The organism is Streptomyces sp. WAC 01529, from assembly GCF_003945545.1.
Classification (GTDB): Bacteria; Actinomycetota; Actinomycetes; order Streptomycetales; family Streptomycetaceae; genus Streptomyces; species Streptomyces anatolicus.
Window position 1 is genome coordinate 5,033,258 of record NZ_CP029617.1, and the last position, 57,039, is coordinate 5,090,296.

At 72.9% G+C, this 57,039-nt stretch carries 50 protein-coding genes (1 of these 50 running past the window's edge); 29 read left to right on the top strand and 21 right to left on the bottom strand.

The window, feature by feature from the left end:
• Positions 1-203 precede the first annotated feature (203 nt).
• From DMA15_RS22805 to DMA15_RS22820, 4 genes are all read left to right on the top strand, one after another.
• Positions 204-1,247: a ketoacyl-ACP synthase III family protein gene (locus DMA15_RS22805; RefSeq protein WP_125514604.1), complete on the top strand. Its 1,044-nt coding sequence runs from the start codon at positions 204-206 to the stop codon at positions 1,245-1,247.
• Between the two features lie 22 nt (positions 1,248-1,269).
• Complete coding sequence (locus DMA15_RS22810) at positions 1,270-2,907, top strand: AMP-binding protein (RefSeq protein WP_125514605.1); 1,638 nt, start codon at positions 1,270-1,272, stop codon at positions 2,905-2,907.
• A gap of 92 nt (positions 2,908-2,999) precedes the next feature.
• A complete protein-coding gene (locus DMA15_RS22815) occupies positions 3,000-3,302 on the top strand; it encodes a phosphopantetheine-binding protein (RefSeq protein ID WP_125514606.1) in 303 nt (100 codons plus the stop codon).
• On the top strand, positions 3,289-4,836 hold the full coding sequence (locus DMA15_RS22820; protein ID WP_125514607.1) for an MFS transporter: 1,548 nt from the start codon (positions 3,289-3,291) through the stop codon (positions 4,834-4,836). Before DMA15_RS22815 ends, DMA15_RS22820 begins: the two co-directional genes overlap by 14 nt.
• A gap of 73 nt (positions 4,837-4,909) precedes the next feature.
• Here the strand turns inward: DMA15_RS22820 and DMA15_RS22825 are convergent, their stop codons facing one another.
• From DMA15_RS22825 to fabG, 6 genes are all read right to left on the bottom strand, one after another.
• Complete coding sequence (locus DMA15_RS22825) at positions 4,910-5,464, bottom strand: antibiotic biosynthesis monooxygenase family protein (protein WP_164551804.1); 555 nt, start codon at positions 5,462-5,464, stop codon at positions 4,910-4,912.
• Positions 5,465-5,674: 210 nt separating this feature from the next.
• On the bottom strand, positions 5,675-6,958 hold the full coding sequence (locus DMA15_RS22830; protein WP_125514609.1) for an FAD-dependent monooxygenase: 1,284 nt from the start codon (positions 6,956-6,958) through the stop codon (positions 5,675-5,677).
• A gap of 14 nt (positions 6,959-6,972) precedes the next feature.
• Complete coding sequence (locus DMA15_RS22835) at positions 6,973-7,743, bottom strand: SDR family oxidoreductase (RefSeq protein WP_125514610.1); 771 nt, start codon at positions 7,741-7,743, stop codon at positions 6,973-6,975.
• Positions 7,736-10,357 (bottom strand): AMP-binding protein, encoded by a 2,622-nt coding sequence (locus DMA15_RS22840; protein WP_164551805.1) that lies wholly within the window; start codon positions 10,355-10,357, stop codon positions 7,736-7,738. Before DMA15_RS22840 ends, DMA15_RS22835 begins: the two co-directional genes overlap by 8 nt.
• Positions 10,350-11,297 (bottom strand): aromatase/cyclase, encoded by a 948-nt coding sequence (locus DMA15_RS22845; RefSeq protein ID WP_125514612.1) that lies wholly within the window; start codon positions 11,295-11,297, stop codon positions 10,350-10,352. Before DMA15_RS22845 ends, DMA15_RS22840 begins: the two co-directional genes overlap by 8 nt.
• 90 nt (positions 11,298-11,387) lie before the next feature.
• The gene (gene fabG, locus DMA15_RS22850) at positions 11,388-12,212 is read right to left on the bottom strand and encodes a 3-oxoacyl-ACP reductase FabG (protein ID WP_125514613.1); all 825 of its coding nucleotides are present in this window, start codon (positions 12,210-12,212) and stop codon (positions 11,388-11,390) included.
• Between the two features lie 166 nt (positions 12,213-12,378).
• Here fabG and DMA15_RS22855 point away from each other — a divergent pair, with 166 nt between their 5' ends.
• The gene (locus DMA15_RS22855; protein ID WP_125514614.1) at positions 12,379-12,822 is read left to right on the top strand and encodes a nuclear transport factor 2 family protein; all 444 of its coding nucleotides are present in this window, start codon (positions 12,379-12,381) and stop codon (positions 12,820-12,822) included.
• A gap of 182 nt (positions 12,823-13,004) precedes the next feature.
• Here the strand turns inward: DMA15_RS22855 and DMA15_RS22860 are convergent, their stop codons facing one another.
• The 6 genes from DMA15_RS22860 to DMA15_RS22885 form a co-directional block, all read right to left on the bottom strand.
• A complete protein-coding gene (locus DMA15_RS22860; protein WP_125517948.1) occupies positions 13,005-13,262 on the bottom strand; it encodes an acyl carrier protein in 258 nt (85 codons plus the stop codon).
• A 44-nt stretch (positions 13,263-13,306) separates the two neighbouring features.
• Positions 13,307-14,572 (bottom strand): ketosynthase chain-length factor, encoded by a 1,266-nt coding sequence (locus DMA15_RS22865; RefSeq protein WP_125514615.1) that lies wholly within the window; start codon positions 14,570-14,572, stop codon positions 13,307-13,309.
• Positions 14,569-15,837: a beta-ketoacyl-[acyl-carrier-protein] synthase family protein gene (locus tag DMA15_RS22870; protein ID WP_125514616.1), complete on the bottom strand. Its 1,269-nt coding sequence runs from the start codon at positions 15,835-15,837 to the stop codon at positions 14,569-14,571. Before DMA15_RS22870 ends, DMA15_RS22865 begins: the two co-directional genes overlap by 4 nt.
• A gap of 69 nt (positions 15,838-15,906) precedes the next feature.
• Positions 15,907-16,695, bottom strand: coding sequence for an alpha/beta fold hydrolase (locus DMA15_RS22875; protein WP_125514617.1), 789 nt, complete (start codon positions 16,693-16,695; stop codon positions 15,907-15,909).
• On the bottom strand, positions 16,692-17,465 hold the full coding sequence (locus tag DMA15_RS22880) for a cyclase family protein (RefSeq protein ID WP_125514618.1): 774 nt from the start codon (positions 17,463-17,465) through the stop codon (positions 16,692-16,694). The genes DMA15_RS22875 and DMA15_RS22880 overlap by 4 nt, the downstream gene beginning before the upstream one ends.
• A gap of 99 nt (positions 17,466-17,564) precedes the next feature.
• A complete protein-coding gene (locus DMA15_RS22885) occupies positions 17,565-18,380 on the bottom strand; it encodes an AfsR/SARP family transcriptional regulator (RefSeq protein WP_125514619.1) in 816 nt (271 codons plus the stop codon).
• 272 nt (positions 18,381-18,652) lie between these two features.
• Here DMA15_RS22885 and DMA15_RS22890 point away from each other — a divergent pair, with 272 nt between their 5' ends.
• From DMA15_RS22890 to DMA15_RS22905, 4 genes are all read left to right on the top strand, one after another.
• Entirely contained in the window at positions 18,653-18,844 is a 192-nt protein-coding gene (locus tag DMA15_RS22890; RefSeq protein ID WP_125514620.1) for a hypothetical protein, read from the top strand.
• Positions 18,844-21,228, top strand: coding sequence for a TOMM precursor leader peptide-binding protein (locus DMA15_RS22895; RefSeq protein ID WP_125514621.1), 2,385 nt, complete (start codon positions 18,844-18,846; stop codon positions 21,226-21,228). The genes DMA15_RS22890 and DMA15_RS22895 overlap by 1 nt, the downstream gene beginning before the upstream one ends.
• 41 nt (positions 21,229-21,269) lie before the next feature.
• The gene (locus DMA15_RS22900) at positions 21,270-21,953 is read left to right on the top strand and encodes a hypothetical protein (RefSeq protein ID WP_125514622.1); all 684 of its coding nucleotides are present in this window, start codon (positions 21,270-21,272) and stop codon (positions 21,951-21,953) included.
• Positions 21,954-22,053: 100 nt separating this feature from the next.
• A complete protein-coding gene (locus DMA15_RS22905) occupies positions 22,054-24,402 on the top strand; it encodes a histidine kinase (protein ID WP_125514623.1) in 2,349 nt (782 codons plus the stop codon).
• Between the two features lie 64 nt (positions 24,403-24,466).
• On the opposite strand, the gene DMA15_RS22910 is transcribed toward DMA15_RS22905, so the two are convergent.
• On the bottom strand, positions 24,467-25,072 hold the full coding sequence (locus tag DMA15_RS22910) for a response regulator transcription factor (RefSeq protein WP_125514624.1): 606 nt from the start codon (positions 25,070-25,072) through the stop codon (positions 24,467-24,469).
• 240 nt (positions 25,073-25,312) lie between these two features.
• Here DMA15_RS22910 and DMA15_RS22915 point away from each other — a divergent pair, with 240 nt between their 5' ends.
• Together DMA15_RS22915 and DMA15_RS22920 are read left to right on the top strand one after the other, a co-directional pair.
• Positions 25,313-27,070, top strand: a complete 1,758-nt coding sequence (locus tag DMA15_RS22915; protein ID WP_125514625.1) for an acyl-CoA dehydrogenase — start codon at positions 25,313-25,315, stop codon at positions 27,068-27,070.
• Entirely contained in the window at positions 27,067-27,927 is an 861-nt protein-coding gene (locus DMA15_RS22920) for a 4'-phosphopantetheinyl transferase superfamily protein (protein ID WP_125514626.1), read from the top strand. Before DMA15_RS22915 ends, DMA15_RS22920 begins: the two co-directional genes overlap by 4 nt.
• Positions 27,928-27,931: 4 nt before the next feature.
• Here DMA15_RS22920 and DMA15_RS22925 read toward each other — a convergent pair whose 3' ends face one another.
• A complete protein-coding gene (locus DMA15_RS22925) occupies positions 27,932-28,513 on the bottom strand; it encodes a Uma2 family endonuclease (protein ID WP_125514627.1) in 582 nt (193 codons plus the stop codon).
• 352 nt (positions 28,514-28,865) lie between these two features.
• On the opposite strand from DMA15_RS22925, the gene DMA15_RS22930 reads away from it, so the two are divergent.
• Both DMA15_RS22930 and DMA15_RS22935 read left to right on the top strand, forming a co-directional pair.
• Positions 28,866-29,531 carry an RNA polymerase sigma factor gene (locus tag DMA15_RS22930; protein WP_125514628.1) on the top strand — a complete coding sequence of 222 codons (666 nt, stop codon included), beginning with the start codon at positions 28,866-28,868 and terminating at the stop codon, positions 29,529-29,531.
• Positions 29,531-30,649 carry a hypothetical protein gene (locus DMA15_RS22935; RefSeq protein WP_125514629.1) on the top strand — a complete coding sequence of 373 codons (1,119 nt, stop codon included), beginning with the start codon at positions 29,531-29,533 and terminating at the stop codon, positions 30,647-30,649. Before DMA15_RS22930 ends, DMA15_RS22935 begins: the two co-directional genes overlap by 1 nt.
• Positions 30,650-31,064: 415 nt before the next feature.
• On the opposite strand, the gene DMA15_RS22940 is transcribed toward DMA15_RS22935, so the two are convergent.
• Positions 31,065-31,871 (bottom strand): L,D-transpeptidase family protein, encoded by an 807-nt coding sequence (locus tag DMA15_RS22940; protein ID WP_125517949.1) that lies wholly within the window; start codon positions 31,869-31,871, stop codon positions 31,065-31,067.
• A gap of 113 nt (positions 31,872-31,984) precedes the next feature.
• Between DMA15_RS22940 and DMA15_RS22945 the strand changes: the two genes are divergently transcribed.
• Positions 31,985-33,565, top strand: a complete 1,581-nt coding sequence (locus tag DMA15_RS22945) for a methylmalonyl-CoA mutase family protein (protein ID WP_125514630.1) — start codon at positions 31,985-31,987, stop codon at positions 33,563-33,565.
• A 13-nt stretch (positions 33,566-33,578) separates the two neighbouring features.
• Here DMA15_RS22945 and DMA15_RS22950 read toward each other — a convergent pair whose 3' ends face one another.
• The 4 genes from DMA15_RS22950 to DMA15_RS22965 are packed head-to-tail and all read right to left on the bottom strand — an operon-like array spanning position 33,579 to position 37,661.
• Complete coding sequence (locus DMA15_RS22950) at positions 33,579-34,046, bottom strand: MarR family winged helix-turn-helix transcriptional regulator (protein ID WP_125514631.1); 468 nt, start codon at positions 34,044-34,046, stop codon at positions 33,579-33,581.
• Between the two features lie 44 nt (positions 34,047-34,090).
• Entirely contained in the window at positions 34,091-35,293 is a 1,203-nt protein-coding gene (locus tag DMA15_RS22955) for an acyltransferase (RefSeq protein WP_125514632.1), read from the bottom strand.
• Positions 35,290-36,684: a polysialyltransferase family glycosyltransferase gene (locus DMA15_RS22960; RefSeq protein WP_125514633.1), complete on the bottom strand. Its 1,395-nt coding sequence runs from the start codon at positions 36,682-36,684 to the stop codon at positions 35,290-35,292. Before DMA15_RS22960 ends, DMA15_RS22955 begins: the two co-directional genes overlap by 4 nt.
• On the bottom strand, positions 36,684-37,661 hold the full coding sequence (locus DMA15_RS22965; protein WP_125514634.1) for a glycosyltransferase family 2 protein: 978 nt from the start codon (positions 37,659-37,661) through the stop codon (positions 36,684-36,686). Before DMA15_RS22965 ends, DMA15_RS22960 begins: the two co-directional genes overlap by 1 nt.
• Before the next feature lie 198 nt (positions 37,662-37,859).
• Here DMA15_RS22965 and DMA15_RS22970 point away from each other — a divergent pair, with 198 nt between their 5' ends.
• The 4 genes from DMA15_RS22970 to DMA15_RS22985 are packed head-to-tail and all read left to right on the top strand — an operon-like array spanning position 37,860 to position 42,680.
• Complete coding sequence (locus DMA15_RS22970) at positions 37,860-39,212, top strand: DUF6716 putative glycosyltransferase (RefSeq protein WP_125514635.1); 1,353 nt, start codon at positions 37,860-37,862, stop codon at positions 39,210-39,212.
• Positions 39,213-39,244: 32 nt separating this feature from the next.
• Positions 39,245-40,576 (top strand): N-acylneuraminate cytidylyltransferase, encoded by a 1,332-nt coding sequence (locus DMA15_RS22975; RefSeq protein WP_125514636.1) that lies wholly within the window; start codon positions 39,245-39,247, stop codon positions 40,574-40,576.
• Positions 40,577-40,590: 14 nt separating this feature from the next.
• Positions 40,591-41,550, top strand: coding sequence for an N-acetylneuraminate synthase family protein (locus tag DMA15_RS22980; RefSeq protein ID WP_206302804.1), 960 nt, complete (start codon positions 40,591-40,593; stop codon positions 41,548-41,550).
• 35 nt (positions 41,551-41,585) lie between these two features.
• Positions 41,586-42,680 carry a hypothetical protein gene (locus tag DMA15_RS22985; protein WP_125514637.1) on the top strand — a complete coding sequence of 365 codons (1,095 nt, stop codon included), beginning with the start codon at positions 41,586-41,588 and terminating at the stop codon, positions 42,678-42,680.
• Between the two features lie 59 nt (positions 42,681-42,739).
• Here DMA15_RS22985 and DMA15_RS22990 read toward each other — a convergent pair whose 3' ends face one another.
• Both DMA15_RS22990 and DMA15_RS22995 read right to left on the bottom strand, forming a co-directional pair.
• On the bottom strand, positions 42,740-43,186 hold the full coding sequence (locus tag DMA15_RS22990) for a protein phosphatase (protein ID WP_125514638.1): 447 nt from the start codon (positions 43,184-43,186) through the stop codon (positions 42,740-42,742).
• Positions 43,183-44,637, bottom strand: a complete 1,455-nt coding sequence (locus tag DMA15_RS22995) for an MFS transporter (RefSeq protein WP_125514639.1) — start codon at positions 44,635-44,637, stop codon at positions 43,183-43,185. Before DMA15_RS22995 ends, DMA15_RS22990 begins: the two co-directional genes overlap by 4 nt.
• A gap of 136 nt (positions 44,638-44,773) precedes the next feature.
• Between DMA15_RS22995 and DMA15_RS23000 the strand changes: the two genes are divergently transcribed.
• The 11 genes from DMA15_RS23000 to DMA15_RS23050 all read left to right on the top strand — a co-directional run.
• Positions 44,774-45,667, top strand: coding sequence for a LysR family transcriptional regulator (locus DMA15_RS23000; protein WP_240659898.1), 894 nt, complete (start codon positions 44,774-44,776; stop codon positions 45,665-45,667).
• 213 nt (positions 45,668-45,880) lie between these two features.
• Positions 45,881-46,402, top strand: a complete 522-nt coding sequence (locus tag DMA15_RS23005; protein ID WP_125514640.1) for a hypothetical protein — start codon at positions 45,881-45,883, stop codon at positions 46,400-46,402.
• Positions 46,403-46,533: 131 nt separating this feature from the next.
• On the top strand, positions 46,534-47,784 hold the full coding sequence (locus DMA15_RS23010; protein WP_125517952.1) for a M20 family metallopeptidase: 1,251 nt from the start codon (positions 46,534-46,536) through the stop codon (positions 47,782-47,784).
• 141 nt (positions 47,785-47,925) lie between these two features.
• On the top strand, positions 47,926-49,011 hold the full coding sequence (locus tag DMA15_RS23015) for a BMP family ABC transporter substrate-binding protein (protein WP_125514641.1): 1,086 nt from the start codon (positions 47,926-47,928) through the stop codon (positions 49,009-49,011).
• Between the two features lie 296 nt (positions 49,012-49,307).
• A complete protein-coding gene (locus DMA15_RS23020; RefSeq protein ID WP_125514642.1) occupies positions 49,308-50,360 on the top strand; it encodes a BMP family ABC transporter substrate-binding protein in 1,053 nt (350 codons plus the stop codon).
• A 246-nt stretch (positions 50,361-50,606) separates the two neighbouring features.
• Positions 50,607-52,169 (top strand): ABC transporter ATP-binding protein, encoded by a 1,563-nt coding sequence (locus tag DMA15_RS23025; RefSeq protein WP_125514643.1) that lies wholly within the window; start codon positions 50,607-50,609, stop codon positions 52,167-52,169.
• The gene (locus DMA15_RS23030) at positions 52,166-53,323 is read left to right on the top strand and encodes an ABC transporter permease (protein ID WP_125514644.1); all 1,158 of its coding nucleotides are present in this window, start codon (positions 52,166-52,168) and stop codon (positions 53,321-53,323) included. Before DMA15_RS23025 ends, DMA15_RS23030 begins: the two co-directional genes overlap by 4 nt.
• A complete protein-coding gene (locus DMA15_RS23035) occupies positions 53,320-54,582 on the top strand; it encodes an ABC transporter permease (RefSeq protein ID WP_125514645.1) in 1,263 nt (420 codons plus the stop codon). The genes DMA15_RS23030 and DMA15_RS23035 overlap by 4 nt, the downstream gene beginning before the upstream one ends.
• The gene (locus DMA15_RS23040) at positions 54,579-54,980 is read left to right on the top strand and encodes a cytidine deaminase (protein WP_125514646.1); all 402 of its coding nucleotides are present in this window, start codon (positions 54,579-54,581) and stop codon (positions 54,978-54,980) included. The genes DMA15_RS23035 and DMA15_RS23040 overlap by 4 nt, the downstream gene beginning before the upstream one ends.
• Positions 54,981-55,092: 112 nt before the next feature.
• Positions 55,093-56,370: a thymidine phosphorylase gene (locus tag DMA15_RS23045; RefSeq protein WP_125514647.1), complete on the top strand. Its 1,278-nt coding sequence runs from the start codon at positions 55,093-55,095 to the stop codon at positions 56,368-56,370.
• 183 nt (positions 56,371-56,553) lie between these two features.
• Positions 56,554-57,039, top strand: the 5' portion of a protein-coding gene (locus tag DMA15_RS23050) for a Uma2 family endonuclease (protein ID WP_125514648.1). 99 nt of this gene lie beyond the right edge of the window; only the first 486 of its 585 coding nucleotides appear in the window; the start codon lies at positions 56,554-56,556; its stop codon lies off the right edge, out of view.

The window sequence follows — 57,039 nt, forward strand, 5'->3', positions numbered from 1 at the left end:
CACCGTGTTCCGGGAGCCAGCGCCTGGGGGACAGGCGGACAGCGAGACCTTCGGCGGGGGCGCTGGAGGATTCCTCGATTGCCGCCGGTGTCCGGCTTCTTCTCCCCCCGTAGGCCCTGCGATCCCCTCGCGGACCGGCGGCTCGACCCGGACTCCAGCCCCGGCCCCGACGATGACCTCGTCGGACCTACGGGAGGAGAGTCATGCGGTGGGACGGCATCCACATCGCCGCGGTGGGCAGTTGGCTGCCCGAGCCGGTGCCCGCCGAGCGTGCGGTGCGCGAGGGGGGCTACGACGCCGAACGGTGCGCCACGCTCGGCTATGTCTCCGCGCTGGTCGCGGACGACGTGGCGCCGCCGGACATGGCGGTGCGCGCGGCCCGCAGCGCGCTGGAGCGGTCCGGCGTCGCGCCCGCCGAGTTCAGTCTGCTGCTCCACGGCAGCCTGTGGTTCCAGGGCCTGGACATCTGGCCCGCCGCCTCGTACGTCGCCGCCCGCACGGTGGGGCGCACGGTGCCCGCCATGGACGTGCAGCAGCGCTGCAACATCGGGCTCGGCGCGATCGAGATGGCTGCCGCCCACCTGACGGCGGGCGTGCGCCCCGGGAGCGCCGCGATGGTCACCACCGCCGACCGGTGGGCGGGCCCCGCAGTCGACCGCTGGAACCTGCACGACTCGAACGTCTACGGCGACGGCGGCACCGCCCTCGTGCTCTCCCGCGCCGGCGGGTTCGCCCGCCTGCTCTCCACCGTCACGGCCGCGGACAACTCCCTGGAGGGCGCCACCCGGGGCGACGAGCCGTTCCGCACCGCGTCACCGGCGGCCACCGAGCCCATCGACCTCATCGGACGCGCCCGCGCGTACGGGGCCGAGCAGAGCGCCGCGGGGGCCGACCCGACCGCGCTCGTCTTCCGCTTCGCCCGCACGATGATCGCCGCGAAGACGGCGGCGCTCGCCGACGCCGGTCTGAGCACCGGCGACCTCGCACGCGTCGTCGTCCCGGCCACCGGGCGCAACCCCGGCGACCACCAGCTGCACGACGTCCTCGATGTCCCGGAGCAGCTGACGACGTGGGACTTCGGCCGCGTCACGGGGCACGTCGGCGGCGGCGACTGGGCGGCGGGCCTGGAGCACCTGGTGACGACGGGGGCCGTCGCGGCGGGCGACCGCGTACTGCTGTTCGGCGGCGGCGCCGGTTACACCTGCACGGCCGCAGTCCTGGAGATCACCGATGTGCCGAGCTGGTGACGAACGAAGAGGTGGGCAGACCATGACACAGACCAAGGCCCCGGCGCAGACCAAGGCCCCGGCCCAGGCGCAGACCCAGCCCCTTGGGCAGACCCAGACCCAGACCCAGAGCCAGAGCCAGACCCAGACCCAGACCCAGCCCCAGACCATCCCCGGCCTCCTCGCCGCCGCCGTCGCCGCCCGTCCGGGCGCCCCGGCGGTGCGCGACCGGCACGGACGCTGGACGTACGCCCAACTGGACGCCCGGGCACAGGCGTTCGCCGCCTGGCTGGCCGAGCGGGGCGTGCGGCGCGGCGACCGGGTGCTGGCCCGCGTCGGCAACGTACGCGAGTTCACCGCCGTCCTCTTCGGCACCCTCCTGCACGGCGCCGTGCTGGTGCCCGTCAACCCCGCCATGAAGCGCTTCCACCTGGCCCCCGTCGCCACCGACTGCGACCCGGTGCTCGCCATCGGCCAGGGCGCGGACGCCGACCTCCTCGCCGAGCTGACGGGACGGCCCGCGTACGAACTGGGCACGCTGTGGCGCACGGTCGAGGAGCGCGCCGAGCGGGCCGAACGCGGTGAGGACCCCGCGTACGCGTACGAGGACCCCTACGAGTACGGCGCTCCCGCCCCCGACGACCTCGCCCTGCTCATCTACACCTCCGGCAGCACCTCCGCGCCGAAGGCCGTCGTCTCCCCGCACGCCCCGGCCGTCTTCGCGACCCGCGCGATCGACGCCCGCCTGGGCTACCGCGCCGCCGACAAGGTCCTTGTCGCCCTGCCCCTCTCCTTCGACTACGGGCTCTACCAGATCCTGCTCTCCGTCCTCGCGGGCGCCGAGGCCGTGCTCACCGAGGCCGACCAGCACGTATGGCTGTACGGCGCGCTGCGCGAGTACGGCGTCACCGTCGTGCCCCTGGTGCCCTCGCTCGCCGAGATGCTGCTGCGGCTCGCGGGCCGCGACGACGGCGAGGCCCCGCCGGTGCGGCTGTTCACCAACACGGGCGCCGCGCTGACCGGACCGGTCATCGCGGGTCTGCGGGCCGCCTTCCCGGGCGCGGCCGTCGCCCCCATGTACGGCACGACCGAATGCAAGCGGATCACCGTCCTGGAGCCCGACGGTGACCTGGAGCGGCCCGGCTCGGTGGGGCGCGCCCTGCCCGGCACCGAGGTCCTGGTCCTCGCCGACGACGGCACCGCGCTGCCCCCTGGCAGCACCGGCCAGATCGCGGTGCGCGGCCCGCATGTGATGTCCGGCTACTGGCGCGCCCCCGAACAGACCGCCCAGCGCTTCCGCACCGACCCCGCCACCGGCGAAGTCACCCTGCACACCGGCGACTACGGCCACCTCGACGGCGACGGCCACCTCTACTTCGAGGGCCGCCGCGACGACCTGTTCAAGCGGCGCGGGGTGCGGATGAGCGCCGTGGAGATCGAGGCGGCCGCGCTGGACGTGCCCGGTGTCGAGGCCGCCGCGGTCCTCGCCCCCGACGACGGCATCGACCTCACGCTGTTCGCCGTCACGCGGCTCGCCCCGGACGGGGTGCTGCGCGGGCTCGGTGAGCGCCTGGAGAGCGCCAAGGTCCCCGCGGTGTGCAGGGTCGTCGACGCCCTGCCGCTCACCCCCAACGGCAAGACCGACCGCCGGCACCTGCGCCGCCTCGTCGAAGCCACCTGATCCCACACGCCCCCTCAGCCCCGCACGCCCTTCGCCCTTGCAGTCCCCCTTCACCCCTGAAGGCCCCCACCCCGGAAAGAGAGAACGAGAGCATGACGCACGTCCCCTGCCCCTGGGACGAGCAGTTCGCGCGCCTGGTCATCGCCGCGCTGCCCGCCGCGGCCCGCCACGACGCCGCCCCGCTCACCGTCGACCACGACCTGTCGCAGGCCGGGCTCGAGTCCATGGCCACGGTCGAACTGCTCATACGCCTGGAGACGGCGTACGGCGTGCGGTTCCCCGAGCACCTCCTGACGGGCGGCACCTTCGCCACCCCGGGCGACCTGTGGGAGGCCCTGCAGTCACTGCGCGAGGACGCCAAGGACACGGAGGGCCCCACGGATGCCCGCCGCTAGCACCGCGACGGCCCCGAAGGCCTCCGACGAGCCCCTGATGTCGACGGGACGGCTCGCCCTGTTCTCCGTCGGCGCCATGGCCGCCATGCTGCTCTCCCTGCTCGACGAGAACATCGTGGCCACCGCCGCCCTGCCGATCACCAGCGACCTCGACCCCGAACACGGCATGAGCCTGCTCCCGTGGCTGCTCAGCGTGTACCTGCTGGCGGCCACCGCCACGCAGCCGCTCTACGGCAAGCTCAGCGACCTGTACGGGCCGAAGAAGGTCTACCTCTTCGCGATCGTCACCTTCATGGCCGGGTCCGCGCTGTGCGGCATCGCCCAGAACATGGGCCAGCTGATCGCCTTCCGCGCGGTCCAGGGCCTGGGCGGCGGCGGCCTGATGAGCCTCACGCTGATCATCATGGCCACGCTCTACCCGCCCAAGGAACGCGCGGGCGGCTCCGGCGTCGGCGGCGGCCTCGTCGCCCTCGGCATCATCGTCGGCCCGCTGCTCGGCGGCTATCTGAGCCAGCACCTGTCCTGGCGCTGGATCTTCTACGTCAACCTGCCGCTCGGCCTGCTCACCGTCGTCGCGACCCTCTTCGCGCTGCGCCTGCCGCCCCGGGCGCACCAGCGGGAGCGGCGCGTGGACCTGCCGGGCGCCGCCCTGGTCACGGCCGCGGCCGCCGGGCTGCTCCTGATCGCGCAGTGGGGCGGCACCGAGTACGCCTGGTCGTCGCCGCAGATCCTCGGTCTGAGCGCGGGCAGCCTGCTGCTCGTCGCCGCGTTCGCCTGGTGGGAGACGCGGGCCGCCGAGCCGATCCTGCCGCCCTCGCTCTTCCGCGACCCGGTCTTCCGGATCGCCGCCCCGCTCCAGTTCCTCGCGGGCTTCACCGTGCTCGCCGTGACCGCGTACGTGGTGACGTACCTCCAGGTCGCCCGCGGGCTGAGCGCGCAGTCGGCGGGGCAGCGGCTCGCGCCGATGGCGATCGGGGTCATCGTCGTCATGTTCAGCTCCGGCAAGCTCATCTCCAGGACCCTGCGCTACAAGCCGGTCCTGCTGCTCAACTCGGCGATCACCGTGATCACCCTGGCGCTCTTCGGCACCGTCGACGAGACCACGTCGGCACTCCACCTCGGCGTGCTCCTGGTGCTGCTCGGCTTCGGGCTCGGCGGCGTCGTCCAGGTGGTGCTCCAGACCGTGCAGGCCTCGGCGCCGCCCGAGCAGCTGGGCGTGGCGACGACCGGCACCCGCTTCTTCATGACCCTCGGCAGCGGCTTCGGCGTCGCCGTCCTCGGCGAACTGCTCAACAACCGCTTCCTCGCCCTCCTGCCCGACGGCGTGCCGGAGAGCGCGCGGGGCAGCGCGGGCAAGGCGGTGGCGGCCCTGCGCACCGCGCCGCCGGACCTGCGCGACAAGCTGACGCACGCCTACGCGTCGGCCGTGGACACCGTGTTCCTGACCGCCGCGGGACTCATGCTGCTCGCGCTCGTCCTCGCCTTCCTCATGCCGGACGTACGGCTCGGCGCGGCGGACGAACAGGAGGCCTGACCCCCGTACCGCACGCACGAAACAGCCCCGGCGGACTCGCCCGCCGGGGCTGCTTCGCGTGGGCGCGCCGGGGTCAGACCGCCACCCGGTACAGCGCGGAGCCCTCGGCCGCGCCCGCGCGCGCCTGCTCGCCGTCCGCCCAGCGGGTCAGCTCCAGGGCGCCGCCCTCGTGCAGCTTCGAGGCCGCGACCACGCGGGCCGACGCGCCGGCCGCACCCCCGGCGCCGGGGCGCCCCGCCTGCGACACCGTCACGCGCAGCACGCCACCGCCGCCCGCGCCCAGGAGCGCCGGGAGGGCGTCGGCCCCTTCCAGGACGGCGCCGCTGTCGCTCTCGACGTCCACGATCTCCTTCAGGAAGACCCGGAAGACCGTGAAGGCGGGCTGGGTGTTGGCGTTGCGGAAGGAGGCGCCGTCCTGCCAGACGGTGACGCTGACATACGCGCCGGGCCGGTCGAGGGCGGGCAGCAGCGCGATGGCGCGGATGCCGGGCATGGTCAGCGCCTGCGCGCGGTAGTCGGCGAAGGCGCTCTCCAGCTCGGCGCCGTCGCCCTCGCGGCCCTCCTTGAGCGTGAGGCGGGCGACGACGGCGACCTGCGCGTCGTCGGGGGAGGTGTGCGTGTCGGGCACGGTGTGGTCCCTTCGTGTCTTCGGGGGGTGGGTACGCGTACGTACGGCCAGGCCCCGGCCTTCGTATGTACGGCTAGCCCAGCCCTCGTATGTACGGTCGGGCCCCAGCCTTCGTACGAAGGGTCGGGGCGCCGTCGAGCCCGGCTCGAACGCGGAAGTGCCCGCAGGCCGGGGGAAGCCTGCGGGCACCGTCAGGGGGCGGCCGGGAGGTCAGCTGGTGAAGCGGTCCTCCGCGATCCGGACCGCCGGATTGCCGTACGCGATGGCGCGCAGCACCTTGCGGTAGACCGGGGTGTGCCGGAAGACCCGGGCCAGCCGGGGCCGCACCTTGGTGGCGAAGGCGCCGATGGAGAGCATGGCCTTGCTCTGCACCCGCTGGATCCGCATCATCGCCGCGATGTCCGGCGCCCGGCGCTGCTCGAACTCGCCGAGGGCCGCCGCGCCGGTGTCGCCCGAGCGCACCGCGTCCACCAGGACCGGATGCAGCACCACCGCGTCCTGGATCGCCAGGTTGATGCCCTGCGCGCCGATCGGGCTGTGGGTGTGCGCCGCGTCCCCGATCAGCACCAGGCCGTCGGCGGCCCAGCGCTCGGCCCGCCCGGAGAAGACGTCCAGGAGGGTCAGGTCGCGCGGCGAGCGGATCTGCTCCTCGATCAAGCGTGCGTACGGCGGTGCGGCGGCGGCCAGCTCCCGCTTGACGTGGTCGAGGCCCTGGGCCACGACCTCCTGGTAGCCCTTGTGCGGCAGGGTCCAGCCGACCTGGATCCGGTCCGGCCAGGAGTCGTACACGAGCACCGGGCTGCCGCCCGACCTGAACACCCTCACGTCACGCTCCGGTTCGCCCGCGCCGGCCGGGCGCGGCGCCGCGTCCAGCTTGAACCAGAGCACGTCCAGATCGAAGCTCTCCTCGCGGCCCGCGCCGATCCCCGCGAGGCGGCGCACCTTGGAGAACCTGCCGTCCGCGCCGACCACGCACCGGGCGCGCACCGACACCGGGCCGCCCGGCCCGTCGGCGGTCACGCCGCTGATCCGCTCCCCGTCCCGCAGCAGCGCGCCGACGCGGCGGCCGTCCAGGTACCGGAAGCCCTCGAACTTCTCGCAGTGCAGCAGCAGTTCGTCGAGCAGGTGGGCCTGGGGGATCGAGAGGAGGTGGTCGTAGGGGGCGGGCAGGGCGCCGTAGTCGATGTCGAGCAGCACCCGGTCCCGCTCGACGAGCCGGAAGCGGGAGTGCCGGTGGCAGCCCCGCGCCCGCGCCCCGGCGAGCACCCCGAGCCGGTCGAGCAGCGCCATGGCGCCGGGCTGCACGATCTCGCCCCGGAACTCCCGCTGGTGGGCGCGGGCCCGCTCCACCACGGCGACCCGCACGCCCGACTTCAGCAGCAGCAGGGCGAGTACGAGACCGGCGGGTCCCGCCCCTACGACGCACACGTCCGTGTCGACGGCGAGGGCGTCCCGGCCACCCGCTCCGGCGTTCGCTCCGGTGTCCGCGCTCATCCCGCTCATCCCGTTCAGCCCCTCAGTCCCAGACCGCCGTCGGCGGTGATCACCTGGCCATGGATCCAGCCGGCCTCGTCCGTGCACAGCAGCGCGACGACGTCGGCCACGTCCTCGGGGCGGGTGAGGCGCCCGGCCGGGGTGCGGGCCGCGAGCGCGGCGGCCACCTCCGGCCGGGGGGTCACGGACCCCTCGGCCCCTTTGTCGATCTTCGCCGTGGAGACCGCGTTGACGGCGATGCCCCGCCCGGCCAGCTCGACCGCCAGATAGCGCACCAGGCTCTCCAGGGCGGCCTTCGCCAGACCCTGGCCCACGTACATCGGTACGGCACTGCGCGCGCCGCTGCTGGAGACCGCGACGACGCGGCCCGCGCCGCCCGCCATCAGCTCCGCGAGGGCGGGCGCCCCGTGCAGCAGCGGATCCAGGGCGAGCGCGAGGTCGGCGGCGATGCCCGCCCGGTCGGCCCCCACGGCGGGCGAGGGGTGGAACGTGGCCGCGTTGTGCACGAACACGTCCAGGCGCCCGAAGCGCTCCTTCACCTCCGCGAGGAGCCGGTCGAGGGCGGCCGGTTCGCGTACGTCCGCCCGTATCGCCAGCGCGTCACCGCCCGCCGCCGTCAGCTCCGCCACGGCCCGCTCGGCCTCGGGCCCCGGCCGGGAGTGGTTGACGACGACCCGGCAGCCCTCGGCGCACAGCTTGCGGGCGATGGCCAGCCCCACGCCCCGGGTGCCGCCGGTGACCAGGGCCGTCCGCCCGGCCAGACCGAGGCGGCCCGGGTCAGTCACGGCCGCCGCCCAGGGCCGCGCGGGTGCCCGCGAGGGGCGCGGCCACGACGGTACGCACGTCGGCGAGTGCACGGACGGCCGCGTACGAGGCGCCGGAACGGGCGGCCTCCACCGCCTCCTCGCCGCTCCAGCGGGTGAGGGCGCTGTAGCCGCCGGGGCGGGCGGCCACCGAGCGGGCGAGGTCGGTGTGGCGGAACCCGGGCGCGGTGCGGGCCTCCTCGGCGTACGCGCGGTAGGCGCGCTCCAGCTCCGCCGGGTCGCCGGTGGCGGTCAGGTACTCGATCACGAGTACGGAGCCTTCGTCCGCGTCCGGGCCGTCGCCGTCGAGTCGCAGCACGGCGAGGGAGGGGTCGGCGTCCACGGTGACCAGCTCGTGGAAGGCCTTCGCGTGTGCCTGGAAGGTGTCGCTGGAGAGCACCTGCTTGAACTGCTCGCCGGTCTGCCACCAGCCGAAGTTGACGTACACCTCGGGCTGGTCGGCGCGGCGCACGGCCTGGTGGGCGACGAAGCCGGGCTGCTGCCGCATCCACTGGACGTGGTCGAGGAAGCGGCGCTCGAACTCCTCGGCCCGCGCCGGGTCCTTGAGGGTGAAGGTGTTGACGACGGTGAACTGGGGCGCGCTCATGGCGGGTTCCTTCGGAGGTGTGGTCGGGGAGGGATCGGCGGGGTGCTCGGCGAGGTCGCTCACGTCGCCTTGTCCACGCAACGCGAGCAGCCGGTCCCGCAGCTCGCGGCGCTGGATCTTGCCGTTGCCGGAGCGTGGGATGGCGGCGACCGGCTCGGCGTGCTGGAGGTGCTGGTAGTAGGGGAGTTGCTCGTTGACCTCGGAGACGATCTCGGCCAGTGCGGTACGGGGGTCGCTGTCGTCGCCCTCGCCCTCGCCCGTGCCCGTCAGGACGACGAGGGCGCCGGCCACCGCGCCGCTGAACTCGTGCGGCAGGTCGACGACGACGGAGTCGGCGACCCGGGGGTGCCGGTTGAGGGCCTGCTCGACCTCCGAGGGGGCGACGAGGAAGTTGTCGCACTTGAAGACGTCCTTGAGCCGGTCGACGAGGAAGAGCCGCCCGTCGTCCGCGATCCGCCCGACATCGCCGGTGGAGAGCCAGCCGTCGGGCTCAAGACCGGTGCCGTCGGGGCCGCCGAGGTAGCCCTTCATCAACTGGGGCCCGCGCAGCTGTACTTCGCCCACCTCGCCGACGGCGAGGACCGCACGGCTCGCCACGTCCACCACCCGGCACTCGGTGCCGGGCAGCGGCCGGCCGACCGAGCCGTGGACCGGGTGGTCGGGGTCGTCGCTGTGGGTGAGCGGGGAGGTCTCCGCGAGCCCGTAGCCCTGGAGCACGGGGATGCCGAAGTGCTCGGTGAGGGCGCGGGCGGCGGGGGCGGGCAGCGCGGAGCCGCCGGAGGCGATGCGCCGGACCGTCTCCAGGGTGAGCCCGCCGAGGCCCGGGTGCGCGGCGAGGCGGATCAGCCGCACGGGGAGGCTGTAGAGGTGCGTGGCCCGGTGCGCGTTGGCGGCGGCGACGGCCTCGGCGGGGTCACCGGCCGGGCAGAGCACCTGGGTGGCGCCCGCCGCGACGGCCGAGTTGAGGTGCATCGGATGGTAGGTCGGCAGATGGTTGAGGCAGACCGAGGAGGCGTCCACACGGTGGGCGGCGGCGATCTGGGTGGCGTTGAGCGTGAGATTGCGATGGGTGAGCCGAACGGCCTTGGGCCGCCCGGTGGTACCACTGGTGAACTGCACACAGACAACGGCGTCCGGATCGCCGACGGACGGCAACCCGAGGCCAGTGCGCGGGCCCTCGAAGCCTGCCGCCCCCTCGAAGCCCGGCTCCGCCAGCCCGTCCAGCCCGTCCGGGCCGCTTGGCCCGTCCGGCCCGGTGGCCGCGCGCTCGCCCTCGGCGGTCAGGTCCGCCAGAGCGATAAGCCCCGAAGACTCGCCCGGTCCGTCAGACCCGCTCGGCCCGGCGGTCGCGCGCTCGCCCTCGGCGGTCAGGTCCGCCAGAGCGATAGGCCCCGAAGACCCGCTCGGCCTGCCCGACTCGCCCGGCATGCCCAACCCGGCAGACGCGCTCGGCCTGCCTGGCCCGTCCGGCCCGTCCGGCCCGGCGGCCGCGCGCTCGCCCTCGGAGGTCAGCTCCGCCAGACCGATAGGCCCCGAAGACCCGCCAGCCCCGTCAGACCCACCGGATCCCCCCGCCGCGGTACCGCCCCCGCCCATCAGCACCACCCGGCGCAGCCCGGGCAGCCGGTGCTGGATCGGCTTCAGGCGTGCGTACAGGGGCCCGTCCACGAAGGCCACCTCGGCGCCGCCGAGTGTGAGCACGTGCAGCAGGTCCTCCTCCCGCAGGAGCGGGTTGACCACGGCGGTGACCAGGCCCGCGCGCGCCGCCGCGTAGTAGGCGACGGCGAAGTCCGGGTGCAGGACCGACGCCACGGCGACCGTCGCGCCCGGCGCGAGCCGCAGCGCGCGCAGGCCGCGGGCCGCCGCCGTGACGCGGGCGTCGAGCGTGCCGAAGTCCAGGTGCTCGCCGGTGCCGGAGAGGGCCACGGCGGTGCGCCGGGGGTGGGCGCTCGCGGCGCGGGAGAGCAGTCCGTCCAGCGTGTCAGCCACGGCGGCCCTCCGCATATGCCCGGGCGTGCCGCAGCGTGGTGGTGCTGTTGGTGCTCAGCGCCTTGTGGAGGTAGGCGCGCGCGTCGGCGACGGTGCGGCCCTCGCCCAGGACGCGTTCGACGGCGTCGGCCCGGACGGTGACGGTGTGCCGGGACGTCACGTACACGCCGCCGTCGGTCTCGGCGATGGTCCAGGCGCCGGTGTGCGCGGACATCAGGGCGGGGACCGTCGTCTGCTTGTAGACGATGCGGTCCTTGCCGAAGACCACCCGGACCGACTCGGTGGTGTGCGTCGAACCGTCGGCGGCGCGCGTGTCCATCGCCATCACCTGGATGCCGGGAACGTCCTCGCGCAGGTCGAGGCGGGCCACGTGCGGCAGCCGCTCGGGCCACAGGTCGGCGCGGTTGAGGAAGTCGAAGACGTCGGCCCCGGCGGCCTCGATCCGCACGGTGTCCTCGAAGGCGAAGACCAGCTCGTCCAGCTCGGCGCCCAGCTCGGCGAGCTCCTTGACGGCCGCCAGCTCCTTGGCGCTGTTGCGGTCCACCGCCTCGGTGATCCACCGCTCGCCCGCCGGGTCGTCGTCCACCGCGCTGAAGTCGTGGTGCAGCTCCAGCGTGCAGTGCCCCTCGTCCACCGGCGTGACGGCCCAGCGCCCGCCCATGACGGCGACCGGCGGCTGCGAGACCTCCTGCCGGAAGGTGACCGTCAGCTTCTCCGCGTCGAGTTCGCGGCGCGAGGTCCACGCCTTGACCTCGCCGTTGGCGGTGGCCCAGATGCGGATGCGCTCGCTGCCCGGCTCCCGCTCCACGTGCTCGACGTGGACGTTGGGCGCGAAGTACTGCGGCCACCGGGTGACGTCGGCGACGATCCCGTACACCGTCGCTGCCGGGGCGGCGACAGCGATGGTGTGCAGGGTGTGGTGCTTTCCGGTCACGGACACGTGCGTTTCCCCTTGTTCTGGGTGATGGGTTCTGGGTTCTGGGCTCTGGGACTGGGCGGGGTCGGGTCGTGAGTTCCTGGTCGTCCCGGATCAGAAGTTGCCGAGCCCACCGCAGACGTTGAGCGCCTGCGAGGTCAGCGACGCGGCGGTGTCCGTGGTCAAGTAGCCGACGAGACCGGCGACTTCCTCCGGCGTGGAGTAGCGGCCGAGCGGGATCTTGGCGGTGAACTTCGCCATCACCGCCTCCTCGGTCGTCTCGTACGCCGCCGCATAGCCCTCCCGCACCCGCGCGGCCATCGGCGTCTCGACATAGCCGGGGCAGACCGCGTTGACGGTGATGCCGGTCGGTGCCAGCTCGTTGCCGAGGGCCTTGGTGAAGCCGACGACGCCGTGCTTGGAGGCCGAGTAGGGGGCGCCGAGGACGACGCCCTGCTTGCCCGCCGTGGAGGCGATGTTGATGACGCGGCCCCAGCCGCGCTCGCGCAGGCCGCCCTCGCGCAGCACCTCGCGCGTCACCAGGAACACGCTGTTGAGGTTGGTGTTGATGACGTCGAACCACAGCTCGTCGGTGACATCGGCGGTGACCCCGCCACCGCTGCGCCCCGCGTTGTTCACCAGGACGTCGATACGGCCGTACGCGGCGACGGCGGCGGCCACCAGGTCGCGCACCGACCCCGGGTCGCGGACGTCCGCGGCCGTGCCGGCCACCTCAAGTCCCTCCTCGCGCAGCTCCTTGACGGTGAGGCCGACCCTCTCCTCGTCGCGGGCGCAGATGAAGACGTTCAGGCCCTTGGCGGCCAGGTCGCGCGCGACCGCCAGACCGATCCCGCTGGTGGCCCCGGTGACCAGGGCGACCCGCCGCTCCGGCCCCTCCTGGGGGTGCGACTGCCCTGCGTGCTGCTCGGCGTGCGCCATGTCCTGTTCTCCTCACGGGTGACGTAATGGCGCTCACGCTCGCCCCGCCGCCTCGAACCGGTATCGAGCCGTGGTGGACGCCGGGGGTCCACCGCTGCCCGAGGCCCGTTCGAGGCGGCGGGGCGAAGCTCGTATCCGCATTCCGAGAACAGGGGAGGAACCCGCCATGTCCGTGGCCGAGCAGGCGACGCGCACCGGTGCCGCCGAGACCTACCACCAGGTGCAGCAGTTCTACGCGCAGCAGATGCAGCTCCTCGACAGCGGCAGGGTGCGCGAGTGGGCCGAGACGTTCACCGAGGACGGCGTGTTCGCCGCCAACGCCCACCCCGAGCCCGCCGCGGGCCGCGCCGCGATCACCGCCGCCGCCCAGCAGGCCACCGACGCGTACGCGGCCCAGGGCATCCAGCGCCGCCACTGGCTCGGCATGGTCGCCGTGGAGGAGCGCGAGGCGGGCACGCTCTTCGCCCGCTGCTACGCGCTGGTCATCGAGACCCCGCGCGGCGGCCAGGCCGTCATCAAGGCCAGCACGCTCTGCGAGGACCTGCTGGTCCGCGAGGGCGGCGCCCTGCTGGTCCGCGACCGCCGCGTCACCCGCGACGACCTGATCTGACGCCCCCAGGCCACACCCCCGACAGGCCCCTCCCGCAGTCCGCTTCACAGACCAGTGCCCGCGCGCCCTCCCCCGGCGCGCGGGCACTTCCCGTTTCCCACGCGGCATACAGCACGCACGACGTCGGCCGCCGCCCCCTCTCGCAAGGGGGCGGCGGCCGACGTCGTGCGGGTTCCCGGCGCTCAGGCCGCGCGGCCCGCGGCCGTCAGGCTCTCGTTGATGAAGCCGAGCAGCATCCGCGGCGTCTCCGCCTCCGCGACCGTGTCGTCGGAGAGCGTGATGCCGTACTCCCGCTCGATGTGCCCGGTGGTCTGGAGCACGGCGAGCGAGTCGTAGCCCAGCTCGGCGAAGGGCGTGTCGATGACATCGCCGTCCAGGTCCACGCCCTCGTCGACGCCCGCGCACTCGCGCAACAGGCCGGTCAGTTCCTTGAGTTCCATCTCGGTCCCTTTCAGGTTGTTCTTGTGCCGCACGGCAGTCGCCGTCACGCGGCTGCCGTCACCACGGCGGCCGCGTTGAAGCCGCCGTGCCCCCGCGCGAGCACGAGCGCGGCCCCCACCGGGTGCTCGCGTGCCTCGCGGACCAGGTCCAGTGCGATGCCGTCGGCCAGGCGGTCCACGTGGACGGTCGGCGGGATCACCCCGTCCCGCACGGACAGCAGTGCCGCCGCGAGGTCCAGGGAGCCGCCGCCCGCCGCCAGCCGGCCGGTCATCGTCTTCGGCGCGGTGACCGGCACGCCCCGGGCGCCGAAGAGCCCGGTGATCGCCTCGGCCTCCTGCCGGTCCAGCTCCGGCACACCGGCGGCGTCCGCGAATACGACGTCGATGTGATGTGCCGTCAGTCCGGCGTCCGCCAGGGCCAGTTCGGCCGCGCGGCGCAGGCCGGGCTCGCCGCCGGTGCCGGGCGCCGGGTCGAAGGTGGCCGCGTACCCGGCGAAGGCCCCGTACACCCGGGCACCGCGCTCGCGCGCGAAAGCCGGGTCCTCCAGCGTCAGCAGGGCGCCGCCCTCGCCGGGCACGTGCCCGCTCGCCGCCGCGTCGAACGGCAGATACGCGCGCGCCGGATCGTCGACGGTGGACATCCGCCCGCCGGTGAGCTGCGCCGTCCACCCCCACGGGCAGAGGGCGCCGTCCACGCCGCCGGTCACGATGAGACGGCTGCCCTTGCGCAGCTGGCGCCGCGCCTGGCCGACCGCGTCCAGGCCGCCCGCCTGCTCGGTGACCACCACCCCGCTGGGCCCGCGCAGCCCGTGCCGGATGGAGATCTGGCCCGAGTTGACGGCGTAGAACCAGGCGTACGACTGGTACGCGCTGACGTACTGCCCGCCCTTGCTCCACAGTGCCTGGAGTTCGCGCTGACCGAACTCGAAGCCGCCCGCCGAGGCGGCCGTGACCACGCCCGCGCCGAAGTCGCCCAGGTCGTCGGGGGTGGCGCCGCAGTCGTCCAGGGCCTCCGCGGCGGCCGTCAGGGCGAGCCGCGTCATGTGGTCGGTGGACGGCAGCAGACGGCTCGGGATGTGCTCGGCCGCGTCGAAGCCCGGCACCTCACCGGCGAGCTTCGCCGGGTAGCCGGAGGCGTCGAAGCGGGCCGGCGGCCGGATGCCGCTGACGCCCGCGAGGGTCGCCCGCCACCAGGCCTCGGTGCCCAGGCCGTTGGGGGCCGTGACACCGATGCCGGTGACCACGGGGGCCGTCGGCCGGACCTCTTCGGCGGCGGCGGTCGTCTCCCGTACCCGCAGATCGCTCGTCATGCCGTCCTCCGCTCGGGGCTGGTCAGCACCATCGCGCTCTGGAAGCCGCCGAAGCCGCTGCCGACGCTCAGCACGGTGTCGACGCGCCGCTCGCGCGCGGTGAGGGGGGTGTAGTCGAGGTCGCACTGCGGGTCGGGCTCGTGCAGATTGGCCGTGGGCGGCACCACGTCGTGCTCGATGGCCAGGGCGGACGCGGCGATCTCCAGGGATCCGATGGCGCCCAGCGAGTGGCCGATCATCGACTTGATGGAGCTGACCGGGGTGTCGTACGCGTGCGCGCCGAGGGCCTTCTTGAAGGCCTCCGTCTCGTGCCGGTCGTTCTGCTTGGTGCCCGAGCCGTGCGCGTTGACGTAGTCGACGGCGGTGGCGTCGAGCCGGGCCTCGTCAAGGGCGGCGCGGATGGCCTCGGCCATCTCGGCGCCGTCGGGCCGCAGCCCGGTCATGTGGTAGGCGTTGCTGCGCGAGGCGAACCCCGCGATCTCCGCGTAGATGTGGGCGCCACGGGCCCGCGCCGCGTCCAGCTCCTCCAGGACGAAGACCGCCGAACCCTCGCCGAGCACGAAGCCGTTGCGGGTCCTGTCGAAGGGCCGCGAGGCGTGCGCGGGGTCGTCGTTGCGGTTGGTGGTCGCCTTGATCGCGTCGAAGCAGGCGACCGAGACCGGTGAGATCGGCGCCTCGGTGGCGCCCGCGACCATCACGTCCGCGCTGCCCTCGCTGATCAGCCCGACGGCGTGGCCCACCGCGTCCAGACCGGAGGTGCAGCCCGTGGAGACCACGGAGGCGGGCCCCTGGGCCCCCACCGACCAGGCCACCTCGCGGGCGAAGGAGCTGGGCACGAAGTGGTCGAACAGGTGCGGCACGGCGTAGCGGTGGTCGACGAGCCAGCTCGCGCCGCCGTCGCTGACCACGTTGTACTCGGTGTCCAGACCGCTGGTGGCGCCGACCGCGCTGCCGACCGTGACACCCGTACGGAACGGGTCGAGCCCCTCGAAGGCGAGGCCGCTGTCGGCGACCGCCTCGGCGGCCGCGGTGACGGCGAACTGCGCCGCCCGGTCCATGCGCCGGATCTGCTGGGGCGTCAGCCCCCGGGCCACCGGGTCGAAGTCGGCCTCGGCGGCGATCCGGGACCGGAAGGCGGCGGCGTCGAAGAGTGAGATCGGCCGCGTCGCCGTACGCCCGTCGGTCAGCAGCGACCAGAACTCCTTGGTGCTGCCACCGCCCGGCGCGATCACGCCGATCCCGGTGATGACCACGCGCCGGCTCACCTCGTACGCTCCGTCCGCCGGTGCGCCGCCCCGGTGCCGGAGCGGGCATGCTCCCTGTTCACGACCGCATCACCTCTCTGTTCCGCTCGGTTGTGGCCATGACTTTTCCTCCGCGCTCTCGATGTGCGCTCGACTCGTGGCCGAGCCCGCCCGCCGCTCCTCGATCAGGTCGCGCAGCATCCCGGGGACCCACCTCTCGCGTACGAAGAAGTGGTCGCCCTTGACGGTGCGCAGCCCGAAGTCGCCGGGCGCGTAGCGGTCCCACTCGGCCATGCCGGGGACGGGCGCGATGGGGTCGTAGCGCCCGGCGAGCGCCACCAGCGGGGTGCGCAGCACCTTGTCGGTGCCGGACCGGCACAGCGCCTCGCCGAGCTTCAGGTCGTCGATGAGGGCGGGCAGGACGTGCCGCCGGTAGATGCCGTCGACGTCCGCGAGCGCCTCGGGCGGCACCGTGCCGTAGGAGACGAGCAGTTCGAGCAGCTCGCGGCGCGGCAGCCCGGCGCTGCGCAGCAGCGGGGAGCGCAGATGCGGCGGCAATACGGCGCCGACGACGAGCAGTTCGGGCGTTCGCGCCCCGGCCGCCTCCAGAGCGGCCGTGAAGGTGTGCGCGACGAGGCCGCCCAGGCTGTGTCCGTAGAAGAGGTACGGGCGGTCGAGGAGCGGGCCGAGCAGTTCCACGAGTTCGGCGACCAGCTCGTCCGGGTCGGTGAGGCGCCGCTCGCGCACCCGGGGCCCGCGTCCGGGCAGCAGTACCGGCACGACCTCCGCGGTCTCCCCGAACGCGCCCTGCCAGCGGGCGAAGCTGGAGACGCCGGCGCCCGCGTGGTGGAAGCAGAGCAGCCGGGGCGCAGCGCTCATTCGTCCACCAGGGCGACCGCCCGGGTCCAGCCCGCCCCCGCGCCCTTGATCTTCACCGGGAAGCAGGCGACCCGGAACCCGTGCGGGCCGGGCAGGTCGGCGAGCCGGTCGAGCCGTTCGACCTGGCAGTACTCGCGCCGCCGCCCGGCGAAGTGGGCGGGCCACAGCACGGAGTCGTCGCCGGTCTCCTGGTAGGCGGCGATCATGTGCCCGAAGGGCGCGTCCAGGCTCCAGGCGTCGGTGCCGATGACCCGTACCCCGAGGTCGAGCAGGAGATCGGTGGCGGGCCCGTCGAGCCCCGCGAAGTCGGTGAAGTACCGGGGCGTGCCCACGTGCCGGGAGGCGCCGGTGTGCAGCAGCACGATGTCGAGCGGCGCGGGCGTGTACCCGATCCGCTCGATCTCCTTCTCGATCCGCTCGGCGCCGATGACGCCGACCCCCACGTCGGTGACGTCCAGGACCACGCCGGGCCGCAGGAACCAGTCGAGCGGCATCTCGTCGATGTCCCTCGGCCGCCCGTACGCGCCGACGGAGCCGTAGTGCGAGGGCGCGTCCACGTGCGTGCCCGTGTGGCTGGTCAGCGTGAGGGTGTCGAGGGAGAGCAGTTCGCCCCCGGGCAGGTCGGCCGGGTCGAAGTCCACGTCGAAGTGGGCCTTCATCTCCTCGGCCATGTGGCGGGCGCCCTCGGCGGGCGTCATGATCCGGTGGACGACCGGGTCCGGCTCCCAGCCGGACGCGTCCACCGGGGACGACAGGTCGATGACTCGCAAGGTGAACCCCCTGGCAGTAGTGGTAGGGGGCACTGTGTGGCGCGCGGCTAGAGCAGGGATGGAGCGCGCCGCCGCGCCCCCGAGCGCGTACAGGTGCGGCTAGGCCGCGTACATGTCCAGCGCGGCACCCCGCCGGGTACCGGCGTCGAGCGCGGGGTCACCGCCGAGGATCGCCTGCTGCAGCCGGCGCAGCCGCGGCGAGGGGTCGAGCCCCAGCTCGGCCGCGAGCCCCTTGCGCAGGTGCTGGTAGGTCTCCAGCGCCTGCCACTGGCGGCCCGCCCGGTAGAGGGCGACCATGCACTGCGCGTGCAGCGCCTCGTGCAGCGGATGCCGGGCGACGAGCGTGGTCAGCTCGGAGATCAGCTCGGCGTGCCGCCCCAGGCGCAGATCGGCGTCGATCCGCCGCTCCAGGATGCCGAGCCGGCTCTCCTCCAGGCGGACCAGCTCGATCTCCAGGAGCGGACCGGTGCGTACGTCCACGAAGGCGGGCCCGCGCCACACCCGCAGCGCCTCCCGGTAGAGCCGGGCCGCCTCCTCGTCCGCGCCGCGGTCGGCGGCCGCGCGGCCCTGGCCCGCCAGTCGCTCGTACGCGTGGACGTCGACGGCGTCCTGCGGCACCCGCAGCAGATAGCCGCCGTGCCGGGTGGCGAGCACGTCCTTGGCGGCGTGCGGCGCGCAGGGGCCGAGCGCCGCGGTGATCAGGCGGCGCAGCTGGAGGATGTAGGTCTGGAGCGTGGTGAGCGCGCTGCGCGGCATCGCCTCGCCCCAGATCTCCTCCATCAGGGTGGGGACCGGGATCATCTGGCCCGCGTTGACGGCGAGGAGAGCCAGGATCTGCCGCGGCTTGCTCGCGCTGGGAATGACCGACACACCGCGCGCGCCCCCTTCGAGCGGGCCGAGCACCTTGATTTCCATGGGTTCCTCCGGAGTCGGATCAGCCGGACGGCACGTAGTTCCTTGAAGCGCTCTCCAGCGCGGCGCCATCGTTGCTCGAAGATCCCACCGCGGCCGCTCCAGCGACCAGTGCCAGGCTCCTGACCTCGGCGTGCGTGTGTACCGGCGGATCGTGTGAATCTTTCACACCCGTCCTGTGACGCCGGCACTGTGCCCGATCCGGCCCCCGTAGCAGACTCCTTGCCGCCGACGCCGTCGGCAGCCAGTTCCCCGGCCAAGCAAGGATGTTGGGCATGATCGCGAATTCCCCTCTCGCTCTCGTCGGCAACGGACACGACGAGTTGGTCATCGAGGAGTTCGGTCCGGGCGCGGACGCCGCGTACCAGCCGAGCCGCTGCGGGATCTGCTTCGCCACCGCGCAGACGCTGTCGATCGGCGCCGCCACCGCGCAGAGCACCGCCGCCCCTGGCGGGTACGCGGCCTGATGACGGTGGTCCGGGAAGACGAGGCCCGTCCGGTGCGCGGGGACGAGCGGGGCCCGGGGCCCGTGGCCGCCGAGCAGCCCGTCGGCTTCAAGCCGCACCTGCGGGTCGAACACATCCCGGGCGAGGCTGTCTACGTGTTCTCCGAACGGCGGGCGACGGCGCTGCACGGCACCGCGGTGGCCCGCCTCGCCCCGCTCCTCGACGGCACCCGCACGCTGCGGGAGGTCGTCCGCGAGGCCACCGAGGAGGCGCCCGCCGCCCCCGGCCTCCCGGGCCTGCCCGCGGAGCAGAGCGCCCGGATCGTCTCCCGGCTCATCGACGCGGGCCTGGTGGGCCGGCGCCCCCTGACCGCGCCCGACCGGCGGGCGGCCGCCGCGCAGGCCTACTGGGAAGCGGTGGGTCTGGACGGTCCGGCGGCCGAGTCCGCCGTGACCGCCGCCACCGTGGGCACCCTCGCGGTCGGCTCCGGGGACACGGACGAACTGCGCGGTGTCCTGCGGGGCGCGGGCCTGCGCCCCGCCGACGCCGGTCAGGACGGCGCCGCGGAGCTGACCGTGGTCCTCTGCGACGACTACCTGACCCCCGCCCTAGCCGCCGTCGACGCGGAACACCGGGCCGCCGGGCGCCGCTGGCTGCCCGTCAAGAGCACCGGCGCCGAGCAGTGGATCGGCCCGTTCTTCGGCGACCCAGAAGGCCCCTGCTGGTCGTGCCTCGCCGACCGGCTGTGGCGTACGCGGCCGGTCGAGGCACACGTCCGGCGCACCCTCGGCGGCCCCGGGCCGGTGCCGCGCCCCGCTTGCGCGCTGCCCGCCGCCCGGCTCGCCGCGCTCCAGCTGGCCGCCCTGGAGGCCGCCAAGTGGCTCGCGGGCCACCGCCACCCGGGCCAGGGCCAGTTGTGGACACTCGGCGGCCTCGGCGAAAGCACCGCGGGCCACCCCGTCGTACGGCGCCCGCAGTGCCCCGACTGCGGTACGCCCCAGATGATCGGCGAGCAGGTGCGGGCGCCGCTCACCCTCGTATCGAGGCCCAAGACGGATGTGTCGGGCGGCGGCCACCGCACGCTCACCCCGCAGCAGTTCCTCGACCGTCACGGCCACCATCTGGACCCGGTCACCGGCCTGGTGAGCGAGATCCGCCGCGACATGCACGGGCCCGCCTTCCTCAACTCCTTCTACGCGGGCCTGAACCCGTCCGCCACGCCGTACGGGACCCCGGACGCGCCGGGTCTCGCGACCGTCCGGGCCGGGCTGCGCGCCGCCTGCGGGGGCAAGGGCACCACCGAACTCCAGGCCCGCGTCAGCGCGCTCGCCGAAGCCCTGGAGCGCCACTCCGGCTTCCTCCAGGGCGGCGAGGCCCAACGGCGCGGCAGCTACCGCGAGTTCGCCGACGAGGCCGTGCACCCCGACGCCGTGCAGCTCTACGACCCCCGGCAGTTCACGGACCGCGCGCGGTGGAACGCGGCACACGGCCCGCTGCACCAGGTGTGCGACCCCTTCGACGAGGACGCGGCCATCGACTGGACGCCCGTGTGGTCGCTGACCGAGCACCGCCACAAGCTGCTGCCCACCGCGCTGCTGTACTACAACACGCCCCAGGAGCCCGGCCGCCGCTACTGCCTCGCCGGATCCAACGGCTCGGCGGCGGGCGGCAGCCTGGAGGACGCCGTGCTGCAAGGCGTCTTCGAGCTGGTGGAACGGGACGCCGTCGCCCTGTGGTGGTACAACCGCACCCGCCACCCCGGCGTCGACCTGAGTGCCCTCGGCGACGACTGGACGCGCCGACTCATGTACGTACAAAGGGAGTTGAACCGCGAGGTGTGGGCGCTCGACCTCACCACCGACCTGGGCATCCCCGTCATGGCGGCGCTGTCCCGGCGCACCGACAAGCCAGCCGAGGACATCATGCTGGGCTTCGGCGCCCACTTCGACCCGCGGATCGCGCTGCGCCGCGCCCTCACCGAACTCAACCAGATGCTCCCGCACGTCGTCGGCGCCCGCCCCGACGGTACGGGCTACGCCACCACCGACCCGGAAGTCCTCGACTGGTCGCGCACCGCCACCGCCGCGGACCTGCCCTACCTGCGGCCCGACCCGGCCCAGCCGGTGACGGACGCGGACACGCACGCGTACGAGCCCCGCACGGACCTGCTCGCCGACGTCACGGCCGCCGGGGAAGTGCTGCGGAGCAAGGGACTTGAACTCCTCGTCTGCGACCAGACCCGGCCCGACGTGGGGCTGCCCGTCGTCAAGGTGGTCGTCCCCGGCCTGCGCCCGCACTGGAGCCGCTTCGGGCCGGGCCGGCTGTACGACGTGCCGGTCCGGCTCGGCCGCCTCGCCGCGCCGACCCGCTACGAGGACCTCAACCCGCGCCCGCTCTTCCTCTGACCCGGCCCCCCGGCCCCGACCCCGCCACCCCGCTCCCCGCCATGGGCATCGACCAACTGGTGCCTCCGCACCCGACCGAGTTGTGGTCGCTGCGCGAGGACACGCTCGCCCGGTTCGGCGAGAACCCCCGCAAGCCCGTGCTGCTGCGCACCCACACCGGGGACATCCGCATCGCCCGGCCCGGCGCGACGCTGCGCGAGGCGCTGCGCCGGATGCAGCTGGGCCCGGTGCTCCTCGGCAACGTCGTCCCGGGCTTCCCCGGCTACGACACCCCGGTCGCGGAGTGGAACGACGCGTCGCGGGAGCTGATGTGCTCCCTCGCGGGACTCGAACACGTCCTGGTGCGCACCCTCGGCGTGGGCGCGACACCCCTCCTCTCGGTGGTCCCGCTGACCCGGCGGGCCCGCTTCCGGCCCCGCCCCCCGGCCCCGGGCCGCCCCGCGCGCCTCGCGCCGCACACGGTGGTCCGGCGTGCCGGGTCGGGCTGGCTGGTGGAGCCGGGCCGCCGCGACCACCTGGTGGAACTGCACTCGCCCTGGGCCCACCGGCTCCTGGCCGATCTGGAGGGATTCAAGGGATTCGAGGGGCTTCAGGGAGCCGAGGCGGCCGACGCGGGGGAGCCCCTGCCGCGGCCCGCGCTCGACGCGGCCCTCGCCTATCTGGCGGCGGCCGGAATTCTGGACCAGGGCGGCTCCTCCGGGGCGCGGATTAGAATCCGGAGGTGAGTCCGATGTTCGGCGCGGAATCACGGGGGAACGGTTGAACAGCGTAATATCCGGCGGAAGTACACCGACGAGACACCTCGGGAACGCCGCGGCGGACCCAATGGAGGCGGCGCACATCTGGCGCTCCGGGAATCTGCCCCCGCGCCTCGCGGTGACGATCACCGCCCTCGTCCTGGTCGGCTTCTTCGCGATCGACGGCTCCTTCCTGATCGCCGAATCACCCTCGGCCTGGCAGTTCTCCGTCGCGGTCCTCGCCTTCCTCGCCATCCTCGTCCTCCAGCTCAGCCACTCCTTCCCGCGCCTGCTGCCCCGGCTGTACCGGTACCGCTACTGGACCCTGGGCACGCAGGCGGCGCTCTGCTTCGTGCCGTTCGTCAGCTTCCGTCTTGCCTGGCTCGCGATGCCGGGGTTCCTGTCCGCCTCCGCGCTGCTGCTGCTCAGACCGCGGTTCGCCTGGCCGCTGTTCGGCCTCATCGTGGTCGCGATCGACGCGCTCCTGTTCCACTTCGGAGCGGGCTGGGACGTCGTCTACATCACCGTGCAGGCCGTGCTCACCCCGCTGGTGGTCTTCGGTCTGTCCCGGATGGCCGAGATGCTCGGCGTCCTCTACCGGTCGCGGGCCGAGCTGTCCCGGCTCGCCGTGGCCGGGGAGCGGCTGCGGTTCGCCCGCGACCTGCACGATCTGCTCGGCTCCAGCCTCTCCGCCATCACCCTGCGGTGCGAGCTGGCCCGCCGGATGCTGGCCGACGCCCCGGACAAGGCGAGGCAGGAGCTGACCGAGATCCTGGGCACCGCCCGGCAGGCACTGGCCGACGTCCGCGCGGTCAGCCGCGGCCACCGCGAGATGTCGCTCTCCGGCGAGGCCGACGCCGCCCAGTCCATGCTGCGGGCCGCGGGTATCGGCGCCGCGGTGCGCCTGGACTGCGCCGAACTGCCCGAGCGGACCGACACGTTGCTCGCCGCGGTGCTGCGCGAGGGCCTGACCAACGTACTGCGGCACAGCAAGGCCGGGCAGTGCGACATCACCGCCGTTCGCGAGGGCGCGAACGTGCGCCTCACCATGACCAACGACGGTGCGGGACGCCCCGGCCGGCCCCCCGTGGGCGGCGGTATCCACAGCCTGCGACGCGGTGTGGAGGCGGCGGGCGGCTGGCTCACCACGCGGGCGCTGCCCGGCGACAGGTTCCGCGTCGATGCGGTGGTGCCGCTGCCCGAGGGCGCCCCGGCCGCCTCCACCGGACGGGCCAGGCCCGCCCGCCACGACCAGCGCGGGCCCGCCCCGGACGGCACCGGGCTGCCGCGCCCCGCCGCCGAAGGGCCCGCCGTCCGGCACGACCTGGCCCCGCGCGCGGCCCGCGCCCTGACCGTCGCCGCCCTGGTGGGTTACGTACTGCTCGCGACCGCCTGGGCCATGTCCGCGCACCCCTCGCCGCGCACGCTCGGCGAGGTGGGCGTCTTCCTCCTCGCCCTGCTCGGCCTCCAGCTCGGGCACTCCTTCCCGCGCACCACCCCGGCCCTCGCGCCCTACCGGCTCTGGACGCTGGGCCTCCAGGCCGTGCTCACCTTCCTGCCCTTCGCCCTCTTCGGCGAGGCGTGGTGGGGGCTGCCCGGATTCCTCGCGGGCTCGGTGCTCCTGCTGCTCCCCGCCGTCCCGGGCTGGCCGCTGTTCGCGGCCGTCGTCGCCTCCGGGGCCCTCGGTCTGTGGCTGGTCGGCGACGCCATGGGCGACATCGCGTACGCGACGGCGCTGAGCAGCATGACGGGCCTCGTCGTCTTCGGCCTCTCCCGGATGGCCGAACTCGCCGTGGAGCTGCACCGCTCGCGCGCCGAGATCGCACGCGCCGCCGTCACCGGCGAGCGGCTGCGGTTCGCCCGTGACCTGCACGACCTGCTCGGCTTCAGCCTCTCCACCATCACCCTCAAGTGCGAGCTGGCCTACCGGCTCGTACCGGACCGCCGCGAGCGCGCCGAGCAGGAGCTGACGGAGGTGCTGCGGACGGCCCGCCAGGCGCTCGCGGACGTACGGACCGTGGCCCGCGGCTACCGCCAGATGTCGCTCACCGACGAGGCCGAGAGCGCCCGTTCGATGCTTGCGGGCGTCGGCATCCGCACCGCGTTGCGGCTGGACTGCGGCGAACTGCCCACGGACGTCGACACGGTGCTCGCCACCACGCTGCGCGAGGGCCTGACCAACATGCTGCGGCACAGCAAGGCCGAGCGGTGCACCATCACCGCCGAACGCGAGGGCCGCACGGTGCGGCTGACCCTCGCCAACGACGGCGCGGCCCGGCCGGAGCACGGCCCGGGCCCCGACACCGACTCCGGCAGCGGCATCGGCAACCTGACCGCCCGCATCCGCGCCTTCGACGGCAGGCTCACGGCGGGCCACCGGCAGGACGGCTGGTACCAGCTGTGCGCCACGGTCACGCTGTCGGCGCGGCCGGCGTGAGCCGGAGCGGTCAGGGCAGCCGGAGCGGTCAGAGCACCCGGGGCGGTCAGGGCGGCCGGAGCGGTCAGAGCCAGCCCGCCTCGCGGGCGATCCGGATGGCGTCGACGCGGTTGCGGGCGTTCAGCTTGTGCACGGCCGTCGTCAGGTAGTTGCGGACGGTGCCCGACGACAGGTGGAGCCGTCCCGCGATGTGCCCCGCCTCGTGCCCCTCGGCGGCCAGGCGCAGCACCTCCGTCTCGCGCGCGGTCAGGGGCGAGGCACCGCTGTCCAGGGCGGCCACCGCGAGCTGCGGGTCGATCACCCGCTCGCCCGCGGCCACCTGCCGGATCGCGTCGCTGAGCCGGTCCGGGTCGATGTCCTTGAGCAGGAAGCCGGATACGTGCGCGGCCATCGCCCGGCGCAGGTTCCCCGGCCTGCCGAGGCTGGTGAGGATCAGCGTGCGGCACTCGGGCACCGCGGTGTGCAGCGCGGCGGCCGCGCTGATCCCGTCCAGGCCCGGCAGGTCGATGTCGAGCACCGCGACGTCGGGCTTGAGCGCCACCGCCGTCGGCACGATGTCGGTGCCCGAGGACAGCTCGGCGACCACCTCGATGTCTGTTTCCAGTTCGAGCAGCGAGACCAGCGCCTTGCGGAGCATGTGCATGTCCTCGGCGATCAGTATCCGAACCATCGTTCCCCCTATTTCCAATGGCCCGGATGGCTTCCGGGGCCGGACCGTGAAGATCACGGTCGATTATGGTCAGTGAGGGAAATGTACAAGCTGTCGATATTGCGTAAATAAACAAGCCGCCGATCGCGAGGAGGCGGTGCGCACGGCGGCCGGGCGACCCGTCTTCGAGCCGGTGTCGAGCCTCCGGCCGCACGCTTGCGGTCCGAGTGGTGGCCGGGCCGGGAGCGGGGAGGCGATGCCGTGAGCAGCACGGACAGGGCCGCGGCGGAGGCCGACCGCCGGGCCCGGCGCCTCGACGAGCGCCTCGGGGACCCGGGGGACGACACCAGCGAGACCGGCCGGCGCGCCCTGCTCCTGGCCGACGAACGGGCCGAGCCACCGGCCGCCGCCGAGGCGGTGCTGGACGCCGAGGGGTTCGGCGCCGAGCTGGTCCCGGTGGCGCTCGGCGGACGCCTGGAGCGCGCGGACACCCTGGTGCGCGTCCTGCGCCCGGTCTTCCGCCGCGATGTGGGCCTGGGCCTCGGCCACGGCATCACCTCACTGTTCGCGGCGTCCCCCGTTTTCGCGGCGGGCACCGCGCGCCAGCGGGCCGAGGTGGCCGCGCTGCTGTGCGGCGGGGGCAGGGCGGCCATCGTCCACCGCTCCCTCGCGCACGGCACGGCGCTGCTGCGCGGCGAGCTGACGGCGGTACGCGGCGGGAGCGGTGGCATGGTGCTCGGCGGACGCAAGGACGTGGTGCTCAACGCGGAGCGGGCGGGGGCGGTCGTCGCGTACACGCGCACCGACGCGGGCCACGGCTCCCGCTCGGCCCCCGGCTCCGGCCCCGGCCCCGGCAGCCACTCCGTACTCCTCCTGCACCCCGACGCCCTGCCGCCCGGCGGAATGCGGGTGCTGCCCCGACGAGTGACGAGGGGGCTGCGGGGCTGCCGGTTCGCCGGATACGAGTTCACCGACTGCGCGGTGCCCGACGACACCGTGGTGGGCGGGCCGGGCGACGGCGTACGGCTCGCGCTGCGCACCTTCCAGCTCAGCCGTTCCGTGCTCACCGGGGCGGTGCTCGCCTCCGTCGACACCGTGCTGCGCGCGGCCGTGCGGGCGGCAGGCGCCGGACGGCCGGGCGGCCCGGGGCGGCGGCACCGCGCGGTGCTCGCCGGGGTCTTCGCCGACCTCCTGGCCGGGGACAGCATGGCGACCGCGGTGCTGCGCGGGCTCTCGCTGCTGCCGGACAGCGCCCATCTGGCCGCCGCCGAGCTGAAGTACCTGGTGCCCGACCTGCTCCGGGACGACCTGGAGGAGCTGGCCACGGTGCTCGGCGCCACCGGGTACGAGGAGAGCGGCGCCCAGGGCATGCTCGCCAAGCTCCGCCGCGATCTGCCCGCCGCCGGACTCGGCCACGCGGGCACCGCCTCCTGCCAGGCGGTGGTGCTGCCCCAGCTGCCCTCGCTCGCCCGCACCCGCTGGCTGCGCCAACCGCCGCCGCCGGACGCCCTGTTCCGCTCCGGTGCCCCGCTGCCGCGCCTGGACCTGACCGCTCTCGGCGTCGTCGGCGGCGGTGACTTCCTCATTGCCGCCCTGGCCGACGTGGTGGCACGGCTCGACGGCACCCGGGACGTCGACCCCGTGCTGCGCGCCTACGCCCGTGCCTTCGCCGACGACCTCGCCGACCTGCGCGAGCGGTGCCGGCGCCTTGACCCCGCCGACCGGGCCGGACTCGCGAGCCCCGCCGTGTGCGCCCTGGGCGACCGGCACGCGCTGCTGTCCGCCGCGGGGGCCCTCCTCGGCGTCTGGACCCGGCACCGGAACGACGCCGCCTTCCTCGCCGACCCGGCCTGGGCGGCCCTGGCCCTGCACCGCCTGGGCCGCAGACTGGGCCTTCCCCTGCCGGCCCCGCCCGCCGACCACGTGCGCCGGGTGGCCGACGAGGTGCTGCGCCGCTTCGGAGAAGGCCGGACCTTCGACCTCCAGGACACGCCGGTGACGGGAGCGGTAAGCCGATGAGAACGCCCACCGACGCCACCGCCCCCACTGCCCCCACCCCGCCCCTCACGGAACCCCTGCTGATGAGCGGCCCCGAGGCGCCCTGGGCCCAGGTGCGGCGGTCGTTGCGCTGGCACGGACACGTGGTGGCGTACGCCGACTGGCACACCTGGGAAGCGGCGACGGCCGCCGACCCCCGGCTGCGCCCCATGCTGGGCCGCCGCGACGGGCAGCGCCTGGAAGGCCTCGCCGACCCCGTGACCCGGGCCAGGTTCGCCGCGTCCCGGCTGCTGCTGCGACACACCGCGGGGGCGGCGCTGCGGGTGCCGCCCGACGGCGTGGAGCTGGCGTACAAGCCCGGCGGCAGCCCGTACCTGCGCGGCTGCGACCAGCTGGACGTCAGCATCAGCCACACCCGGGACCTGATCGTGGTGGGGCTCAACCGGCGCGGCCGGATCGGCGTGGACACGGAGCCGGGGGAGCGGCGGATCCGGTACGAGGCGGTGGAACGGCAGGTGTGCACCCCGGCCGAGTGCCGCTGGCTCTCCGCGCTGCCCGCGCCGGAACGCGAACGCGGCCTGCTGCGCCTGTGGACCCTCAAGGAGGCCTACACCAAGGCGCTCGGCCAGGGCATGCGCCTCGGCTTCAACCAGTTCGGTTTCACCCCCGACGGCAGCACACTGCGCACCCGCACGGGCGCGCCCGCGGACCAGGGGGAGTGGAGCTTCGGCTCGTTCGACCTGCTCGACGGCTACTTCGTCAGCGTCGCCTGCCAGGACACCGGCCTGGACGCGACGAGCGACACGGCGGTCGGCACGATGCTGGACGAGGGCTTCCTGGGGGAGGTGGTGGGCCTGCTCCGCGACAGGCCGCGGTGACCCCTCAACCGCTCCGGGAAGGCGTGAGCTTGTCGAGGTCGAGACTGATCTCGAAGGGCAGCGGGCGCCGCAGGGTGCCCCGGAAGATGCCCGCGGGCGCGTAGGCGCCGGTCAGGCCGTCCAGCTCGTACACGTGGACGGCGGGTGCGCCGTCCTCTTCCTCGACGCACCAGTAGTGCGGGATACCGGCCTCCGCGTATTTGCGGAGCTTGACCGTGCGGTCGCGGTGGGCGGACTCGGGCGAGACGACTTCCACGACGAGCTTCACGTCGCCGGGGGCGTACCAGGTCCGGTCGGGGTCGTAGGGCAGATCCGTCAGCAAGAGGTCCGGCTCGGGCCGGTTGCGGGCATCGAGACGGATGGTCATCTCCCGCTCCACCTCCATGCCGGTCGGTGCCTGCGCCATGAGCGTGGTGGTCAGCGCCGTGACGAGACGGCCGCGCCACGACCGCTGGGGCGACATCATGAATACGAGGGCTCCGTCGATCAGCTCGGTGTGGCGCGGCGCCTCCGGCAGGTGATCCAGGTCCTCCGCGAACCAGCCTTCCGCGCGGGGCGGACGCATCCAGTCGGGCAGTGCGGTCATGGCCTCACGGTAGCGGCTACGGCCGCGACGGGCGCCGACGGTGGCGGCTTCCGCCCGGGTCGGGGCCGGGAGGCACGACATGACCGTCGCGCGGGCAGGCAGGCCGGAGCGGGTACCGGGAAACCGGCCGGGGCCGCCACCCCCCACAGGAGAGGCCCCGGCCGGCACACGGTACGAACCGGCGTGCGGCCCGTACTCCCTTCAGCGCCGTGCGTGCGTTTTCTGTCACACCGCGTTCTGTCACCCGCTAGTTGCAGGTTGTACAAACATGGACGTAGGGCCTGACGAGGCCGTACCGTGCTGCTTCGCGCCGGGGCCGGGCGCAGATCTCCGAGTGGCGGGAATTGAGAGAGTGCTGGGGGACGACGCGGAGCTGACCGCCGCGGTGCTTGCGGCGCAGGACGGGGACGAGACCGCGTTCCGGACTGTGTACCGCGCTGTGCACCCACGGCTTTTGGGATACGTACGCACGCTGGTCGCCGACCCGGACGCCGAGGACGTCGCCTCCGAGGCCTGGCTGCAGATAGCGCGCGACCTGGACCGGTTCAGCGGCGACGCGGACCGGTTCCGGGGCTGGGCCGCGCGCATCGCGCGCAATCGCGCCCTGGATCACATACGCATGCGGGGGCGCCGCCCGGCGATAGGCGGCGACGAGACGGAGCTGACCGGGAAGCCGGGCGAGGCGGACACCGCCGGGGAGGCGATGGAGTCCCTTGCCACCGGCGAGGCCCTGGCGCTGATAGCCAGGCTCCCGCAGGACCAGGCCGAGGCCGTGGTGCTCAGAGTCGTCGTGGGCCTGGACGCCAAGAGCGCGGCGCAGACCCTCGGCAAGCGCCCGGGAGCCGTCCGTACGGCGGCGCACCGCGGCCTGAAGCGGCTCGCCGAACTGCTCGGCGCGGACCCCGCCGACCCCGCGGAAGCGCTCGGCGCCGTACCCCCTCAGAGAGAGCCGCGCGGCCGCGCGGTGACGTCCGCCGGTGTGACGCAAACGCGTACGCGGACGCAGAAGGACATGTGATGGCCGACGAGCAGGACAAGTGGCTGGACCGGGACGCGGCGGAGCGTCTGCTGCGCGGGGAGCCCCTCGAAGGCGTCGACCCTCACGCACGCGCGCAGGCCGACCGGCTCGCCCAGGCGCTCGGCGCGCTGGCCGCCACGGACGGTCCGGCGGCGCCCGGCGAGAGCGGCGCCACCACCGGTGAACTCCCGGGCGAGGCAGCCGCGTTGGCCGCGTTCCGCGCCGCACGCGCGGACGCCGCACGTGCTGACTCCGCACGCGCGGACTCCGTACGAGAGGACTCCGCGCAGGCCGGCCACCGTTCGGCCGCGTACGCGACGGCCGCCCACGAGGCCGCCGCGGCCGAGACCGTACGGCTGAGCCGTGCCGGCGGCAGGCCGCGGCCGAGCCGCTGGGGCGGACCGGTGCGCTTCGGGCTCGCCGCGGCGCTCGCGGGCTGCATGGTCGGGGGCGTCGCGGTGGCCGCGGGGACGGGCGTGCTGCCCTCGCCGTTCGACCGGCACGAGACACCGGGCCCGGCCGCGTCCGCCTCATCCGCCGCCACTCCGGAGGCGTCCCGGACCTCCCCCTCGGAGGGGACGCGGAAGCCCTCCGAGGAGCTGGCGCCGGACGGCACCGCGCCGTCCGACGACGAACTCCCGCGCGAGGGGGAGTCCCGTGAGCCTCCCGAGGCGGAGGCCGACGGCGGCGACTCCGGCGGACCCACCCGGCAGCCCGGCGACGACGCTCCGCCGCGCGCCGACGGCGCCAAGGACTGGCACCGCAAGGTACTGACCGCCTGCCGCGCCTACCGCAGCGGCGACCTCCAGGGCGACAAGCGGCGCCGTCTCGAAGAGTTCGCCAAGGGGCCCGCCGGGGTCGAGGAGCTCTGCGGCCGCATCCTCGGCGGCTCCGGCGCGGGCTCCGGTTCAGGCTCCGGCTCCGGCGACGGCCAGGGCAGCAGCGGCGGCAACGGAAACAACGGCGGCGACGGCGGCGGCCAGAACGGCTCGGACGGTGAGAACGGCGGCGGTTCCGGCGGCGGCGACACCGGCGGCGCCCCGCTCCCGCCCCCCGGCCTCCCCGCCCCGGTCCCCACGGCCTCCTACAGCGCCCTGCCCACACTGCCCCACCACTAGGGCCTGTCCGGCGGGCCATGCCGCGGGACGCGGGGTGTGGCACCCCGATCCGCGGCGTTGTCGTCGGTTGTCAACGCTCCGCGTTGCCGCCCTCCTCCGCCTTGCGTCTCGCCGCACCACACCCCGCTCACCCGCACCAAGAGGTGGCCGCCACCCGAGCGCGACCTGATCCGCCGGACAGGCCCTAGGGACCACTAGGGCTCACCCCAGGTGTGACGTTTTTCGGAGCCGCGACGCAGTAAGAAATGAGCCGACTGGTCATCGGCCCGCGCACGAGCCGGGGGTTCCCCCCGTACCTTCGGCTCCGTGCCATCGGCGTGGGCGGGATACGTTCCCCCGATCCCGCCCACGCCGCATTTCCCCGATCCGGGCCGCCCCGCACCGCCCCGGGGGCCCCGGCACCCCCCGGCACCCCTCACTTGTAGATGACGACCTTGTCGCCCTTCCGCACCTGTGCGAACAGGCTCGCGATCTTCTTCTCGTCGCGCACGTTCACACAGCCGTGCGAACCACCCGCGTAACCCCTGGCCGCGAAGTCCGCCGAGTAGTGCACCGCCTGGCCGCCGCTGAAGAACAGCGCGTACGGCATGGGCGTGTCATAGAGGGTCGAGACGTGGTGCCGGGACTTCCAGTACACCGTGAAGGTGCCCTCGCGCGTCGGCGTGTACTGCGAGCCCAAGCGCACGTCCATCGTCGACACCGCCTTGCCGTCGACCATCCACGTCAGCGTCCGGCTGCTCTTGGCCAGACACAGCACCCGGCCCGTCAGACACCGCTTGTCCGGTGCGGCGGGCGGAATCCCGCCATTCGCGTACAGCTCGTTCCGCGTCGGCTCGCGCGTCATCGCCACCAGCCGCTGCCAGGTGATGGTGTCCGTCCCGCCGGTGCGGGGCAGCCCGCGCTTGCCCTGGAACCCCTTGACCGCACCGGCGGTGGCCGCGTCGTACGTACCCGAGGGGCTCTCGGAGTACCAGGCGATCTGCCGGAGCCTGGCCTGTAGCTCCCGCACCTGGCCCCCGCGCTCACCCTCCCGCATGAGGGTCCTGGGCGCGGGCGCGGCGGGAGCGACCGGCGCCGCGGAGGCGCGCGGCTTCCCGTCCACGCCCCTCGGCCCCTGCCCGCCCCGCGGTCCGCCGCCCTCCGTGTCGACCGCCACCGGCTTGCACCCCGCGACCAGCGCGAGCACCACCACGGCCCCCACCGGCATCGTGCCCCGGCCCATCACGCCCCCACGTGCTCCTGGACAAACTCCCGGACAACACCGACAACACTCCTGAGAGTGTTTCCCGGTTTGCCGTGCGTGACGCGTCCCGCCGGGAAGCGCAAGCTGGAGGCATGACACACGAGTCGGAGTCCGGTCTGCCCATCGAGCCCGTGTACGGCCCCGAGGCCCTGGAGGGCTGGGACCCCGGGCAGAAGCTCGGTGCCCCCGGCGCGTACCCCTACACGCGCGGTGTCTACCCGACGATGTACACCGGCCGCTCCTGGACGATGCGCCAGTACGCGGGCTTCGGCACCGCCGCCGAGTCCAACGCCCGCTACCGGCAGCTCATCGAGCACGGCACGACCGGCCTGTCCGTCGCCTTCGACCTGCCGACCCAGATGGGCCACGACTCCGACGCGCCCCTCGCGCACGGCGAGGTCGGCAAGGTCGGGGTCGCGATCGACTCCGTCGAGGACATGCGGGTGCTGTTCGACGGCATCCCGCTGGACAAGGTCTCGACGTCGATGACGATCAACTCGCCCGCCGCACTGCTGCTCCTCATGTACCAACTGGTCGCCGAGGAACAGGGAATCGACGCGAGCCGCCTCACCGGGACGATCCAGAACGACGTGCTCAAGGAGTACATCGCGCGCGGCACGTACATCTTCCCGCCCCAGCCCTCGCTGCGCCTGATCGCCGACATCTTCCAGTACTGCAAGGCCGAGATCCCGAAGTGGAACACCATCTCCATCTCCGGCTACCACATGGCGGAGGCGGGCGCCTCGCCCGCGCAGGAGATCGCCTTCACCCTCGCCGACGGCATCGAGTACGTCCGCACGGCGGTCGCGGCGGGCATGGACGTGGACGACTTCGCGCCGCGCCTGTCCTTCTTCTTCGTGGCGCGTACGACGATCCTGGAGGAGGTCGCCAAGTTCCGTGCGGCCAGGCGCATCTGGGCCCGCGTCATGCGGGAGGAGTTCGGCGCGCGGAACCCGAAGTCGCTGATGCTCCGCTTCCACACGCAGACCGCGGGCGTCCAGCTGACCGCCCAGCAGCCCGAGGTGAACCTGGTCAGGGTCGCCGTCCAGGGCCTCGGCGCGGTCCTCGGGGGCACCCAGTCGCTGCACACCAACTCCTTCGACGAGGCGATCGCGCTCCCCACCGACAAGTCGGCCCGCCTCGCCCTGCGCACCCAGCAGGTCCTCGCGTACGAGACGGACGTGACCGCCACGGTCGACCCCTTCGCCGGGTCGTACGTCGTGGAGAGCATGACGGACGACGTGGAGGCGGCGGCGCTGCGGCTGATGGAGCGCGTCGAGGACCTGGGCGGCGCGGTGCACGCCATCGAGCAGGGCTTCCAGAAGGGCGAGATCGAGCGCAACGCCTACCGCATCGCGCGGGAGACGGACAGCGGCGAGCGCGTCGTCGTCGGCGTCAACCGCTTCCGGCTCGACGAGGAGGAGCCGTACGAACCGCTGCGCGTGGACCCCGCCATCGAGGCCGGGCAGGCCGCCCGCCTCGCCCGCCTGCGCGCGGACCGCGACCAGGGCGCGGTGGACGCCGCCCTCGCCGCGCTGAAGGAGGCGGCGAAGGGCGACGTGAACGTCCTCTTTCCGATGAAGGACGCCCTGCGGGCCCGGGCGACCGTGGGCGAGGTGTGCGGGGCGCTGCGGGAGGTGTGGGGGTCGTACGTGCCGGTCGACGCGTTCTGAACACCCCGATTCCCTAGTGGTGCCAGGCCGTGCCGCCCACGTTGTGGATCATCCGCTGGAGGACCTTCAGCGCGCGGACGTACTCCTCGTCGCTGATGCCCTCGTGGATCTGCGCCCGGAGCCGCTGCTGGCGCCCGGCCACGTGGTCGCGGAGGGTGCGGCCCTCGTCGGTGAGGGCGATGCGGCCCTCGGCGCGCTCGGTGACCAGGCCGCGGTCGCGCAGGGCGCCGATGTTGTGGAGCAGGGCGCCCTCGCCGACCTCCAGATAGCCCTTGAGGACTTCCACGACCTCCTTGAGCGGGCGGCCGTCGGGGTGGTCCAGGAGCTGGTTGAGGACCCACCACTGGGGCTGGGTGAGTCCGAGTTCGGCGAGGGTGGTGCGGATGTGGTTGACGACGGCCGCGCCGGCGGCCGAACTCCAGTAGCCGACGGGCTGGTTGACGAGGTCCTGGTCACTGTGCGAGTACGCGAATGTGGTCATGCGCTCGAACCTAGAACCTCAACTCCGCTTGCGGTCAAGCCGTCTCATCTGAGGTCGAGCCGCGGCCGGGAGAGCCCCGTGCGGATCAACGGCGTCAGCCACCCCTCCACGTACCGGTTCAGGAGCCACGCCAGGGCCAGCATCGCCGCGACGGTCAGAACCAAGGTCGCGTACGAGGGAAGCCCGAGGCCCTGGTGCAGTGCCCGCACAAAGACCCAGCCCAGGTGCTCGTGCACCAGGTAGAAGGGGTACGTGAGGGCGCCCGCGACCGTCAGCCAGCGCCAGTTCATCCACTCCAGATGGCCGAGCGCGATCAGCAGCACCGCCGCGAAGCCCGCCGTGACGACCGCGATGATCACGAGCGAGGAGCGGTCCGAGAAGGAGGCCGGGTCCGGCGCGTGCCACAGCTGGGCCACCGCGTAGTGCTGGCCGATCAGCCAGCTCACGCCCACGATGCCCCACGCGGTGAGGTCGCGGCGGTCGCGGTGGACGAGGTAGACGCCGATGCCGCCGATGAAGTACGGGGCGTACTGCGGCATGAGGACCAGGTCGAGGAGCGGCGTGTCCGCGGCCTCCGAGACCGCGGCTGCCAGGGTCCACACCGCGCAGAACAGCACCACACGCGCGCGGGTCGCACCCGGCAGCACGACGCAGAGGGCGAAGAGCGCGTAGAAGCGCAGCTCGGCCCAGAGGGTCCAGCACACGCCGAGCACCCGGTCGGCGCCCAGCGGCTGCTGGAGCATGGTGAGGTTCACCAGCGCGTCGCTGGGCGAGACCGCCTCGTACGCGACGAAGGGCAGTGCGAAGACCGCCGTCACCAGGAGGACCGCCGCCCAGTAGGAGGGCAGCAGGCGGGAGGCGCGGGAGGCGAAGAAGGAGCGCGGCGGCCTGCCCCAGCCGCTCATGCAGATGACGAAGCCGCTGATCACGAAGAAGATCTGGACGCCGAGACAGCCGTAGGCGAACCACTCGTGGGCGGTGGGGAACTGGAGCGCGGGCGAGTTGCCCCAGGCCTCGGATATCTCGCCGTCACGGCCTCCGTAGTGGTAGGCGGCGACCATGAGCGCGGCGACCAGGCGCAGCCCGTCCAGGGCGCGCAGCCTGGGCCTCGCGCGCGGGGAGGCGCGCGAGGTGGCACCCCCCGCGCCCCGCTTCGTGGCCGTGTGTGTGGCCGTGTTCGTGTTCGTGCGCGCGGAGGTGCCCGCTCCCGGAGAGGGCTTCGGGAGCGTCGTGCCGGGAGGGATCATCCGAGCGCGGTCCGCTTGATCGTCCGCTGCACGGAACGGGCCCGGCGTGCGACGCGGCGCACCGCCGCGTTGCGCGGGATGAACGCCAGCTGCGAGGGCAGCGCCCCGGGCAGGGCGAGCGCGGTGAGGCGGCGCCGCTTGAAGTAGCGCCAGGTGCGGGGCCCGATGTTCCGCGCGAGATAGCGCTCGGCGTCGGGGCGCAGGCCGGGGTAGATCTGCGGCTGCATCGCGAAGCCGACGGCCTTGAGGAGCTGCGTCAGCTCGCCGGTGCCGAGGGCCGCCCGCCGCTCGGCGACCGCCGCGGCGTCGGTCAGCTCGGGCAGCAGCGCGTCGACGATGGTGACGGGGACGCGGTTGCTGTTCTGGTAGGGCGCGAGGCGCTCCAGGAGGAGGTCCGTGCCGGTGCGGGCGACGGGCAGGTCGTAGAGGGCGGACGCCGTGAGCAGTGCCGTGGAGAAGCAGCCGATCACGAGCGCGGGGCGCGTCCGCTGGTAGAGCACCTCGGCGAGTACGGGGGAGTCGAGCACCGTCAGCTCGACGCCGATCGCCCGCGCCTCCTTCTCCAGGGTGCGCGACCAGCGGGCGGGGGCGGTGGGGTGCGGCTTGAACACCACCTGGGTGTGGCCGAGTTCGGCGGCGCCGCGCACCATGCGGATGTGCAGCTCCTCCTCTTCCTCGGGGGTGAGGATGTTCAGGGCGGAGAGGTACTGGCCGAGGACGAGGGCGGGCGCGTCGAGGGCGCTCAGGTCGTCCGGCACCTGGGTCTCGTCGTCCGCGAGTTCGGCGAGCACCTTCACGAACGTGTCGGTCGGCACGATCTCCGGCTCGACCCCGAACTCGGTGAGCAGCAGCGGGGTGAGGCCCGGCACCAGGTCCAGGTGGAGCAGGCGGCGCACGCGGGTGCCGACCAGGGGGTCGAGCTTGTTGCGGGTGGGGCCGTAGCTCATCAGGCCGTCGGCGTAGACGTCCACGGGGGCGCCGGTGAAGATCTGCGTGAGCGCGAGCGCCGGGTTGACCTGGATCGACTCGACGGCCAGCTCCACCCGGTCGTCACCGAGGTCCCAGAGCATCCGCACGTACCGCTCCCACAGCACGACGTCGTCGCCGCGCGGGGCCCAGCCGCCCGGGTGGAAGGGGGCGATGGCCTCGTTCCAGGAACGTACGTCGTCGAACCGCTCGCGCAGCCGTGCGAAGCCGGGCATCGCGTCGAGCGGTGTCGTGGTCTCCGGGGTGGCCGCGTTGTTGCTGACCAGCAGGATGCGGCGGTCGGCGGGGCCGAAGCGGTCGGCGTCCAGGGCGGCGGCGAGCGTCGCCGCCCCGTACAGCGTGGAGGCGAGGAAGACCTGCGTCGTGCGCCGGGCCGTACGGGGGAGCGTCTGCGAGCTTTCCATCACGCGGCCACCTCCGCCGACACGGGCCTGCGCCGCAGCCTGCGCAGCCGGGTGGCCCGCTGGAGGTCCATGGAGTCGAGGGCCTCGTCCAGCACGCCCTGCGGCATCCGCTTCAGCGCGGCCGCACTCATTGACTTCAATTTGCGCGCCACGGATGGCTCGAACCTTTCGATGGAACCCAAATGGTGGGAGATGATCGCGCAATAAGTGCGCACGGCCTTCGGCAGGAGTTTTTCGGCGTCCCGGTCCGCCGCGGTTTCCCGTACCACCTGGTCGAATGCCTTGATGAAATCGAGCTGGCGGACGTCGCCGATCTGGGTGAGCGACGAGGCGACCCCGCGCCGGTAGAACACCCCGAGCAGCCCGACCGCGGCGAAGGATTCCGCCTCCCGGTGCAGCCGCCAGATCCACGGACGGTCCTCCGCGGTGCGCAGGCCGTCGGTGAAGTGCAGCAGGCCGGCGTCGGCGAGCCGGCGGTGGTAGATGCCCGCCCAGGCGTACGCGTAGTCGACGGAGGTCGACCGGTCGGCGGGGAGTATCACCTCGCGCGGGTTCATCACGACGCCGCGCCTGCCGTGCGGGACCCGGTGGACCGTACGGGCCCGCGCGGTGCACTGCACATGGTCGGTGCGGACGAAGTCGCAGCCCAACTCCTCGATGGAGGCGAGCAGTTGTTCGAAGTAGCCGGGCGCGAGCCAGTCGTCACCGTCCAGGAAGGTGAGGTACTCGCCACGCGCCGCGTCGAGGCCCGTGTTGCGGGCGGTCGCGAGCCCGCCGTTCTTCTCGTGTCTGAGGTGGACGGCGCCGGGCAGCTCGCGCGCCGCCCGCTCCAGGATGTCCGGAGTCTCGTCGCGCGAACAGTCGTCGACGAGAATAAATTCGAAGTCGTCGCGCGCGTTGGCACGCAGACTCCTCAGGGTGTCGGGCGCGTATTGCTGCACGTTGTAGAACGGCACGATGACGGAGAGCTTAACCACGAGGGTGACGTTAGGTGTCGGCCCGTCATTCGTCTCGACCCGCAGGGGGATGCGAGGTGAACGACGCGTGGCGGAATGGTTAACCGGGCCGCCGGACGGGCATTTCCCGGGCCGATTAGCCATTCGTCGGCGTGCTGTTAACCGTTTGTTGCACCTGAGTTGGGCCGCGAATCGAAATGGCTTCCTAGCGTCTGGGACGTGCCAGCAAGTAACCGAAACCCGCTCCGGGTGGCCGTGCTCGCCGATTCCGATACGCGATGGAAATGGGGCGCTCTCACCGCGAACCGCATCGCAACGGACAGTCGGCCCGAGTCCGACGGCCACCGACTCAGCGGGTACCTGCTCCGCGGCCGGGCCACCCCGACGCCCCGGCAGCTCGAAGAGGTGGGGGTGCGCGCGGACAGCCTGCGCGAGGTCACCGCCGTCGAGTTCCTGCGCGAGATGGAGCGGGAAGCGCCCGACGTGATCGTGCTCGCCCTGGTGGGCGGCGCGGTCCAGGCGGTGCTGCACGGACTCGCCCGCGTCACCGAGGACGCCCGCCTCACCGGCACCGCGAGGAAGCGGCCCGTCGTCGTCACCGGCTATGTCGGCGTCGTCTACGAGAAGCTCGCCGACGGCCTCCTCCTGCGGCACGGCGCCGATGTCGTCCTCGCCAACTCCCGCCAGGACGCGGAACGTTTCCGCGCGGTGTACGAGGGAGTGGGCGCCGACGCCTCGGCGGTCACGGAGGCCGCCCTGCCCTTCCTCGGCGGCGCGCCCTACGCCGGACACGACCCGTACACGGTCGTCTTCGCCGCCCAGCCCTCCGTACCGGAGAGCGCCGCGCACCGCGCCTACCTGCTGCGCCGCCTCGCCGACCACGCCCGCCTGCACCCCGACCGCGAGGTCCTGCTCAAACTGCGCAGCAAGCCCGGCGAGCACACCACGCACATCGAGGAGCTGCCCTACCAGAAGCTGGCGCAGCGCCTGGAGGGCGGTCTGCCCGCCAACTGCCGCCTCGTCTACGGGCACATGGGCGAGGTCCTCGACCGCACCGACCTGCTCGTCACCATCAGCTCCACCGCCGCCCTGGAATCCCTGCACCGGCGCATCCCCACCGCGGTCCTCACCGACCTCGGGGTGCGCGAGGCGCTCGGCAACCACCACTTCACCGGCTCCGGCTGCCTCGCCTCCTTCGACCAGCTGGACGCGGGCCACCTGCCCGTGCCCGACGAGCGGTGGCTGGCCCGGCAGGGCGTCGCCGCCGACGGGGCGTACGAACGGGCCTTCGACGAGGCGCGCGAGAAGGTCACCGGCCTCCTCGCCGACGCCGCGGCCGGCCGCATCCCGCCCCTGAAGCCGTACTACAGCCTCACCACCGCCCGCGGCTATCTGCCCGGCATCCTCAGCCGCCACCACCTCGCCCCCGACGGCTCCCCGCTGCCGGGCGCCCCCTCCGCGGACCGGGACCCGGGCCCCGTACGCCAGATCGTGCGCCGCGCGGCCCGCGGGGCCTACCGCCACGGGGTGCAGCGCGTGGCCCCCGTCATCCGGCGGATGGGCGAGCTGTGAACTCCCGCGACCTTTCACCCTCAGGAGCCCCCATGTCACACCCCGGCCCAGCGAGTACGCCGGTGCGCCGCGTCCTGGCCGTCATCCCCGCCCGCGGCGGCTCCAAGGGTGTGCCCGCCAAGAACCTCGCCCCGGTCGGCGGCGTGCCGCTGGTGGCCCGCGCCATCCGCGAATGCGTGGCCGCCCGGCTCGTCACGGACGTCGTCGTCTCCACGGACGACCACGTGATCGCCGAGGCCGCCCGCACCGCCGGCGCCGAGGTGGTGCTGCGCCCCGCCGCGATCGCCGGGGACACCGCGACCAGCGAGGCCGCCGTCCTGCACGCGATGGACGCCCACGAGGCGCTGCACGGCTCCCGCGTCGACGTCGTCCTGCTCGTGCAGTGCACCAGCCCCTTCCTCACCCGCGAGGACATCGACGGGGTGGCCGCGGCCGTCGTCGAGAACGGCGCGGACACGGCCGTCACCGTCGCCCCCTTCCACGGCTTCATCTGGCGCGACGCGGCCGACGACGCGGCCGGCTCCACCGGCTCCACGACCGCCGCCGACGTCACCACGCGGCGCGCCGACACCGCGGGCGGCACGGCGACCCTCGCCAACTCCACCCGCACCCGCGGCGGTTACGGCGTCAACCACGACAAGTCCTTCCGCCCGCGCCGCCAGGACCGCCCCCAGGACCTCCTGGAGACCGGCGCCGCCTACGCCATGGACGCGGCGGGCTTCCGCACCGAGAAGCACCGCTTCTTCGGCCACACCGAGCCGGTCCGCACCGACCCGGCGCGCGTCCTTGAGGTCGACGACCCGCACGACCTCGCCCGCGCCCGCGCGCTCGCCCCCCTCTTCGACGCGGCCCGTCCCGAGGACGGTCCCGCGCTCCCCACCGCCGCCGACATCGACGCGGTGGTCCTCGACTTCGACGGCACCCAGACCGACGACAGGGTGCTGATCGACTCCGAGGGACGGGAGTTCGTCTCCGTGCACCGCGGGGACGGACTCGGCATCGCGGCCCTGCGCAGAAGCGGCCTGCACATGCTGATCCTGTCCACGGAGCAGAACCCGGTCGTCGCCGCGCGCGCCAGGAAGCTGAAGCTCCCGGTCCTGCACGGCATCGACCGGAAAGACCTCGCACTGAAGCAGTGGTGCGAGGAACAGGGCATCGCGCCCGAGCGCGTGCTCTACGTCGGCAACGACGTCAACGACCTCCCGTGCTTCGCCCTCGTGGGCTGGCCCGTGGCGGTCGGCAGCGCCCACGACGTCGTACGCGGCGCGGCCCGCGCGGTCACCACCCTCCCCGGCGGTGAAGGCGCGATCCGAGAGATCGCCAGCTGGATCCTCGGCCCCTCTCTCGACTCCCTCCACAGTTAAGGAAAGTTCCTGCCATGAGCTCCACCACCCCCGTCACCTCCATCGGCGCCAACTCCCGGCTGCGTCAGTTCGGTTCGAAGACGGCGGGCCCCGGTCAGCCCGTCTACATCACCGGTGAGATCGGCATCAACCACAACGGTGACCTGGAGAACGCGTTCAAGCTGATCGACGTGGCCGCCGACGCCGGCTGCGACGCGGTGAAGTTCCAGAAGCGCACCCCGGAGATCTGCACCCCGCGCGACCAGTGGGACATCGAGCGCGACACCCCCTGGGGCCGGATGACGTACATCGACTACCGCCACCGCGTGGAGTTCGGCGAGGCCGAGTACCAGGCCATCAGCGAGCACTGCGCCAAGCGCGGCATCGACTGGTTCGCCTCCCCGTGGGACACCGAGGCCGTCGCCTTCCTGGAGAAGTTCGACCTGCCCGCCCACAAGGTCGCCTCCGCCTCCCTCACCGACGACGAGCTGCTGCGCGCCCTGCGCGCCACCGGCCGCACGGTCATCCTCTCCACGGGCATGTCGACGCCGAAGCAGATCCGCCACGCCGTCGAGGTCCTCGGCTCCGACAACATCCTCATGTGCCACGCCACGTCGACGTACCCGGCGCAGGCCGAGGAGCTGAACCTGCGCGTGATCAACACCCTCCAGCAGGAGTACCCGAACGTCCCGATCGGCTACTCCGGCCACGAGACGGGCCTCCAGACGACGCTGGCCGCCGTCGCCCTCGGCGCCACCTTCGTCGAGCGGCACATCACCCTCGACCGAGCCATGTGGGGCTCCGACCAGGCCGCCTCCGTCGAGCCGCAGGGCCTGACCCGCCTGGTCCGCGACATCCGCACCATCGAGGCCTCCCTCGGCGACGGCGTCAAGAAGGTCTACGAGTCGGAGCTCGGCCCGATGAAGAAGCTGCGCCGCGTCGCGGGCGTCGTGGCGGAGTCGGAGACCGCCGGCGCCGAGCCGGTCGCGGTCTGAGCGCCCACCGGTCACCGGATACGGACGAGACGACGATGAGCCCCCGAGCCGCCGGCACCACCGGCGCCACCGCCCCCTCCACGCTCGCCTTCGTGGAGAGCCCTGTTCAGCTGCTGAACGTACTGGAGTGGGCGCACGCGGCGGCCGCGACCGGCCCGGCCGGGGGCCTCACCGTCGTCGTCCTCTCGCCCAACGACCCCATGACCCGGGGCCAGTTGCGGCGCATGGCGCAGCTCGTCCGCGACGAGGGCGTCGAGGTCCGCTGGGAGGAGGCGCGCGGCGGCGCGAGCGCCCCCTTCCAGACGGTCGGCGGTCTCGCGGGCGCGCTGCGCAAGGCGGACCGGGTCGTCATAGGCGACCCGTTCTCCCGCTACGTACAGCTCCTGCTGACCATCACCCGCGCCCGCTCGCTCGTGGTGGTGGATGACGGCACGGCGACCATGGAGTTCATCTCCCAGCTCGCCCGGGGTGAGCGGCTCGTGCGCTGGCACCGCAAGGGCGGCCGCCCCGGCCCCCGCGACCTGCTCTTCGCCCCGGTCTCGGCCGCGGCCCGGCGCCGCCTGACGCCCGGCGGGGCGCGGACGGTGGAGGTCTTCTCCTCCATGCCGATCGACCAGGCGCCGCCCGGCGTGGGCATCACCGTCAACGCCTTCGCCTGGACCAGGGAGCGCTTCGGCCCGCCCCGCATCACACGCGGCGCCGACCTGGTGGGCACGTCCCTCGTCGAGACGGGCGTGGTGGACCCCGACCGCTACCTGGAAGCGGTCCGCGCCCTCTGCCTGGCCCACGGCGCGACGCGCTACTTCGCGCACCGCCGCGAGAGCTCCGAGAAGCTGCACCGCCTCGCGGTGGAGACGGGCCTGCAGGTGGTGCGCCCCGACCTCCCCCTGGAGCTGATCGCCCGCCGCGGCCCCATCGGCCGTACGATCCTCAGCTTCCCCTCCACCGTCGTCCACACCCTCCCCCTGGCGCTGGCGGGCACGGACGTGAAGGTGGCGGTCTGCGACATCGACCCGGCCTGGCTCACGGAGAACGCCTCGCCGCGCGCGCAGGGGTTCCTGTCCGGGGTGACGGGGACGGCCAGGGACGTGACCCGGCTGACGTCGGTGCAGCACGCGGCACCGGCGTGACGGCAGCGGCGTAACGGCACCGGCGGATCGGCACCGGGTCGACGGCCACGGGGCGCCGGTTACGGGGTGAAGCGCCGGACGTACCGCCGCTGCCAGGGCGTCTCCACCGCGTGCCGGTCGTAGTGCGCCCGTACGAAGGCGACGGCCTCCCCGGCGGGCACCCCGTCCAGGACGGCGATACAGGCGAGGGCGGTCCCGGTCCGCCCCCGCCCGCCCCCGCAGGCCACCTCGACACGCTCCCCGGCGGCCCGCTCCCACGCCTCGCGCAGCACCTCCCGGGCCAGCGCGCGATCACCCGGCAGCCGGAAGTCGGGCCAGGCCAACCACTTCGCCTCCCAGGGGACTTCGGGCGGCCGCTTGCCGAGGAGGTAGACGCCGAGATCGGGCACATCGCCGTCGGGAAGCGGGCGCCGGAGCCCCCGCCCCCGGACGAGCCGTCCGGAGGGCAACCGCAGGACTCCGGCGCCGCCGGCCTTCCACGTATCCGTCTTCGCGCTACCGGTCATGCCCGCAGACTAGGCGCCACCACCGCCTCGGGCAGCGCACTTCGCCTCGTCCGCAGCCCGAAGGCGCTGATCACCGCGGCCAGCAGGGCGGCGGCCAGCGGGACCCACAGGGCCGCGCGGTAGCCGTCGAGCATGGCCGCCGGTGAACCGGACGCCGTGGCCGCGACGTTGACCGCCGTGACCGCCGAGAGGCCGAGCGCCGCGCCGAACTGGAAGGACGTGTAGAGCAGCGCCCCGGCCAGACCCTGCTCCTCCTCGGCGACGCCCTCGGTGGCGACGATGGTGAGCGGCCCGTACGCCAGCGAGAACGCGAGGCCGACGACGACCAGGCTCGGGAGCATCATCGCGTACGTCCAGTCGGCGGCGACCGGCAGGAACAAGGCGTAGGCGAGCGCGGCCAGCAGCAGCCCGCCGAAGATCACCCGCGCGTTGCCGAAGCGGTTCACCAGCCTGGGGGTGAGGAGGGGGGAGAGGAGCGCGTCGATGCCCATGATCAGCATCGCGAAGCTGGTCTGGAGCGTCGACCACTCCCGCAGCTCCTGGAGGTAGAGCACCACCAGGAACTGGAAGCCGAAGAAGCCCGCGGCGAAGAGCAGCCCGGCGAGGTTGGCGCGGACCAGACTCCCGGCGCGCAGGATGCCGAGCCGCACCAGCGGGGCCGCCGAGCGCCGCTCCACCGCGACGAACGCGGCGAGCATGACCAGACCGGCGCCGACCGTGGCCGCGGTCCAGGCGGCGGAGGTGTGCGTGGCGCGCTCCACGCCGAGGACGAGCAGCACGATGGCGGAGGTGATGGTCACGCCGCCCGCCAGGTCGAACCCCTGCCCGGCCACCCGCTCCGGACGCGCCGACTTCGGCACGAAGGCGAGGGCCGCGACGAGGATCAGGGCGGAGAGCACGACCGGCGCGAAGAACACCCAGCGCCAGCCGACCGAGGTCAGCAGCCCGCCCACGACGAGCCCGACCGAGAAGCCGCCGGCGGCGGTACCGGAGTAGAAGAGCAGGGCCTTGTTGCGCTGCGGTCCCTCCGCGAACCCGGTGGTGATGATCGAGAGCCCCGCGGGCGTCATGAACGCGGCGGCGACCCCGGTGACGAAGCGGGCCACGATCAGCGTCCACCCCTCGGTGGCGAACCCGCCGAGCCCGGAGAAGACGAGGAAGACGGAGAGCCAGAACACGAACATCCGGCGGCGCCCGAAGAGGTCGGCGGCGCGCCCGCCGAGCAGCATGAAGCCGCCGTATCCGAGGACGTACGCGCTCATCACCCACTGCAAGGAGCCGGTGGAGAGGCCCAGGTCGGCGCGGATGGAGGGCAGGGCGACGTTGAGCATGGCGACGTCGATGCCCTCCAGGAAGATCGCCCCGCACAGGACGAGGAGGACGCCCCACTGGCGGCGGGTCCAGCCGGTGTCCGGCAGTTCTTCGGTGGGTCTCTGGGCTGTGGCACTCATGACGTCCCAACTCTCCTGTTACGGGCACCTGTTGTTGTCTGCTCAATCACCCTCGGTCAGGCGGGGGAGAGGAACAACGCCGAAGATCGCAACGTTCGTTCAAGCAGGCTGAACGATCCGACGACCTGGGGGCCCGATGCCGATCGAGCGCGACGAACTGGAGTGCTTCCTGCTGCTCGCCGACGAGCTGCACTTCGGCCGCACGGCCGAGCGGATGCGGCTGTCCAAGGCGCGGGTGAGCCAGCTCGTCCAGCGGCTCGAACGGCGCGTGGGGGCGCCGCTGTTCACCCGTACGAGCCGCCGCGTCGCCCTCACCTCGATCGGCAGGCAGCTGCGCGCCGACCTCGCGCCCCACCACCGCGGGATGGAGGAGGCCCTGGAGCGCGCGGCGGCCACCGCGCGCGGCATCGACTCCGTGCTGCACGTCGGCTTCTCCAACCCGCTCACCGGCGAGATCGTGATGAAGGCGACGGAGGTGCTGCGGGTGAGCCACCCCGGCCTCGCCGTGGAGGTCTGCGAGGTGCCGCTCGGCGATCCGTACGGGCAGCTGCGCAGGGGCGAGTTCGATGTGCAGCTCACCGAGCTGCCGGTCCGGGAGGAGGACCTGGGCGGCGGCCCGCCGCTGCTCGCCGAGGACCGCGTCCTCGCCCTGCCCGCCGGCCATCCGCTGGCCGCGCGGGACACGGTGACCCTTGAGGACCTGGCCGCCGTCCCCCTCCTCACCCTCGCGGGCGAGGTCCCCGACTACTGGCTCGAACACCACGTCCCCGCCCGCACCCCGAGCGGCCGCCCCATCGAGCGCGGCCCCGGCGTGATCAACATGCAGGAGGGCCTGATCCTGGTAGCGGCGGGCAGAGGCGCACTACTGGCCCCCGCGCACACGGCGACGTACTACTCCCGCCCCGGCATCACCTACGTCCCCTTCGCGGACGCGGAACCGACCGGTTACGGCCTGGTATGGCGCCTCGGCCACGACACGGGCGCGGTGGCGGCATTCGCGAGAACAGCACGGGAGGTCGTGACGACGTGACGCCCTGGCGGGGTGCGAGGGGTCGCCACGGCCTGAGGGCGGCGCGGGAGGACGCCCCGGCGTGAAGGGTCGCAGGGACCGTCACCGCCCGACGGGCGAGGGCGCCTGGTACGGGTGGAGGAGTGGGGCCTCCCCCGGTCGGCGGAGCGCGGCAGCGCCACTCGCGCCCCCGCGACGACGCGCCCCCCGCCGCCCCCGCGACACCATCACCCCATGCTGAAAATCACCGCGCTGCCCGACGTGCCCCGCTGGGCCGCCCTCGCCGCCCACGCCGTGCCGTGGCTCACGCTGCCCTCCGGGCTCTGGCGCATCGCCCTGGTGGCGGGGCTGCCCGTGGCCGCGCAGGAGCAGAGTGGTACCGGCGAGGCCGTGTATGTCGTGGCACTCAGCGTCATATCGGAGCTGCTCGCGTGGCTCACGCTCGGTCTGGTGCGCGAATGGGGTGAGACCGTGCCCGCGTGGGTACCCGTGCTCGGCGGGCGGCAGGTGCGACCGCTCGCGGCCGTGGTCCCGGCCCTGCTCGGCGCCACCGGGCTCTTCGGGCTCATGGGCTGGGCCTTCTACGCCCAGATCGCCGGATTGGGGAGCGAAGCGGGTGTGACGGACAGTACAGCGCAAAGCGCGCTGCTCGTGCTTTGCTATATACCGCTGATCGCTTGGCCGCCCCTGCTGACAGCGGTCGCCCTCGCCTACTACAGGCGTCGGACGACTTACGCATCCCCCGTGGCGGCGTGAAAGTTTACCCACCCCGATCAGCGGCCATGCGCCACGAGGCCACTATTTCTTCCCCTATCGGGCTGAACTTTTGTTGATCGTGGGTTAGTTGGCCGTTGCATCGCCCTACCCTTCAAAGGGTGAACCAACTGATGTCCTGTGCGACCGAAGAGGTGTCCGACGGCTTGTCCGCAACGGAAAGCGCACTCGCGCAGCCGCTCCCCGGCGCGCTGCCCGAAGCGCTGCGTGCCGAACTCGTCGCCTTCCGCCGCGACGTGCACATGCACCCGGAGCTAGGCAACCAGGAGTTCCGCACCACCGCGGCCCTCAAGACCCGCCTTGAGGAGGCCGGCCTCGCACCCCGGGTGCTCACGGCCGGCACCGGCCTCGTCTGCGACGTGGGCCAGTGGGACGGGTCGCGGCCCATGCTCGCCCTGCGGGCCGACATCGACGCGCTGCCCATCCCCGACACCAAGCTCGTGCCCTACCGCTCCACGGTGCCCGACCGCGCCCACGCCTGCGGCCACGACGTGCACACCACCGTCGTCCTCGGCGCCGGCCTGGTCCTCGCGGAGCTGGCGCGCGAGGGGCGGCTGCCCTTTCCGGTGCGGCTGATCTTCCAGCCCGCCGAGGAGGTCCTGCCGGGCGGCGCCGCCGACGCGATCAAGGACGGCGTCCTCGACGGCGTCGGCAAGATCATCGCCGTGCACTGCGACCCCCGCGTCGACGCCGGACGCATCGGCCTGCGGCACGGCCCCATCACCTCCGCCTGCGACCGCCTAGAGGTCTCGCTCGACGGCCCCGGCGGCCACACCGCGCGGCCGCACCTCACCACGGACCTCGTCACCGCCGTCGCCAAGGTCGCCACCGAGGTCCCGGCCGTCGTCGCCCGCCGCGCCGACGCCCGCTCGGGCCTCTCGGTGACCTGGGGCCGCATCGAGGCCGGACACGCGCCGAACGTCATCCCGCAGCACGCCGAGCTGTCCGGCACCGTGCGCTGCCTCGACCTCACGGCCTGGCGCGAGGCGCCCGAGCTCGTGCACGGCGCGATCCAGGAGATCGCCGACCTCTACCGCGCCAAGTCCGAGGTCAACTACGTCCGGGGCGTCCCGCCCGTCGTCAACGACCCCGGCGTCGCCGACCTGCTGCGCGACGCCATGGCCGAGCGGCGCGGCCCGCTCGCCATCGAGGACACCGAACAGAGCCTGGGCGGCGAGGACTTCTCCTGGTACCTGGAGCACGTGCCCGGCGCCATGGCCCGGCTCGGCGTGCGCAGGCCCGGCGAGCGCACCGTCCGCGACCTCCACCAGGGTGACTTCGACGCGGACGAGTCGGCCATCGCGGTCGGCGTCGAACTCTTCACCGCAGCTGCCCTGTTGGACGCCGCGCGCACGACGGAGTAACCCCACCGGGGCGTAACCGACGCGCGGCACGAATAGGTAACGGCCGCGCGGAAAACCGTTCCCCTCCCTTTCTACGCGCGTTACTGTGCGCCGAAATCAGCGCCGTCAACGGTGCGTTGGGGAACGTGAGGAGTACGTCCTATGCGTCGTGTATCAAGACTTTCCCAAGTGGCCGTGGCGGTGGCGTCGCTCGCCCTCGCCGCTTCGGCGTGCGGCAAGACCAGCAGCGAGGCCTCGCAGGAGGACGGCGGCAAGGAGAAGGACTCCGGGACGTCGTCCTCGTACAAGGGCAAGGGCATCGGTCTCGCCTACGACATCGGCGGGCAGGGCGACCAGTCCTTCAACGACGCCGCCTACGCGGGCTATGCCAAGGCCCGCAAGGAGTTCAAGATCGGCGGCGTGGACATGGAGCCGGGCGACGGCGAGTCCAGCGCCGACAAGGTCCAGCGCCTCGAACAGCTCGCCAAGCAGGGCTACAACCCCGTCATCGGCGTCGGTTTCGTCTACGCGCCCGCCGTGGAGGCGGCCGCGAAGAAGTTCCCGAAGACCACCTTCGGGATCATCGACGACAACACGGTGAAGGCCGACAACGTCGCCGATCTCGTCTTCCACGAGGAACAGGGCTCCTATCTGGCGGGGGTGGCCGCCGCGAAGGCGAGCAAGGCCAAGCACGTCGGATTCGTGGGCGGTGTGGACATTCCGCTGATCCACAAATTCGAGGCCGGATTCGTGCAGGGCGTGAAGTCCGTCGATCCCAAGATCGAAATTGAGAAGCGGTATCTGACGGAGAAGCCCGAGGAGGGCGGATTCTCCAGCCCCGACAAGGGCCAGAACGCGGCGAGCGGCCAGATCGAGGCCGGCGCGGACGTGATCTACCACGCGGCGGGCCTCTCCGGGCAGGGCGTCATCCAGGAGACCGGCTCGCAGAAGAAGTGGGCGATCGGCGTCGACTCCGACCAGTACAAGCAGAAGGCCCTCGCCAAGTACAAGGAGTACATCCTCGGCTCGGCCTTCAAGGACGTCGGCGGCGCGGTGTACGACCTGACGAAGTCGGTCGTCGAGGGCAAGCCGCTCAAGGGCGAGCAGCGCTACGACCTGAAGTCCGGCCGGGTCGGCTTCTCCGACTCCAACCCTGAGTACACGGCGATGAAGGACGTCGTCGCCGCCGTGGAGAAGGCGGAGAAGGACATCATCAGCGGCAAGGTGAAGGTCAAGACCGCGCCATAGAGCGGCGTTCGTCGCGGCGTTCGGGTGGCGTGCTGTGGCCGATCGGACGTTGTACGTAGCACCCCCGCGCCCGCCTCACGCCGTTTTACGTAGTACGTGCTGCGGCTACTGGGCGCCCCTGCCAAGGGGGCGCCCACCGTCCGTTCGCCCCCCGGACGCCTCGTGGCCACAGCTCGATAACGGACCGGACAGAAGGGTTCTTATGTCAGGTCTACGCGCGTTACGCTGCGGCGAAATCAGCGCCGGGGTATGGCGCGTACGTGCTTGTGCTTGCTTGTACTAAGGAGTTCGTCTCTATGCGCCGGGTGTCTCGAATAGCTGTCGCGGGCGCCGCGACCGCAGCCCTCGCCGTCTCCGTCTCCGCCTGTGGTGGCACGTCCAGCGACGCCGCCGCGAGCAAGGACGACAAGAACAAGGGCGTCGCCATCGCCTACGACGTCGGCGGCGCCGGCGACCAGTCCTTCAACGACGCCGCGACCGAGGGCATGAAGAAGGCCGCCAAGGAGTTCAAGACCGGCGAGAAGGCCGTCGAGCCGGTCGACGGCGAGTCGGACGCCGACAAGACCCAGCGCCTGACGCAGCTCGCCAAGCAGGGCTACAACCCGGTCATCGGTGTCGGCTACGCCTACGCCCCGGCGATCAAGGAGGTCTCGGCGAAGTTCCCGAAGGTCACCTTCGGCATCGTCGACGACGAGACCGTCAAGGCCGACAACGTCTCCGACCTGGTCTTCAGCGAGCAGGAGGCGTCCTACCTCGCGGGCGTCGCCGCCGCCAAGACCACCAAGTCCAAGACCGTCGGCTTCGTCGGCGGCGTGGACGTCCCCCTCATCCACAAGTTCGAGGCGGGCTACGCGCAGGGCGTCAAGGACACCGACCCCAAGGTCAAGGTCGTCAAGCAGTACCTGACGGAGAAGGCCGAGGACGGCGGCTTCACCAGCCCCGACAAGGGCAAGACCGCCGCCCAGGGCCAGATCGAGAAGGGCGCCGACGTGGTCTACCACGCCGCCGGCCTCTCCGGTCAGGGCGTCATCGAGGCCGCCGCCGCCAAGAAGATCTGGGCGATCGGCGTCGACTCCGACCAGTACAAGCAGGACGCGCTCGCGAAGTACAAGAAGTACATCCTGACCTCGGCGACCAAGGACGTCGCGGCCTCGGTGTACAACCTCGCGAAGGCCGTCGAGGACGGCACCGCCAAGGGCGGCGTCGTCCGCGCCGACCTCAAGTCGGGTGGTGTCGCGCTCGCCGAGTCCAACCCCGACTTCATGAAGATGAAGGACGTCCAGGCCGCGCTGGAGAAGGCGGAGGCCGGCATCAAGAGCGGCAAGATCAAGGTCAAGACCACGCCGTAGTGCGGCGGTTGACCTGACGCCTGCTGTAACGGCAGCGTGATGCTCGTGCGACGGGGTGCGGGGGACCATGGTCCACCCGCGCCCCGTTCGCGCGGCCCGCGAGAAGTACCCAGCAGCACCGAGTCATCCAGCAGCATCCAGTAGCAGGGGCACTGCGCGCGTAGGCGGCCCCTTTCCTTCAGGCCCTTCAGGCCCTTTGGCCCCCGAGGAGAGTGCGCCATCGACGCGTCCACCAACCCTCCGCCCATCGCCGTCGAACTCGCCGGCATCACCAAGCGCTTCCCCGGAGTCGTCGCCAACCACGACATCCACCTCACCGTCCGCAAGGGCACCGTGCACGCCCTCGTCGGCGAGAACGGCGCCGGCAAGTCGACGCTGATGAAGATCCTCTACGGCATGCAGAAGCCGGACGAGGGCACCATCACCGTCGACGGCGAGCAGGTCGCCTTCTCCAGCCCCGCCGACGCCATCGCGCGCGGCATCGGCATGGTCCACCAGCACTTCATGCTCGCCGACCAGCTGACCGTCCTGGAGAACATCGTCCTCGGCAGCGAGAAGCTGCACGGCATCGGCACCGCCGCCCGCCGCGCGATCCTCGACCTCTCCGACCGCTACGGCCTCGGGGTGCGCCCCGACGCGTACATCGAGGACCTCGGCGTCGCCGACCGCCAGCGCGTGGAGATCCTCAAGGTCCTCTACCGCGGCGCGACCACGCTGATCCTCGACGAGCCGACGGCCGTCCTGGTGCCGCAGGAGGTCGACGCGCTCTTCGACAACCTCCGCGAGCTGAAGTCCGAGGGCCTCTCCGTCATCTTCATCTCGCACAAGCTGGGCGAAGTCCTCTCCGTGGCCGACGACATCACCGTCATCCGGCGCGGCACGACGGTCGGCACGGCCATCCCGTCCGAGACGACGCCGCGCCAGCTCGCCGAGCTGATGGTGGGCAGCGAACTGCCCACCCCCGAGACGGCCGAGTCCACGGTCACCGACCGCCCGATGATCCAGGTGGAGGGCCTCAAGCTGCTTGCCGCCGGCGACTCGGGCCGCGCCCTGCTCGACGACATCTCCTTCACGATCCACGAGGGAGAGGTCCTCGGCATCGCGGGCGTCGAGGGCAACGGCCAGACCGAGCTGATCGACGCGCTCATCGGCCTCAAGCACGCCGACTCCGGCGTGATCCGCATGGCGGGCCAGGACATCACCGCCGTACCCACCCGCAAGCGGCGCGAGGACGGCATCGGGTACATCCCCGAGGACCGCCACCGCCACGGCCTCCTCCTGGAGTCCCCGCTGTGGGAGAACCGCATCCTCGGCCACGTCACCGAGAAGCCGAACGCGCGGGGCTTCCTGCTCGACCTCAAGAGCGCCCAGGCCGACACCCGCCGCATCGTCGAGGAGTACGACGTCCGTACGCCCGGCATCGACGTGACGGCCGCCTCCCTGTCCGGCGGCAACCAGCAGAAGCTGATCGTCGGCCGCGAGATGAGCCACAAGCCGCGCTTCCTGATCGCCGCGCACCCCACCCGCGGTGTGGACGTCGGCGCGCAGGCGCAGATCTGGGACCAGATCCGCGAGGCGCGCCGCGAGGGCCTGGCCGTACTGCTGATCTCCGCCGACCTGGACGAGCTGATCGGCCTCTCCGACACCCTCCGCGTGATCTACCGCGGACGGCTCGTGGCCGACGCCGACCCGGCCACCATCACGCCGGAGGAGCTGGGCTCGGCGATGACGGGTGCCGCCTCAGGCCACCTGGAACACGTCGAGTCCGGCGACGGCTCCGAGGCGTCCGAGGAGGACGAGACCCGATGAAGAAGTTCGACAAGGAGCGCGTGCTCCTCGCGGTGGCCGCACCGGTCATCGCGCTGGTCGTGGCCGTGGCGCTGACCTCGGTCGTGCTGCTCGCCTCGGGCAAGAGCCCGATCGAGCCGTACACCCTGATGCTGGAGCAGATCTCCTACTCCGACGTGCAGGTCCTGACCATCAACCAGGCCGGCATGTACTACCTGGCGGCGCTCGCGGTGGCCATCGGCTTCCGCATGAACCTGTTCAACATCGGCGTGGACGGGCAGTACCGCCTCGCCGCGATGGTGACCGCGGTCGTCGGCGCGCACGTCGCGCTGCCGGCCGCGCTCCAGATCCCGCTGCTCATCGTGGTCGCCATGCTCACCGGCGCCTTCTGGGCGGGCATCGCGGGTCTCCTCAAGACCACCCGCGGCGTCAGCGAGGTGGTCGCCACGATCATGCTCAACGCCATCGCGACGAGCGTCATCGGCTACCTCACCCTCACCGAGAACTTCGGCGTCCCGGTCGGCAACAACCAGACCACCGGCGTGATGAAGGAGTCCGGCTGGTTCCCCGGCATCAAGCTGGCGGGCGGTGAGGTCTACGGCTTCGTCTTCGTCGCCGTCCTCGCGGGCGTCCTGTACTGGCTCGTCCTCAACCGCACCCGGTTCGGCTTCGACCTGCGCGCCACCGGCGCCTCCGAGTCGGCCGCCGCGGCCTCCGGCGTCAACGCCAAGCGCATGGTGCTCACCGCCATGCTGATCTCCGGCGGCGTCGCGGGCCTCTCCGGCCTGCCGATCCTGCTCGGCGACACCCACACCTACAGCCTCAGCTTCCCCGCGGGCCTCGGCTTCACCGCCATCGGCATCGCGCTCCTCGGCCGCAACAACCCGGTCGGCATCGCGCTGGCCGCCCTGCTGTGGGCCTTCCTCGACAAGGCCTCGCCCGCCCTGGACTACGCCACCCCGGTCGCGTACGACAAGGAGATCGCGGTGATCATGCAGGGCCTCATCGTGATCGCGGTCGTCGTCTCCTCGGAGACCGTGCGCCGCTGGGGCCTGCGCCGCCAGCAGCGCCGCGTCGGTGAGGAACTGGCCGCCGCCGCCCGGGCGAACGCCGGCAACGGCAACAACGGCAACAACGGCAACAACGACTCCGCGAAGGAGGTGGCTGCCCGATGAGCACGGCATCCGTGGCCAAGCCCCCGGCCAAGCAGCCCGCCGCGGGCCGCCGCCGCATCTCGCTCCCCGTCCTCCTGCTCTCCATCGCCGGTGTCCTGGTGCTGGTCGCGCTGGTCCGCGTCATCACCGGCGCCGACGGCATCACGTCCACCGGCCAGATGTCGACGGCACTCAAGCTCGCCGTGCCGATCGGCCTCGCGGGCCTCGGCGGCCTGTGGGCCGAGCGCGCGGGCGTCGTCAACATCGGCCTCGAGGGCATGCTGATCCTCGGCACCTGGTTCGGCGCCTGGGCGGGCTTCCAGTGGGGCCCCTGGGTGGGCGTCCTCTTCGGCATCCTCGGCGGCGCGCTCGGCGGCCTGCTGCACGCCATCGTGACGGTCACCTTCAACGTCAACCACATCGTCTCCGGTGTGGCCCTGAACATCCTCGCCCTGGGCGTCACCCGCTACCTCGCGACCTTCGCCTTCGAGGGCGAGGAGGGCGGTACGTCGAAGCAGTCGCCGCCCGTCGAATCGCTCGGGGACTTCTCGGTGCCGGGGCTCTCCGACTGGCTCATGGACCTCAACGGCAAGCACTGGTTCCTCGTCTCGGACCTCGCGGGCCTGCTCGGCGGCCTGTTCACCAACCTCTCCCCGCTCACCGTGGTCGCCGTCGCGATGGTGCCGCTGAGCTGGTGGGTGCTGTGGCGCACCTCGTTCGGTCTGCGGCTGCGCTCCTGCGGCGAGAACCCGATCGCGGCCGAGTCGCTCGGCGTCAACGTCTACAAGTACAAGTACCTCGCCGTGGTCATCTCCGGCGGCTTCGCCGGCCTCGGCGGCGCCTTCCTCTCCCTGGTCGCCTCCAACATCTACCTGGAGGGCCAGACCGGCGGCCGCGGCTACATCGGCCTCGCCGCGATGATCTTCGGCAACTGGATGCCGGGCGGCCTCGCGCTCGGTGCGGGCCTGTTCGGTTACACCGACAGCCTGAAGCTCCGGGGTGGCGGTACGAACGTCCACGCGCTGCTGCTGCTCCTGGCGATCCTGCTGGTCATCGGCGCGATCTACCTCGCCTGGCGCAAGCGGTACGTGCCCGCGGCGATCACCGCGGCCGTCTCCGCGCTGATGTTCCTGTGGTACGGCTTGACCGACGAGGTGCCCAACCAGGTCGTCACCGCCACTCCGTACGTGGTGACCCTGCTGGTCCTCTCGCTCTCCGCCCAGCGCCTTCGGATGCCGAAGGCGGACGGGATGCCGTACCGAAAGGGACAAGGCAAGTGACGACAGCTCCCGCGGAGACCGACTGGGACGCCCTCAGGGAGGCCGCGCGCGAGGCCATGTCCCGCGCGTACGCGCCCTACTCGGGCTTCCCCGTCGGCGCCGCGGCCCTGGTCGACGACGGCAGGACGGTCTCCGGCTGCAACGTGGAGAACGCCTCCTACGGCCTCGGCCTGTGCGCCGAGTGCGGCCTGGTCTCCCAGCTCCAGCTGACCGGCGGCGGCCGCCTCACCCACTTCACGTGTGTGGACGGCAAGGGCGAGATCCTGATGCCGTGCGGCCGCTGCCGCCAGCTGCTGTGGGAGTTCGGCGGCCCGGAGCTGCTCCTGGAGACGTCCTCGGGCGTCCGCTCGCTGGCGGACATGCTCCCGGACGCGTTCGGGCCGCAGCGGCTCAACTGAACCTGGGCCCCCGCCTGTTGGCGGGGGCCTTCTTCATGGGCCGACTCTATGCGCGTAGAGTCGACCGCGTACGAGGCCGTAACTGCTGGAAGAACTGCTGGAAGGACATGCCATGGACGTCATCTCCGTCATCCGTACCAAGCGCGACCGGGGCGAGCTGAGCGACGAGCAGATCGACTGGGTCATCGACGCGTACACGCGCGGCGCGGTCGCCGACGAGCAGATGTCGTCCCTGGCGATGGCGATCCTCCTGAACGGCATGAACCGTAAGGAGATCGCCCGCTGGACCGCCGCGATGATCGCGTCCGGCGAGCGCATGGACTTCTCCTCGCTCTCTCGCCCGACGGCCGACAAGCACTCCACGGGCGGCGTCGGCGACAAGATCACGCTGCCGCTCGCCCCGCTGGTCGCCGCGTGCGGCGCGGCCGTCCCGCAGCTGTCCGGCCGGGGCCTCGGCCACACCGGCGGCACCCTGGACAAGCTGGAGGCCATCCCCGGCTGGCGCGCGCTGCTCTCCAACGAGGAGATGCTGAACGTCCTGGACGGCGTCGGCTCGGTGATCTGCGCGGCGGGCGACGGCCTGGCCCCGGCCGACAAGAAGCTCTACGCCCTGCGTGACGTCACCGGCACGGTGGAGGCCATCCCCCTGATCGCCTCGTCCATCATGTCCAAGAAGATCGCCGAGGGCACGGGCTCGCTGGTCCTGGACGTGAAGGTCGGCACCGGCGCGTTCATGAAGAACCTGGACGACGCCCGCGAACTGGCGTCCACGATGGTGGAGCTGGGCACGGACAGCGGCGTCCGCACGGTGGCCCTGCTCACCGACATGTCGACCCCGCTCGGCCTGACGGCGGGCAACGCGCTCGAGGTCCGCGAGTCGGTCGAGGTGCTGGCCGGCGGCGGCCCCTCCGACGTGGTCGAGCTGACCCTGGCCCTGGCCCGCGAGATGCTGGACGCGGCGGGCCTGAAGGACGCCGACCCGGCGAAGGCGCTGGCGGACGGCTCGGCGATGGACGTATGGCGCCGCATGATCGCCGCGCAGGGAGGCGACCCGGACGCGAAGCTTCCGGTCGCTCGCGAGCAGCACGTGGTGACGGCGCCGTCGTCCGGCGTCCTGACCCGCCTCGACGCGTACGACATCGGCGTCGCCGCTTGGCGCCTCGGCGCGGGCCGCGCGCGCAAGGAGGACGTGGTCCAGGCGGGCGCGGGCGTCGAACTCCACGCCAAGCCGGGCGACTCCGTCGAGGCGGGCGCGCCGCTGCTGACCCTGCACACGGACACGCCGGAGCGGTTCGCGTACGCGCTGGAGTCGGTGGAGGGGTCGTACGACATCGCTCCCGCCGGCACGGGATTCTCGTCGGGGGCGATTGTGCTGGACCGCATCGGCTAGGGGGCGGCTCCTCGGGGTCGCCTCGGCTGCGGGTGCGTCGTGGCTGCTCGCGCAGTTCCCCGCGCCTCTTCGGGGCGCGGCCTGTGACCAGCGCTTACTCGTACGGGTGAACGGGATCGGTGGACCGCTGCCGGTCCCGTTCGGCGTGCTGGGATCGGTGACGCACCGAAAGAGGAGAACGCCATGAGTGCACTCACCTTCGGCCACGAACCCGGCCAGGACTGGGACGATCTCGTCCGGCTCTGGGAGGCGGTGGAGGGGCCCGAGGGCAGCAAGGTGGAGATCATCGATGGGGTCATCACCGTGTCGCCTGCTCCCGCCAACCAGCACAACCTCATCGCAGCCAGGCTTCAGCGCAGGCTGCTGTCCGCCATTCCCGACGACTGGAACGTCTTTCAGACACAGGCGTTGTCGGTTCCCTCACGGCTCGGGATGTTCATCCCCGACCTGGTGGTGGCGCCAGAGGCGGTGGTGGAGGGGCCCGGCACGTGTATGCCGGCTGCCGCCGCCGAACTCGTGGTCGAGGTGACGTCCCCCTCCAACGCCCACCACGACCGCATCAGCAAGCCCGCCGCCTACGCCGCCGCCGGCATCCCCCTCTACCTCCTCATCGACCGCTGGGCCCCCGGTGGCCCCACCATCACCCTGTACGGCGAGCCCAGGGGCGAC

Coding starts and splice junctions, on each gene's coding strand:
- DMA15_RS22805 (WP_125514604.1), top strand. CDS start 204: ATGCGGTGGGACGGCATCCACATCGCCGCGGTGGGCAGTTGGCTGCCC.
- DMA15_RS22810 (WP_125514605.1), top strand. CDS start 1,270: ATGACACAGACCAAGGCCCCGGCGCAGACCAAGGCCCCGGCCCAGGCG.
- DMA15_RS22815 (WP_125514606.1), top strand. CDS start 3,000: ATGACGCACGTCCCCTGCCCCTGGGACGAGCAGTTCGCGCGCCTGGTC.
- DMA15_RS22820 (WP_125514607.1), top strand. CDS start 3,289: ATGCCCGCCGCTAGCACCGCGACGGCCCCGAAGGCCTCCGACGAGCCC.
- DMA15_RS22830 (WP_125514609.1), bottom strand. CDS start 6,958: ATGAGCGCGGACACCGGAGCGAACGCCGGAGCGGGTGGCCGGGACGCC.
- fabG (WP_125514613.1), bottom strand. CDS start 12,212: ATGGCGCACGCCGAGCAGCACGCAGGGCAGTCGCACCCCCAGGAGGGG.
- DMA15_RS22855 (WP_125514614.1), top strand. CDS start 12,379: ATGTCCGTGGCCGAGCAGGCGACGCGCACCGGTGCCGCCGAGACCTAC.
- DMA15_RS22860 (WP_125517948.1), bottom strand. CDS start 13,262: ATGGAACTCAAGGAACTGACCGGCCTGTTGCGCGAGTGCGCGGGCGTC.
- DMA15_RS22865 (WP_125514615.1), bottom strand. CDS start 14,572: ATGACGAGCGATCTGCGGGTACGGGAGACGACCGCCGCCGCCGAAGAG.
- DMA15_RS22875 (WP_125514617.1), bottom strand. CDS start 16,695: ATGAGCGCTGCGCCCCGGCTGCTCTGCTTCCACCACGCGGGCGCCGGC.
- DMA15_RS22885 (WP_125514619.1), bottom strand. CDS start 18,380: ATGGAAATCAAGGTGCTCGGCCCGCTCGAAGGGGGCGCGCGCGGTGTG.
- DMA15_RS22890 (WP_125514620.1), top strand. CDS start 18,653: ATGATCGCGAATTCCCCTCTCGCTCTCGTCGGCAACGGACACGACGAG.
- DMA15_RS22895 (WP_125514621.1), top strand. CDS start 18,844: ATGACGGTGGTCCGGGAAGACGAGGCCCGTCCGGTGCGCGGGGACGAG.
- DMA15_RS22900 (WP_125514622.1), top strand. CDS start 21,270: ATGGGCATCGACCAACTGGTGCCTCCGCACCCGACCGAGTTGTGGTCG.
- DMA15_RS22905 (WP_125514623.1), top strand. CDS start 22,054: ATGGAGGCGGCGCACATCTGGCGCTCCGGGAATCTGCCCCCGCGCCTC.
- DMA15_RS22910 (WP_125514624.1), bottom strand. CDS start 25,072: ATGGTTCGGATACTGATCGCCGAGGACATGCACATGCTCCGCAAGGCG.
- DMA15_RS22920 (WP_125514626.1), top strand. CDS start 27,067: ATGAGAACGCCCACCGACGCCACCGCCCCCACTGCCCCCACCCCGCCC.
- DMA15_RS22925 (WP_125514627.1), bottom strand. CDS start 28,513: ATGACCGCACTGCCCGACTGGATGCGTCCGCCCCGCGCGGAAGGCTGG.
- DMA15_RS22935 (WP_125514629.1), top strand. CDS start 29,531: ATGGCCGACGAGCAGGACAAGTGGCTGGACCGGGACGCGGCGGAGCGT.
- DMA15_RS22940 (WP_125517949.1), bottom strand. CDS start 31,871: ATGGGCCGGGGCACGATGCCGGTGGGGGCCGTGGTGGTGCTCGCGCTG.
- DMA15_RS22945 (WP_125514630.1), top strand. CDS start 31,985: ATGACACACGAGTCGGAGTCCGGTCTGCCCATCGAGCCCGTGTACGGC.
- DMA15_RS22950 (WP_125514631.1), bottom strand. CDS start 34,046: ATGACCACATTCGCGTACTCGCACAGTGACCAGGACCTCGTCAACCAG.
- DMA15_RS22955 (WP_125514632.1), bottom strand. CDS start 35,293: ATGATCCCTCCCGGCACGACGCTCCCGAAGCCCTCTCCGGGAGCGGGC.
- DMA15_RS22960 (WP_125514633.1), bottom strand. CDS start 36,684: ATGGAAAGCTCGCAGACGCTCCCCCGTACGGCCCGGCGCACGACGCAG.
- DMA15_RS22975 (WP_125514636.1), top strand. CDS start 39,245: ATGTCACACCCCGGCCCAGCGAGTACGCCGGTGCGCCGCGTCCTGGCC.
- DMA15_RS22980 (WP_206302804.1), top strand. CDS start 40,591: ATGAGCTCCACCACCCCCGTCACCTCCATCGGCGCCAACTCCCGGCTG.
- DMA15_RS22985 (WP_125514637.1), top strand. CDS start 41,586: ATGAGCCCCCGAGCCGCCGGCACCACCGGCGCCACCGCCCCCTCCACG.
- DMA15_RS22990 (WP_125514638.1), bottom strand. CDS start 43,186: ATGACCGGTAGCGCGAAGACGGATACGTGGAAGGCCGGCGGCGCCGGA.
- DMA15_RS22995 (WP_125514639.1), bottom strand. CDS start 44,637: ATGAGTGCCACAGCCCAGAGACCCACCGAAGAACTGCCGGACACCGGC.
- DMA15_RS23000 (WP_240659898.1), top strand. CDS start 44,774: ATGCCGATCGAGCGCGACGAACTGGAGTGCTTCCTGCTGCTCGCCGAC.
- DMA15_RS23005 (WP_125514640.1), top strand. CDS start 45,881: ATGCTGAAAATCACCGCGCTGCCCGACGTGCCCCGCTGGGCCGCCCTC.
- DMA15_RS23010 (WP_125517952.1), top strand. CDS start 46,534: ATGTCCTGTGCGACCGAAGAGGTGTCCGACGGCTTGTCCGCAACGGAA.
- DMA15_RS23015 (WP_125514641.1), top strand. CDS start 47,926: ATGCGTCGTGTATCAAGACTTTCCCAAGTGGCCGTGGCGGTGGCGTCG.
- DMA15_RS23020 (WP_125514642.1), top strand. CDS start 49,308: ATGCGCCGGGTGTCTCGAATAGCTGTCGCGGGCGCCGCGACCGCAGCC.
- DMA15_RS23030 (WP_125514644.1), top strand. CDS start 52,166: ATGAAGAAGTTCGACAAGGAGCGCGTGCTCCTCGCGGTGGCCGCACCG.
- DMA15_RS23035 (WP_125514645.1), top strand. CDS start 53,320: ATGAGCACGGCATCCGTGGCCAAGCCCCCGGCCAAGCAGCCCGCCGCG.
- DMA15_RS23045 (WP_125514647.1), top strand. CDS start 55,093: ATGGACGTCATCTCCGTCATCCGTACCAAGCGCGACCGGGGCGAGCTG.